This window comes from Rhodococcus sp. C-2, assembly GCF_027854095.1.
In the GTDB taxonomy this organism is placed as follows: Bacteria; Actinomycetota; Actinomycetes; order Mycobacteriales; family Mycobacteriaceae; genus Rhodococcus_F; species Rhodococcus_F qingshengii.
Window position 1 is genome coordinate 1 of record NZ_JAQGFI010000012.1, and the last position, 57,671, is coordinate 57,671.

Below are 57,671 nucleotides of genomic sequence, written 5' to 3' on the forward strand. Positions count from 1 at the left end.
TGTGCCGCGCGGATAGCAGCGACGTACCCACCGGGGCCGGCTCCGAGGACAACGACGTCATAGTGTGAGGTCACGATAATTCTCAGATAGTCGATTCAGATCAGGTCAGTGCTTCCACAGACTGGGGCTTTCGGCCGTGCGGCATGAGGAGAGTCGCGGCGAGTCCGACTATCGCCAGACCTGCTGCAACGAAATAGACTGTTGTGTAGCCAATTCCAGCGTAAATAGGCGTTCCGTCGGCAACCGTTGCAATGTTCAGGGCGAGGATGGCAAAACCAATCTGTACAGCAACAGCACTGCCGACGGATCCCACCACATTGACCGTCGAGGCTGTGACGGCCTGCAGTCGAACCGGCGCGGCGGCGATCACCAGGTTGGGTATTGCCGCACTGATCAGACCGGCCCCGAATGCATATACCAAGTATCCCAACAGTATCGGCCAGAATTCCTTGTGGGAGAGGGCGAGTGATGCGGAGCCGATCGCCATCAAGGCGAAGCCGATCCAGTTCGGCAGGCGTGCGCCCCGACGTTCTGCGATTATGCCGACAAGCAACCCCATTGCGACGGTGGCCACGCCGGCCGGTGTGGTCAACCGCGCCATGTAGCTTGCGCTTTCCCCCAACCCGTAGGTAACGCCGAGGGCGATGGGTGTCTGAACGATGAAGGACAACAAGACGAATTGGAGAACGATGACGGCCTGGCCGGTAAATTGCGCGACCAGTGTCGTCACGACAGCGCGACCACGCAGCACCGCAATGTCGATCAGTGGGTTCTCGATTCGCTTTTCGTATCGAGCCCATCCGATGAAAATTGCCACCGCGGCGATGGCGCAGAGAAGTGTCTTCCACGACGTCCAACCCCACGTTCCGCCTTCGCCGATGCAGTACAGGAGGAGTGCGATCGAGAGCCCGAGCATGATCCCACCAACCCAGTCGATGGACGTTTTCACTCGGATCGGGGACTCGGGAACAACGAGCATGACCAAGGCACCCAAGAGCACAGGGAAGAGTGCCAATGCGAAGAACACTCCGCGGAATCCGAAATTGTCGATCAAAACTCCGGCAATGACAGGACCGGTGATCGTGGTGACACCAATTCCAGCGGTTGTCATGCTGACCGCCATCGCCAGCATCCGCTTCGGGAAGATGTCGCGCATCAGCGAGTAGGTTATCGGCACGATTGCAAGACCGAGTCCTTCGACGGTACGACCGACTAGTACTACGGAGAAGGTCGGCGCGATTGCGACGATCAGCGAGCCTGTTGCCATGCAGGCGGTTGCGATCAGAAGCCATTTCTTCTTACCGTCTCGATCTGCGAGCTTGCCGATCAACGGTGCGCTGATAGCGCCGGAGAGTGTGAACAGTGTTGACACCCAAGCGATGTTCGAGGTCTCGAATGAACCAGCCATGCTGGGGAGTGCGGGCGTCACCAGATTGAACGCGTATGCGACTTCTTCGGACAGAAGGCAGAGGATCAGGAGGATTCCGACCCAGCCGGCGGTTGATCGATTTCCCACGCCTTCTATCGCGAGAGTGGGGTTTGCGGAGGAAGATTCCGATGGAGTCGAGGAAGGATTATCCGTGGATGGAGCGGTCATCGTGGCTCCTGCATCTTTCTGACGGGAAGACGGGGCAGTGAGCGGGACAGTCGGCGCGGCGAGTGTGCAGACCCACTGAAGCATTTTGTGATGTGAGGCACAGTAAAATGGATCGATTGATTCTGTCAAGTGATCCACTAAATTTTTCCCGAGAAAATTGCAAAAGCGCGCACGGAGACGGCGCGTTCTGTGGATGGTGGATCCGCAACCCTACCTGGGAAGATCCATCCGCAAGCTAGGTCCGGGTTGGATCCATGAGTGACTCGAGTCCGCCTGCGACAAAATCCGCCAGTGTGTCGAATCGACCGTTGGACAGCGCGCGAGATCCCTCGATGCTTGCGTCCGACCATCGTGCCGCCATCACGATCAGCGTGTTCACGGTGAGTGACCAGTTCAGTTCGATCGCGGTGTCGTCGGCTGCGGGGTAGGCGCGTTCGAGTAGTTTGCGCAGCAACTCTGCTGTGTCGTCCTTGACGGGGAATAGCCGAGGATCGTTGGCGAGGCTGAGTTGTCCACAAATATTCAGCCACCGAACACCTTTGTCAGGTTCCTGATCGAGGAACTGGCGATACGGCAGTGCCAGGAGATCGACGATCTGCCTCGCTGTCGGAACGGTGTCGGAATCGACCATGTTCTTGGCCAGGCGATGAATGTGTGCGAGTACTTCGGCGCCGGAGTCGAGGAGGACGGCGTCGAGGATCGCGTCCTTGGATCCGAAATGATAGTGCGCGGATGCTGCTCCCAATCCGGCTTCGGCATTGATCGCTCGAATCGAGACGGCCTCGACTCCCTCTGCTGCGAACAGCTTTGCCGCTGAGTCGATCAGAGCACGGCGAGTTGCTGCGCCGTCGCGTGGACTGGATCGTGGCATTTCCGCAACCTTTCGGTTTGTTGACCCCATCATATCGCGATGTCGCGGCCTGATTTCCGGCCTGCTGACCCGGTGATGTCTGAGTAGATCTCAGTCGATTTAGAGAATGCACTTGATTGAATCACTTGATCCACATAGGGTGATGTGACAGCAGCCACACGAATGGCAATCGATGCCGGGTTGTCAAAGGCGCGAACCTCGTACTTGCATGTCGGACTGTCAGAAGGAGATCGGAATGGCCACGCACACAAGCGAACAGCTGACCGAAGTAGTGGAACCGGAGTCCCTCGACCCACGGTTGGCGATCGACATTTTCACCGTCATGGCCCGTGCGCGTGCGATCGAGGACGCGGTGCAGATTCACATCCGGGACCACGGATTTGCCGGATTTTGGCATCCGGGCAAAGGGCAGGAAGGTGCTGTCGCTGGAGCGGTGGCAGCGATGCGAGACGACGACTATCTGTTCTATCAGGGAAGAGGAGCCACATGGCCGCTTGCCAAAGGGATGACGATGGGGCCGATCATCGGTGACCTGCTTGGAAAAGTGACAGGTTCTACCGGCGGAAAGGGTGCCGGCGTTCCTCACTGGGCTGATCCGGCGCTGGGAATCATGGGGGAGGGTGCGACGCTGGGTTCGGTGTATCCGGTGGCAGCAGGCGCGGCATTGTCGGCGCAAATGAGAGGCACTGGGCAAGTTGCGCTGGCGGACTTCGGCGACGGGACGGCGGCACGTGGCACCTTCCATGAAACTCTTCTCGAGGCATCGCGGTGGAAACTACCGCTGGTCTACTTCTGTGAGAACAATGGAATCTCGGTAACCACCCCATTTGAATCTGTGAGTCCGACACGCACTATCGCCGAACGCGCGACTGCATACGGGATTCCCGGCGTTCGCGTCGATGGTCATGACGCCGTCGCTGTCTACCATGCGACAAAGGCTGCGATTGATCGAGCTCGCGATGGTCAGGGGCCGTCGTTGATCGAGGCAGTTGTCACCCGTGTCGGTGGACACTGGGAAGGTGACGCGCAGAAGTATCGCCCGGAAGACTTCCTGTCGACGTACCGAGATCCATTGGACATCATGCGTTCTCGACTCGATGCTTTGCTGGCCGACCAGATCGTCGCCGCAGCGCGTGCGGAAGTTGCCGAAGCGCTCGCCGAGGCAGAAGCCGCTCCTTTGCCTGACCCCTCCGTTATCATGAAGGACGTTTTTGCATGACTATCACTGACGACACGTCTGTCAACCGCACGGCTCCGGAAACTACGGTGCAAAGCTACGAGGCCGCACAGGGTGCGGCGATTGCCGAAGAGATGCGCCGTGACCCCTCGGTGTTTCTCATGGGGCAGGACATTGCCTCAGGCGGGTTCTTCGGCGGAACCCGAGGCCTGGTAGAGGAATTCGGCCTGGACAGGATCCGAAACACCGGAATCACCGAAGCATTCATGGTGGGTGCAGCTGCCGGTGCCGCCATGACCGGAATGCGTCCGATCGTTCAGTTGGGGTTTGCAGACTTCAGTTTGATCGCCGGGGACGAGATCTTTCAGAAACTGGGTAAGTGGCGCCATATGCACGGTGGTCAATTCGAACTTCCCGCTGTGATCATCATGCCGATCGGGCCGAGCGGTGGTGCAGGACCAGAACATTCGGGTTCGATGGAGATGCTACCGATGCATTTTCCGGGACTCAAAGCAGTTGTCCCGTCCAATCCTGCCAACGCGAAAGCCCTACTCAAGGCCGCAATCCGGGACCCAAATCCTGTTCTGTACTACCCGAGCAAGCAGCTCAACTTCAAACGGGGTGAGGTATTCACCGATCCCGAGTACGTAATGCCCTTGGGTAAAGCATCGATTCCACGGCGTGGCGACACAGTGACCGTCATCAGCTATGGATGTATGGTGCCTCGCTCGCTCGAAGCAGCACTCGTGCTGGCTGCGGAGGGTATCGAACTCGAGGTCGTCGACCTGCAGACGCTGGTTCCGCTGGACCACGACACGATCATCGCGTCGGTGATGCGGACCGGGCGGGCGATGATCGTTCACGAGGCGCCGAGAACCGCTGGTCCTGGCGCCGAGATCGCTGCGCTCATCCAGGAGCGTTGCTTCTACTGGCTCCACGCTCCGATCGCGCGTCTCGGTTCTGTGGATGCGCCGATTCCGGCGAGTCGGTTCCTCGAAGATCATTGCTTCCCAAGTGTTTCCGACATCATCGAGACGGCCCGTCACCTGGTTCGCGACTAATTACTCGACTACGAGGACATTCACCATGCTCACACTATTCGACGTCCACATGCCCCACATGGGGTCGGTGGAATTCGCGTTGCTCACCGAATGGCTGCTCAAGCCTGGGGACAGGGTCGCCGAGGGCGATCCGCTTTGTGAGGTGTCGACCGACAAGGTCGACACCGAAGTCGACTCGCCAACTTCGGGAATCCTCATCAGCTACGTTGCCGCAGTGAATCAGGAGGTTCCTGTCGGTGACGTCATTGCTCGATTTGCCTCACTCGACGCCGACCCGGTAGCCGTCGCGCAAGCCATTGCCGGTGAAGATGCAGTCGGTGAAGATGTCGCGCCGGCGGCGCCGACATCGGGTCCGATCGCGGGTCCGTTCCCGATTTCGCCGGATCGGGCTCTCGAGAGCGCGGCCCCGACAGTCGCCGCCGAGGGTTCTCGCCCACCCAACGATTCACTGGTGTTGGCTGCGTCGTGGTTCTCTCCGGTCAATCGTCCGCCCGAAGGAAGTCGACGCCTCCGCCTCGATTCGGGCTCGACTGATATGTCGCTGGAGAGCAAGAGCGAATTCTTGCCGGGAGCCAGGGATCGAGTACCGGAAGATGCTGACACCGTGGCGATTCCCGCCGGATACGAGGCGGTGACCTACACGGCTATCGAACACACTCGCCTGCGTAGGGCAATCGCCAAGAATCTGACAGAATCGTGGAATACGGCTCCTCAATTGACGGCGCAGGTTGATGTCGATTTCACTGCGGTCTCAGTAGCCCGAGCGAAGATCAACCGTGAGAGATCAGCTCGAGGTGAAGGGAAACTCAGTTTCCTTCCCTTTGTCGGTCACGCACTGTGCCGGGCGCTCGCAGACCACCCGGATGCCAATGCCACGTTCACGGACAAGCACCTCGTGCGATGGAACACTGTCAACCTGGGAATTGCCGTGGACACTCCGGACGGACTGATCGTCCCCGTCATACGTGATGCGCAGAATCTCGAACTGGAGGCACTGTCGGACGCAATAGTCGCGACCAGTAGTGCGATACTCTCGGGTTCCACGCAGCCGGAGGATCTTTCGGGCGGAACAATTACGATCAGCAACTCGGGAAGTGTCGGCGGCGTGGTCTCGACTCCGATCCTCACTCGTCCGCAAGTTGCCTCGATCGGTCTCCCAGCCATCGTGCGTACCCCCGTCGCGCGAAAGAGCGTCGACGGTGAATCCGAGCTCCTCACCATCAGGCCCATTGCACGACTCGGATTGACCTTCGACCACAGGGCATTCGACGGCGCCGAAGCCTTGCGCACGCTGATGTCCGTACAGAAGTATCTCGAACAATGGCCGACAAAATCGTAGGCACTTCTCGACGTGAGGACATCAGATGAGGGCAGCAGTGCTTCGAGGTGGAGACGTCATACTTGCCGACATTCCGGAGCCGTCACCGGGACCGAATCAGCTTCTGGTGGAGCCGATAGCCACCGGGATCTGCGGCAGTGATCTTTCGGCCTGGCAGCACACCGATGATTTCCTGGCTGCGCATCGTGAGGCGGACGTGCCGGGAGCGCTGTTCGATCCGGCGCACGATGTTGTATTCGGACACGAGTTCACTGCAACGGTGACCGAGTTGGGAACCGGAGTGGTCGACTACGCAGTCGGTGACCGTCTGGTGGTTCTGCCGTGGGTCGTTGACGACGATGGATTGACTCATACAGTCGGATACTGCAATTCGAAGCCGGGAGGGCTGGCTGAAAGGGTTGTTATCCAGGCTGGAGGGCACCTGCACATCCCTCCGGACGTGGATCCGGTTACCGCTGCAGTGACCGAACCTCTCGCTACTGGTGTTAACGCCGTGCTGCGTTCACGAATCGTTGCCGGCGCCGCCGCAGTGGTGACCGGTTGCGGGCCTGTGGGACTCGGCGCAGTCATCGAATTGGCGCAACGTGGCGTTCACCCCATCGTCGTATCCGACCCTTCGGAACTTCGACGAACTGTGGCTTTGGCGTACGGGGCCGATGTGGCAGTCGATCCGAGGCACTCGGATCCACTGAGCACACTTGCAGGAATGATTCCGGCAGATACCGAAGTATTTGTCTTCGAAGCATCCGGAGCGCGGAATCTACTGGGTTCCTTGATGTCTGTCGTTCCACCGTTCACACGCATTGTGATTGTCGGATCGGCAATGGAGCACGAGTCGATTCGACCCGTAATCGGGATTCTCAAGAATGTGAGTTTGGAATTCGTGGGTGGTCCGGGGCGTGGAGAACATACGTACCAAGCGTTTTCCCGAACTTTCGAACATATCGTGGAGCGTCGTTTCGATCCGGGATTGATGGTCACGGGCTTTGCCGGGCTGGATGCGGTGAGTGAGGTGTTCTCTGCGCTGCGCCCGGCCGCGGGTGACGAGATAGAGCACGTGAAGGTTTTGGTTCGGCCCGACCTGCCCGCCGGTGCGGGTGTGGTGCGTTGTGGCGTCGAGTAACGGACTATGGGATGAGGACGTTGTAATGAATGAGGTTGAATCAATAGCGGAGAGCGAGCAGTTCAACGCCGACTTGGTTCGGTCCAGGTTGGTCGAGATGGGCGAGTTGGGTACGGGCGAGGAACTGACTGTGCGACTATTGGCAGGCGGTCGATCCAACCTGACGTTCGAGTTGGCGAGTAAGTCGAGAAGATGGATTCTGCGTCGTCCGCCGATCGGTCACCGTCTGGAGACTGCTCACGACATGGGTCGGGAAGTGACCGTTCAGCGAGCCCTCGCGGAAAGTGCTGTCCCGGTTCCGCGGATCGTGTTCTCCGAGGAGTTCGACGCGACATCGGGTGGAAGTTTCTACGTCATGGACAAGATCGAAGGTCAGGTGTTGCGAACCGATGACGACTTCGCTTCCGTGGACCAGAGCAATCGCTCCGAGCTGGCGTTTCGCTACGTCGATTGCCTGGCTGCTCTGCATACGCAAGACTTTCGTAGCCTGGGTTTGTCTGGTTTCGGTAGGCCGGAGGGATACCTCGAGCGGCAGGTAAGGCGCTGGAGTAAGCAGTTGGCGTCGTCGAAGTCCCGCGATCTTCCGATGTTGGAAAAACTAGGGGTAAGGGTCGCGTCGTCGATTCCGAGGCGGTCTGCAACCTCGATCGTCCACGGCGACTTTCGATTCGACAACATGATTGTTCGGCTAGGTGCCCCGTCGGACATCGTCGGAGTGCTGGATTGGGAGATGTCAACACTGGGTGATCCGTTGACAGACTTGGGTTTAATCCATCTGTTCTGGTCGGGATGGGCAGGTATCGATAATCCGATTGCCGGGACACCCTCTGCGCATGAGGGTTTCCCCTCGTTCGACGACGTTGTCGAAAGATATTCCCTAAGCACTGGGTTCGATATCGATGCGCTGCAGTGGTATTCGGGCTTTGCATTCTACAAGATGGCAGTGATTCTGGAAGGCATCCATCTTCGCTTCGTCAATGGGGAAACAGTCGGCGACGGTTTCGAGGACATCGGCTCGATGGTCGTTCCTTTGGCAGAGCGCGGGCTCTCGGCACTTGCGTAGCCGAAAATTGTTGTCAAACAGTAATTTCTGATCTCGGTCGTACTCGGCCCACGAAGGGTGAAGGTGTGTGACATGGACTTCGAGTTCGACGCGAAGACTATTGATTTGAAGGAACTTGCGTCGGCATTCATGGACGAGTTCGTTTTTCCTGCAGAGCATTTCTTCCACGACAACCCGGAAGTAGGGGATCGGCAGTGGGAGCGTCCGGCGGTGATGGCGGAGCTGAAGGAACACGCGAAGGCGCGGGGGTTGTGGAATTTGTTTCTTCCGCACGATCCGCGTGGTGCGGGACTGTCGAATCTGCAGTACGCACCGTTGGCCGAGGTAACGGGTTGGAGTCCTGAGGTTGCGCCGGAAGCGTTCAACTGCAACCCGCCCGATACCGGGAACATGGAGTTGCTGACGCTGTTCGGGACTGAGGCGCAGAAACATCGGTGGCTCGATCCGTTGTTGAACGGTGACATCAGGTCGGCGTATTGCATGACGGAGCCGGATGTGTCGTCGTCTGATCCCGCGAACTTGACCTGCTCAATCACTGATGAGGGTGATTGTTGGAGGATCAATGGACGTAAGTGGTGGTCGACCGGCGCGATGAGCAGCGATTGTGCGTTGTTGATCGTGATGGGGGTGTCAGATCCTGATGCGGATCCGCGGTCGCGCCACAGTTTGGTTCTGATTCCGCGTGAGACTCCCGGCGTGCGTATTGTCCGGGGGCTGAAGATGTTCGGCTTCACTCACGGTGCCCATGGCGGTCACGCGGAGGTGCATTTCGAGGACGTGCTTGTTCCCAAGGACCACATGCTCGGCGAGCGTGGTCGGGGGCAAGCGTTGGCGCAGGCCAGGCTTGGTCCGGGGCGCATTCATCACTGCATGCGCATGATCGGGATGGCAGAGCGTGCGATCGAGTTGATGTGCCGCCGGGCGAACGAGCGTGAGGCCTTTGGTAGGTCTTTGGCGGATCAGGGGATCATTCAGCATTGGATTGCGCAGTCCCGTGTGAAGATCGATCAGTTGCGGTTGTTCGTTCTGCGGACTGCGTGGTTGATCGACACAGTTGGGGCGCGTGAGGCGCGTACGGAAATTTCGGCTATCAAGGTGGCTGCCCCGGATGCTGTGGGTTGGGTGATCGACAAGGCAATTCAAGTGCACGGCGCTGGCGGAATGACGCAAGACTATCCGCTGGCGATGTTGTGGGCGCAGGCTCGGACCATGCGTTTCATCGACGGCGCTGACGAGGTTCATCGGATGGTCGTCGCGTCACGAGAATTGCGCCTTCATCGATAGCGGTCCGGGTTTCACGAATGACGAATCGATGCCGAATGGGGATAACTGGTGGGAATGCAACTCCCATTCGATATCGGTGAGATTCGACGGCGTCTGATCGACTGTGGCGAGTTGGATCGGTACTCGCGATTCAGTGCTAATAAGGTTTCCAGTTCGCCGCCGGGTCAGGCCTACTCCTTGACCAGCGGTGAAGGAGCATGGATCTTGCGCTGTTCGTCGAGCAGTGATGACAGTCTTGGAACACGAGGAATTCGAGGGGAGGCCACTGCGCTGCACATGCTCGAAAAGAGCAGCATTCCAGTACCTCTCCTTGTCTACCGGGACGAAGTCTCTGGATTGGTCGTCTCTCGACGGGTGCATGGATCATCTCTCCGGACCGACATTCAGTTAGCCGACGTCGAGATCGGCGCGAGAAGACTGGTAGCGAACTCATTTGCCGACACGCTTGCCGGGATTCATTCGCTCGAAGTCGGCCTCAACGGTGTGAGTGCTCTCCCCGGGATGTGCGGGGAACTGCACAACTACTTGTCCGAGATTGGAATAAGGCTCGCTCGGCACGAATTGAGTGTGAGGCCGGCGTTGAACGCGCTCCTCGATTCCCTCGCGCGATCGGTGCCGGCGCCGCAGAAGCCCTGCTTGCTCCACGGCGAATATCGTCTGGATCGAACGATTTTCGACCTCGCCGACTCCCCACTATTGCGCGCAGTGACAGATTGGCGTCGAGTAGGTTTCGGTGACCCGCTGTTGGACGTTGGTATCGCTTACGTTTTCTGGGCAGGTTTGAGAGGAATTCCCAGCGTTGTATCGGGTTGCCCTTCAGTTCATTTCGGATACCCGGCATTCGAGCAGTTGTTGTCCCGGTATCGAAGGTCAGTTACCTTCGATGTCGATACACGCGTGTTGCCGTGGTTCTACTCGGTGGGGTTTCTCGAGGTTGCTGCACGTGTGCTCGAACTGTGCAATGAGAGACGCGAATGGCTCTCGAGCACAAATAGATTCGGCGATGTGTCGGCCTTGGTGACACCATTGATCACCCGCGCAGTTGCAGCCTTGGAAGGCAGTCACCTTGCCGCATCCTTTGTGCTCACGCGATGACAGAGACCCAACGAATGCTTGGAGGAAAGTCGTGACGCACGACAATCGAACCACCGGGGAGGGGCGCAAGCTGCTCCGTCTCGAGATCCGAAACGCGGAGACGCCCATCGAACGCAAACCCAACTGGATCAAGACCCGAGCAAAGATGGGCCCCGAGTACACGGAGCTCGAGGGCCTGGTCAAGCGTGAAGGTTTGCACACCGTCTGCGAGGAAGCGGGCTGCCCCAACATCTACGAATGCTGGGAAGACCGCGAAGCCACCTTCCTGATCGGCGGCGAGCAGTGCACACGCCGCTGTGACTTCTGCCAGATCGACACCGGCAAGCCCGAGGCTCTCGACCGCGACGAGCCCCGTCGCGTCGCGGAAAGCGTTCAGGCCATGGGCCTTCGGTACTCCACGATCACCGGCGTCGCCCGCGACGACCTCCCCGACGGCGGCGCCTGGCTCTACGCCGAGACCGTCCGCAAGATCCACGAACTCAACCCGGGCACCGGCGTCGAGAACCTGGTTCCGGACTTCAACGGCAAGCCCGAACTGCTCGACGAGGTCTTCGCCTCACGCCCCGAGGTACTCGCACACAACCTCGAGACCGTCCCCCGCATCTTCAAGCGGATCCGTCCGGCATTCCGGTACCAGCGCAGCCTCGACGTCATCACCGCAGCACGCGACTACGGACTGGTCACCAAGTCCAACCTGATCCTCGGCATGGGCGAAACCCCTGAAGAGGTCACCGAGGCGATGGCAGATCTCCACGCCGCCGGTTGCGACATCCTCACCATCACCCAGTACCTGCGCCCCTCGCCCCGGCACCACCCCGTCGAGCGGTGGGTCAAGCCCGAGGAGTTCGTCGCACACTCGAAGGCTGCAGAAGAGCTGGGCTTCGCCGGCGTCATGGCCGGTCCGTTGGTTCGCTCGTCGTACCGCGCCGGCCGCCTGTATGCGCAGGCCATGGCACATCATGGCCGCGAACTTCCCGAGGCGCAGCGTCATCTGACCGAGGGCGGCGACGCTTCCCAGGAAGCCAGCTCACTCATCGCACGCCTCGTCGTCGATATCTAGTGCGCCGACGTCAGTTCGATACAGGAATTGGGCGACTCAGGTACGCGAACGGGCATCGCTCATCCGATCGAGCCCACTTTCCATGGATACTGCCAGTCGCTCGAGTGCGGCAAGGACCTTCCCCCGGTCCCGGCCGAGTTGGGTGAACAATTCACCGTGAGCGGCGAGTTCGCGAGGAAAGACGTCGTCGACGACAGCGTTTCCCTGGACCGTCATCGTGATCAGTGCAGATCGCCTGTCTTCGGGATTGCTTGTGCGGGAGACGAGTCCTCGCTTCTCGAGTCGCGCGAGTGCCTTGCTGACCCCGGCCCGAGACATACCGAGGCGTTCGGCGAGACGAATCGCGGTGACCGGTTCCTCGGCGTATCGCAGTGGCACAAGCAGTTCCACTTCCGACACGGTGAGATCCGCGGTTTGGTATACCGGTTCGACTGCTAGTTCGAGAAGCGCCGTAATCCGTTTGAGTTGCGCGACTACTTCCATGGGCGAGGTGTCGAGGTCGGGATTGTTTTCGGCCCAGAGGTTGCAGGTACGGGAGCGGAGTGTTGGTTCGTTCACGATTCCTCAACTTTGTTAACCGGTAAACAAATTTGCTAGATTGCCAGAATAGCCACCGTCTCGGGTGGGACGATCTGCGGACTGGGGGAGCACATGAGGTTCGACGTGGTGATTGTCGGTGGCGGTGCGGCGGGGTTGAGTGCCGCGCTTGTTCTGGCTCGGGCTCGGCGGCGAGTGATGATCGTCGATGCAGGTAACCCGCGCAATGGTGTCTCCGAGCACCTGCACGGGTACCTGACGCGGGATGGTGAGAGTCCTACGCAATTACTTGCGGCCGGCCGCAAGGAGGTTCTCGAGTACGGCAGCGAAATGACGACTGGCACCGCAATCCGAATCGAGCGCACGGATGACGGTGGATTTCTTGTGCAAACCGATGCGACCGCGCAGCTGGAGGCACGGACTGTTCTGGTGGCCACGGGGTTACGTGACGAGCTGCCGAACATCGCTGGGCTGCACGATCGGTGGGGAGTCGATGTTCTGCATTGCCCCTATTGTCACGGATACGAGGTTCGAGATTCCCCGATCGGTGTGCTCGGTGGTGACAACAGGCCGTTCACCATTCATCAGGCGTCGTTGGTGCGCCAATGGTCGGAGGATGTCGTCTTCTTTCCCAACCGTATCGAGCTGACGGGAGCCGAACGGGAGCGGCTGATTGCCAGGGGGATTCGCATTGTCGAAGGCGATGTGGCTGGCGTGTCGGTTGGCGATGGTCGATTGGACGGCGTCGAACTGGCCTCCGGTCAGGAAATTCCGCGAAGCGTAGTGTTTGTCGGCCCACGGTTTGTTCCGCGAGGCGATCTGTTGACTGACCTGGGGTGTGAAGCCGACGAAAATGGTCGGGTGGTAACTGATCCTGCAGGCAGCACAAGTGTGCCTGGAGCCTGGGCCGCGGGGAATGTGTCGGATTCTCCGGCGCAGTTGATCACCGCCGCCGCTGCCGGATCAAAGGCTGCGATTGCACTGAATCACTATCTGCTCGAGCAGGATATCGTGCGAGCGGTTGCGATCGCAGCCGAACTTCAGCCGAGTGAAACCGGAAGCAACCCTCGCGGGGTCTCTTGAGCGATCTGGTTCAGCGCAGACTCCAACGTCGGAAATTGATACTGGAAGCCGCTGTCCGCGAGCACCCCTGGTGAAACCCAGCGACTCTTCGTTACCAGTTCAGCCTCGGTGCGGATGATTCGTGCGCCGAACTCGAGCATCCAGCCCGGCGTCGGAAACCCATATTGTCGGCCAAGTTTCGCTCGTACCATCCGCATCATGTCGGTGTTGGTTACCGGATACGGGGATGCGATATTGACCGGGCCTGAGATCTCCGGATTCTCGTAGACGTGGATGATCGCGCGAATGACGTCGGCGATGTGAATCCAGCTGAACATCTGTCGGCCGTCGCCCATTCGTCCGCCGAAGCCCATTCGGGCGAGGTTGACGAACGGATTGATCGCCCCACCGCCGGCTCCGAGGACGATCGACATCCGAAGTGCCACTTTGCGAACAGGCGTCGGGGCTGAGAACAATTCGTGTTCCCACGCTCGCGCGACCGCTACGGAGAATCCCTTACCCAGCTCTCCGTTCTTCTCGTCCATCGGTCGATCTCGTGCGTCTCGGTAGATCGTGCCGGTACTGGCATTCGCCCAGAGTGAGGGTGGCTGCGGCGTGCGGGTCAGCGCACGACCCAACAGTGCAGTCGTTTCCACTCGGGAGGAGAAGATGTCGTCGGCATTGCGCTTGTTGTAGCGGCAGCTCACGGAGCGGCCGGCGAGGTTGACGAGCAGATCCGTGCCGCTGAGTACATCGGCGACGCCGTGCTCGTCGGACCACGTGGCATCGCTCGTTCCTCCCCGGCCGATCGTCCGAACGTCGACCCCGTTGGATTCGAGCGTTCGAAGAAGGTGTTGGCCTACGTAACCCGACGCACCACAGACAACAACGGTCTTCATGGTTTTGTGTTCCCCTCTGCAGAAACGACTTTTGTCATCAGGGCGGCGACATCGCCGACCAGACCTCGTGCCACTGGCAGCCGGGCGAGGGTGAGCGCTTTCGCGATGATCGGTACCAGGCCGTCGACGAGGGATCGGGTACGAGTTTGCCCCGGAGACGCGTCGGTGACCCAGTGCAGCGTCACGCCCAGATAGCTGAGCCACAAGAGCGTGGGGAGCTGGGTCTCCAATGACGCCGGCGTCTTCTGCTTCGACGCCGCCAGTGCTTCACGCATCAGATCGACGGCCATCGATCTCGCATCGGTCGACTCGGCCGAGAACGGGCTGGACTGTGATGTGGTGGGCAGGGCAACGTGCAGAAACGTGCTGCCGAAGCCGTGATAGGGCCCCATGACATCGAGTCCGGTGTGCAGAACAATCCTGAGATTTTCTGTCAGTGACCCACCTTCGCGAAGGAGTGGAAGCGCCCGCGCGCGGTGATCGCGTTGGATGACGAGATACAGCTCGTGAACCAGTTCGTCCTTACTGGCGAAGTAGTAGTAGGCGTTCCCGAGCGAGACCTCTGCCTCATTGGCGATCTTGCGCATGGTCGTCGCTGCGAAGCCCTCGTCGCGGAAGAGCCGCAATGCTGTTTCCACCAGCTTTTCCCTGGTCTCGATCCCGCGACTACTCATCGACACTCCTTCTTTGAACATGTTCAAGTGCAGCGTACGCCCTGGAGTTGAACACGTTCAAGAGTGGATCTGTTGCGTGAAAGATAATAAGCGCGCATACTAAATGCATGAATGAATGTGCTTTCGGTTCGCCAGGGGGCCGGCGATGAATGCCTGGTTAGGGGTTGTCTCTGCCGAACATGTGCGTCGCGCAGTGGATCTCGGTATCGCACAGATCGGGCACGGAAAGAGAGCTGGTTTGGTACGGATGAAAGCAGGTGACGTGCTGGTCTATTATTCGCCGGTCGAGTCCATGGGCGACCGAGATCCGTTGCGCGAGTTCACAGCTCTCGGTGTGATCGAAGAGGGTGAGATCTGGCAGGCGGACGAGGGGTGTTTCAAGCCGTTTCGGCGGCGAGTTCGGTACGAACAGTTCAACCCCGTTCCTCTCGACGCAGTCCGGAGTCGATTGGCATTGACCTCTGCACCGAATTGGGGGTATCAACTCCGGCGTGGCTTGATTCCGTTGGATGACAACGACGTCGAGGTTCTGCGTTCGACGACGAGCTGACACACTGGCGCTGTGGCGAAGAAACTGGAAACCGACTTCGAGGACGCGGACGAGAGTCCCGGTCTGATGTTGTGGCGTGTCACCAATGCTTGGCAAGCCTCGATTCGCGCGGCGCTGCGACCTTTCGACCTGACCCACGTGCAGTTCGTTCTGCTCGCCGCACTGACCTGGCTGGATGCAGAGACGCCGATAACTCAACGCGGTCTTGCCGAGTACGCGCGCACCGACGCGATGATGACGTCACAGGTGATTCGGACCCTCGAATCCAAGGGGTTTGTCGAACGACGTCCACATCCGACCGATGCTCGTGCTCGCTCGCTTGCCGTCACGCCGGTGGGTGCGGCCTTGGCCGGCAGGGCGAACCGCGCGGTGGAATCTTCGGACCGGGAATTCTTCGCCGCTCTGGGGGATCGTCAGGCGGCCTTCGTCGCGATGCTCGGCGCGCTTGATCGACGGTAACAACCCTCAGTTTCGAGGAGGTTGCTCTGTAGTTCTCTGCAGCAGTGCGTATTTGGCTTCCAGTCCGTCCAGCAGGGATTCCAGTGCGAGTTCGAAGCTGGCGCCGTCGATCTCGGTGGCACGCTCACGCAACAGATGTGCTCGCGTGAGGTGCGGGTAACGCTCGGCGTAGATCGCAGGATCGTCCACGAATCCGCCGGAGAACGTCGCTGTCGCAGCGCCCATGACCACGTACTTGACGGAAGCGCCGATCAGCGTTGCCGTGCGCTGCGGCCATCCGGCGCGCACCAGTCCGCCATGGATGGCGTTCGCGCGATCGAGGGCGATGGGCCTGACGCTCGGACCGTAGGCCAAGTAGGGAACGATATTGGGATGCTTGCCCAGGGCGGCGTGGTAGGACCGCGCCCACGTGCGTAGCGCGCCGCGCCAATCGTCGGAGTCGAAGCCGCTCACGTCGACGGACTCCATGATGACGTTCGCGACGTCGTCGAGTAGCTCATCCTTGTTGGCGTAATGGCTGTACAGCGACGGTGCCTGCACGCCGAGGACGGTGGCGAGTTTGCGCATCGAGAAGTCGGTCAAACCGTTCTCGTCGACCAGTTTCAGGGCGGTGTCCCTGATGATCGGCTTGCTCAGTAGTGGAACCCGCGGTCGCGCCATCGCACAGAAACCTTTCGTCTGAGTACTGGACAACCTTACACTGTGAGTTTATTATCCAATTAACCTAACAGTGTTCGGGAACGTGGAGGATCAGATGACACGGGTGTTCGAGAACAAGTCCGATCTCCTGGGGGCGGTCGGTGAAACGCTGGGCTCGAGCGAGTGGGTCGAGGTCACCCGCGAGATGGTCCATCAATTTGCCGACGCGACCGGTGACCATCAGTGGATTCATGTCGACGACGAAAGAGCCAGGCGCGAATCACCTTTCGGTGGACCAATTGCGCACGGGTATCTGACGCTCTCACTCCTGCCGCTTCTGTCGAAGTCCGTGTATCGCATCGACGGCGCGAAAATGGTCGTCAACTACGGGTCCGACAAGGTTCGATTCCCGAGTCCGGTGCCAGTCGGGGCCAAGGTTCGAAATACCGCAGTGCTCTCCGCAATCGAAGAATTGCCGAACGGTTCACTACAGAGTCAGATCACCAACACCGTCGAGATCGAAGGCGTGGGCAAACCTGCCGTCGTTGCGCAGACCGTCGCGCGAATCTTGTTCTGAAATCCTGCAAGAAGAAAGCAGACTCCACATGAATCTCGAACTGACCACTGAGGAAGTTGCGTTCCGCGAGGAGATGCGAAAGTTCTTCACCACCGAATTCTCGCCCGAACTTCGAGCACGTGCAGCGGGATTCGGAAAGCTGACGCGTGAAGACATCGTTGCGGGCCAACAGATTCTGAACGCACACGGACTGGCGGTTCCGCACTGGCCGGTCGAATGGGGTGGCAAGGACTGGACTCCGGTACAGCGCCACATCTATTCCGAGGAAATGCAGTTGGCGTCGGTACCCAACCCGTTGCCGTTCAACGTGAGCATGGTTGGGCCCGTCATCGCGACCTTCGGCTCGCAGGAGCAGAAGGAGAAATTCCTCCCCGCTACGGCCAACGCCGATATCTGGTGGTGCCAGGGTTTTTCGGAACCAGAAGCCGGTTCGGATCTCGCTTCACTCAAGACGGCCGCTGTCCGTGACGGCGCGGATTACATCGTCAACGGTCAGAAGACGTGGACTACTCTCGCTCAGCACGCCGAGTGGATCTTCTGTCTGGTTCGCACAGATGCCAGTGCCCAGAAGCGGCAGGCCGGAATTTCGTTCTTGCTCATCGATCTGGCAACTCCCGGCATCACGGTTCGCCCCATCAAACTGATCGACGGCAGCGTCGAGGTCAACGAGGTGTTCTTCGACAACGTCCGCGTACCTGCGGAGAATCTTGTCGGCGAGGAGAACAAGGGCTGGGACTACGCCAAGTTCCTGCTCGGCAACGAACGCACGGGGGTCACACGGGTCGGGTTCTCCAAAACCCTTGTCGCCACGGCAAAAGAGAAGGCGCGGGAGGTCCGCGTCGGAAAAGGCACACTCCTCGAGGATCCGTTGTTCGCGGCTCGGTTGGCTGAGTTGGAAAACGAACTGCTTGCACTGGATCTGACTCAACTGCGAGTTGTGGCGAGTTCGGCAGACGGAAAGCCGAATCCGGCATCGTCGCTGCTCAAGCTCCGTGGCTCCGAATTGCAGCAGGCGGCAACGGAATTGCTGATGGATGTTGCGGGTCCGGACTCGTTGCCGGTGAACACGGCCGAGATCGACTCGCCGGAGTGGGCGCAGCAGGCGGCGCCGCGCTACCTGAACTACCGGAAGGTTTCCATCTACAGCGGATCAAGTGAGGTGCAGCGCTCCATCATTGCCTCCTCGATCCTCGGATTGTGAGCATCTGACATGAATTTCGAACTCGACGACGAGCAGACGATGCTTCGCGACACGACGCGTGAATTGCTCAACCGCAGCTACGACGCGGAGAAGCGCAACGCCACCTCGGCTACTGACGAGGGATGGAATGCCGCGGTGTGGAAGCAGTTCGCGGAGCTCGGGCTGCTCGGCCTGCCGTTCGCGGAGGCTGACGGCGGAATGGGCGCTGGACCGGTCGAGACCATGGTCGTGATGACCGAACTGGGCCGTGCGCTTGCACCCGAGCCGTACTTGGGTGGTGTTCTGATCCCCGGCGGTTTGATCGCGGCTGTCGGTTCGGCAGATCAGCGGGCGCGGCTCCTGCCGGCGCTCAGCGACGGGACCACTCTGTCGGCCTTCGCGCATACGGAACCCGGCACGCGCTGGCCGGTCGCCACCGTCACGACCACGGCGTCGCAGTCGGGATCGGGATCGGGGTGGACTATCACCGGCGTCAAGAACCCGGTCCTGCAGGGCGACAGCGCGCACGTCGTGATCGTCAGCGCCGCACTTCCAGACGGGGGCACCGGGCTCTTTCTGGTAGATGCGGAAAGCGCGGGTGTCTCATGGAGCAAATACGCAACTCACGACGGCCGTCGCGGTGCGCAGTTCACGTTCACCGATGCCGCGGCCGAACAGCTTGGTGAGGGCGGCGATGTCACGGAGGCGATCGTCGAAGCAGAGGTTCGGGCGCAGGCAGCTCTGTGCGCCGAGGCGATCGGGATCATGACCGAAGCTCTGCGACTGACGACGGAATACCTGAAGCAGCGCAAGCAGTTCGGTGTTCCGCTCGCGAAGTTCCAGACGCTGACTCATCGTGCGGCCGACATGTACGTGGCGCTCGAACTGGCGAGCAGCATGAGTCTGTACGCCACCATGGCCATCGCCGACGGAGCGATCGATCCGACCATCGCGTCGCGAGCGAAGCTGTCTGTCGGTCGCGCCGCGCATCAGATCGGTCAGGAAGCAATTCAGATGCACGGTGGTATCGGTATGACAGCCGAGTATCCGGTCGGGCACTACGTCTCGCGGCTGGTGGCCATCGAACACACTTTGGGCGCATCTGACGATCACCTCAGGGTGCTGGCCGCCGGCGTCTCGAACTATTCGATGGTGAACGTCACCGAGTAGATCGGTGGTGAAGATAACGGGAGGTCACGCGCAGGTCGCGTGGCCTCCCTTGTCTGTGCGGGGGCCGACCCGCGGTATTCGCGGTCAAGTAAAATTCCTGTGATCAGTCCGAGAAGAGAAAGGGATCGAAGTGACCGCGCATACCGAGCAGCTCGAGTTCCAAGCAGAAACACGTCAGCTGCTGGATCTGATGGTTCATTCAATCTATACGAACAAGGACAGCTTCCTTCGTGAGTTGATCTCCAACGCTTCGGACGCGCTGGACAAGCTCCGCCTCGAGTCTTACCAGGACAAAGACCTCAACGTCGACGTCTCCGATCTGCATATCGAGATCGACATCGACAAGGCAGCACGCACCCTGACCATCCGCGACAACGGCATCGGCATGTCGCGTGACGAGGTCGTCGACCTGATCGGCACGCTCGCCAAGTCCGGCACCGCCGAGGTCCGTCGCAAGCTCAAGGAAGCCAAGGATGCAGCGGCATCCGAAGAACTGATCGGTCAGTTCGGCATCGGCTTCTACTCCACGTTCATGGTCGCGGACAAGGTCACGCTGCTGACCCGCCGCGCCGGTGAAGATCACGCGACGCGCTGGGAATCGACCGGCGAAGGCACGTACACGCTCGAGCATGTGAACGAGGCACCGCAGGGTAGCTCCGTGACCCTGCACCTGATGCCCGAGGATTCCGAGAACGGCCTGCACGACTACACGTCGGAATGGAAGATCAAGGAACTGGTCAAGAAGTACTCCGACTTCATCGCGTGGCCCATCCGCATGGATGTCGCTCGTACGTCGACGCCGGCCGAGGGCGAGGAGCCCGAGGTCACCATCGAGACCGAGACGATCAACTCGATGAAGGCGCTGTGGACTCGCTCCAAGGACGAGGTGTCCGAGGAGGAGTACAAGGAGTTCTACAAGCACGTCAGCCACGCCTGGGACGAGCCTCTCGAGGTCATCCCGATGAAGGCCGAAGGTACTTTCGAATACCAAGCGCTGCTGTTCATTCCGTCGACGGCACCGTTCGATCTGTTCATGCGTGAGCGCAAGGCCGGCATCCACCTCTACGTCAAGCGCGTCTTCATCATGGACGACTGCGAAGAGTTGGTGCCCGATTACCTGCGCTTCGTCAAGGGCGTGGTCGACGCACAAGACCTCTCGCTCAACGTCTCTCGTGAAATTCTGCAGCAGGACCGGCAGATCGCTGCCATCCGTCGTCGTCTGACCAAGAAGGTCCTCTCGACCATCAAGGACATGAAGGCGAACGAGCCCAAGAAGTACTCGACCTTCTGGACCGAGTTCGGACGCGCGCTCAAGGAAGGCCTGATGGCCGATGCCGACAACCGCAAGACGCTGCTCGACATCTCGTCCTTCGCCTCGACCAACAGCGAAGAGGGCGTGACCACTCTCGCCGAGTACGTGGAGCGCATGAAGGACGGTCAGGAACAGATCTACTTCATGACCGGCGAATCTCGTCACCTCATCGAAAGCTCGCCGCACATGGAGGCTTTCAAGGCCAAGGGCCTCGAGGTTCTGGTACTTACCGATCCCGTGGACGAGATGTGGGTCGACGCAGTCTCGGACTTCGATGGCAAGACCTTCCAGTCGATCGCCAAGGGCGAGGTCGACCTCGACACCGAGGACGAGAAGAAGGCGGCCGAAGCCGAGCGCGAAGAGAAGGAAAAGGAATTCGGCGCGCTGCTGACGTGGCTGACCGAAACCCTGTCCGACGACATCAAGGAAACGCGTCTCTCGACGCGCCTGACCACGTCGGCTGCCTGCATCGTCGGCGACGCGTTCAGCATGTCTCCGACGCTCGAGAAGATGTACAAGGCTTCGGGTCAGCCTGTTCCACACAGCAAGCGCATTCTCGAGCTCAACCCGGAGCATCCGCTTGTCTCGGGTCTGCGGGAGGCGCAGGCCGCCAATGACAATGCAGAGAACCTGACGGAGACGGCTCAGTTGCTCTACGGCATGGCGTTGCTTGCCGAGGGCGGCGAGCTGAGCGATCCGGCGCACTTCACGCGCCTGCTGGCCGATCGTTTGGCCCGCACAGTCTGATCTCGTCTAGCTCGCTCGAACTCCCGGCACTCACCTTCATCGGTGGGTGCCGGGAGTTTTTTCTTGATCGTTTTCTAATGAGGACCGTTTCTGTCCGCAATAACTTCTAACGTAGTTCTCACAGGGCACGAACCCACGAGCGAAGGAAAACATCATGAACGCACCGATCACCACCGTCACCGGCGAGCGCGCGGATCTCCTCCAGAGCCTGCGTCGGCATCGTGAATTCCTTCTCTTCACCGTCAAGGACCTCACCGACGAGCAGGCCGCTTCGAGGCCGACCGTGAGTGAACTGTGCCTCGGCGGATTGATCAAGCATGTGGGTCAGGCGGAAAAGGGATGGGTCGACTTCATTCTGGAAGGGCCGGCCGGACTTGGTGGGGACTTCGACCCGACCCAGTGGTCGGAAGAGATGCAACAGGAACGGGCGAACGAATTCGCCATGGTCGAGGGTGAAACCTTGGCAGGCATCGTTTCCGAGTACGAGGGGATCGCGGCCAGGACCGACGAGTTGGTGGCCTCGCTGGACAGCCTCGACATCTCGCATCCACTGCCGTCGGCGCCGTGGTTCGAAGCGGGAGCTCGCTGGTCAGCGCGGCGCGCATTGCTGCACATCATCGCCGAGACGGCCCAGCATGCGGGCCACGCGGACATGCTTCGCGAAGCCATCGACGGTTCCAAGACGATGGGTTGATGGATGGATTGATCCACCGGGATGTTTACACATCACACAAATATGTAACACTAGTGTCTATGAGCACCGAAAAGTCTGCCTTGCAACCGCCGATGCAGTGGGACGCCTGGGGCGATCCGGCCAAGAAGCGTGAACTGTCGGACGCAGTCACATCATTGTTGACCGGATTTCTCGGTGTCTCCGCACCGACTCGATCGCGTCTCGCCATCGAAGACGTCCAGGTGGCTCCGTCCGCTATGGCCCAGTCGCATGTCGAAGCGCTGTCCGGGCTGGTCGGGGCCGAGTACGTCAGTACCAAGGATTCCGATCGAATCCTTCGGGCCGGTGGCAAGAGCACCCCGGATCTGCTTCGCCGTCGTAGCGTCGAGCCGCAGGACGCACCGGACGCAGTCGTCACTCCAGGGACAGACGCAGAGGTCGAGCAGGTTCTCCGATACTGCTCTGCCAACCGGATCGCAGTGGTCCCGTTCGGTGGTGGCACCAGCGTAGTCGGCGGGCTCGATCCCATTCGTGACGGGTTCGACGCAGTTCTTTCTCTCGATCTGCGCAGGTTCGATCAGCTTGTCGGGTTGGACGAGGAATCGGGCATTGCGACGTTCGGCGGCGGAACTACCGGCCCACGGGCCGAGGAGCTTCTGCGTGAGCACGGTTTCTCGGTCGGGCACTTCCCGCAGAGCTTCCTGTTCGCCACTCTGGGCGGGTTTGCCGCCACCCGGTCTTCGGGGCAGGCGTCGGCTGGATACGGGCGCTTCGAGGACATGGTTCAGGGCCTCACCGTTGTCACCCCGAGTGGAGTGATCGAGACCGGGCGTGCGCCGGCATCCGCTGCAGGCCCCGATCTGGGTGAGCTTTTTGTCGGCTCCGAGGGCACCTTCGGCGTCATCACGCACGTGCGTGTGCGGGTTCACCGTCTGCCCGAGACCACCGTGCGCGAAGGGTGGAGCTTCCCCGACTTCGCCACCGGCGCAGCTGCATTGCGTGAGCTTGTCCAGGAAGGATCGGCTCCGACCGTGCTGCGGTTGTCCGACGAGGCCGAGAGTGGCGTGAATTTGGCGACCACCGACAAGATCGGCGAGAACGCCTTCACCGGTGGTTGCCTCGGCATCACCACCTACGAGGGCACCGCTTCGCACACCGCTGAACGGATGGCGGAGGCCCGCGCAATTCTCACCGCTCACGGCGGCACGTCGCTCGGTGAGGAGCCCGGAAACAGCTGGGAACACGGGCGATTCGATGCGCCGTATCTGCGTGACGCTCTGCTCGACGTCGGCGCACTGTGCGAAACCCTCGAGACGGCAACCACCTGGGGTAACCTCGCGAACCTGCGCTCCTCGGTCACCGAGGCGCTGACCAAGGCTCTCGTCGAGCAGGGGACTCAGCCGCTCGTGATGTGCCACATTTCGCACACCTACAAGACCGGTGCTTCGCTGTACTTCACCGTAGTCAGCGCGCAGACCGAGGATCCGATCGCTCAGTGGCACAAGGCGAAAACTGCCGCTGGCGATGCGATCATCGCCGCCGGTGGCACGATCACCCATCACCACGCTGTGGGCGCCGATCACCGCCCATGGATGAAGGACGAGATCGGTGAATTGGGCGCGAACATCCTTCGCGCAGTGAAGAATGCAGTGGACCCTGCCGGCATCCTCAATCCTGGAAAGCTGATTCCGTGACCGAAACCCGCAGTCAGATCGAGAAGGTTACCGTCCTGATCAATCCGATGGCGGGACATGGTCACGCGCCTGCGGCAGGACGCAAAGGTGTTGCGCGACTGCGCGCTCGGGGAGTTGCCGTCACCGAGATCATCGGAACCGACGCCGACGACGCCAAGAAGTTGGCGCGTCGTGCGATCGAGGACGGTACCGACGCACTCGTGGTTGTCGGCGGCGACGGTGCCATCAGTATCGGACTGCAGGCCGCCGCGTTGACCGAGACGCCCATCGGGCTCATTCCGGCAGGCACCGGCAACGATCACGCCCGTGAGTTCGGTATTCCCACAGTCGATCCCGAAGCAGCAGCCGATGTCATCGCAGACGGTGTCGTGCAGCAGTCAGATCTGGCGAAGATCACGCTGGCCGACGGTTCCGTCGTCTGGTCGGGAACCATCATCGCCAGCGGCTTCGACTCGCTGGTCAGTGAGCGGGCCAATCGGATGTCCTGGCCCAAGGGGCCGATGCGCTACAACCTGGCGATGCTCGCCGAGTTGGCGAAGATGAAGCCGCTGCCGTACCGGATCGAACTCGACGACGAGGTCATCACGGTGGACGCGACGCTGGTCGCTGTTGGCAACGGGCGCTCGTACGGTGGCGGCATGCTCATCACGCCAGGAGCGTCGAAGTCGGACGGGTTGCTGGATCTGACCGTCGTCGGGCACGGTTCGAGGTTGCGTCTGGTGCGCCTGTTTCCGCGGGTGTACAAGGGAACTCACGTCTCGCTCGACGCCGTGCAAACGTACCGATCCAAGAAGGTCCGGCTGGTCTCCGAAGGCATCATCGCTTACGCGGACGGTGATCGGGTGGGACCGTTGCCCATCACGATCGAGGCAGTTCCCACGGCGCTCAACATCTTGACGCACACTCGGATCTGAGTCGGTTCTGCCGGGCACTAGGTAGCGGTGGTGTCAGACTTCTCGGATGAACGAATCGACGAAGTCGGCGCACCGCCGCACTGCGTGGACGTCGGAGAAATGGCAGCTAGCCACCGACATCCCGTTGACCGCTGCGGCCTGCCTTTTCTTGGTGGCGTACGCGTACCAAGTGCTGGCGCAACCGACGGGCCTTCCACATCGTCTGACCGAATGGACGATGTGGGCTGCGTGGGTCGTTTTTGCCGTCGACTACGCAGTTCGCCTGTGGTTGGCACCTGCCCGCGGTCGCTGGTTCGTCAGGCATCTCTTGGACTTGGCGATGGTGGTGTTGCCCATGCTGCGTCCGCTGCGCCTACTTCGGTTGGTCACACTGCTTGCGATAGTTCACCGCTCGAGCGGGCGAAGCTTGCGTGGACGGGTGGTTATTTACGCCACTGGTGCCACGGCCTTGCTGATCGGTGTCGCGGCGCTGGCCATGCTCGATGCCGAGCGTCACGCGCAGGGCGCTGCCATCACGTCGTACGGAACGGCATTGTGGTGGGCGATGGAGACGGTCACGACCGTCGGTTACGGAGACATGGCGCCCGTTACCACGACCGGGCGCATGATCGCCGGAGCATTGATGATCGGCGGAATTGCGTTGCTGGGCATCGTGACTGCCACACTCGCTTCCTGGTTGGTCGAGCGAGTGGCGGAACAGGACGAGGCATCCCAGGCCGCGACGCGTAAGCAGGTGGCGGACCTGTCCGAGGAAGTCCGAGCCTTGGCCACCCGCAAGCACCGAGTCGATCTCGCGTCCGTCGATACCGATTCGCTGCGTCGCGAACTGGCGTCGAGGGGAGTCGTGGCGCAGCATGCACCTTCGGGCTATTGACCCGCAGTACAGCAAACAATAGAACGATGGTCTGATAATCTTGCGTGATGGTGGCGACCCACGGATTTCAGCGCGCGCGCAGGCCTGAGCAGATCGAAGCGCGTCGGTGCGCGATTCTCGATGCGGCCCGCGCGATGCTCGGGTCCAAGCCAGTCGCAGACATCAGTCTGCGTGAGCTCAGTGAGAGCGTCGGCCTCGCGAAGTCGAACGTGCTTCGCTACTTCGACAGTCGCGAAGCCATCTTTCTCGAAGTGCTCGACGAGAACTGGGTTGCGTGGCTGGACGGGTTGTCCGAGTCGTTGACTCCGGCCGGTGACGAGTCACCGTTCGCCACTGAAATCCATGTGGCATCGACGGTTGCGGAATCGCTTGTCGCACAGCGTTTACTGTGTGAGTTGATGAGCGTCATGGCAGGTGTCCTCGAAAGAAACATCTCCGTCGACTTCGCCCGTGACTTCAAGAAGCGGGCAACGGTCAACTCGGGAAGGTTTGCGTCGCTGATTCATTCGCAATTGCCTCACCTCTCGGAGGGCGACGCGGCTCAATTCGCCAAGGTAACCCTGGTGATTGTTGCAGGCTTGTGGCCGACTGCCGAGCCTGCCGAATCCATGGTCGTCGTACTGAACGAGATGCAGGCGCCCCCTGCTGCCGACATGTTCGCAACCGGCCTACGTGAAGGTCTGATCAATCAGCTCGTCGGGCTGTCGGCGCGAGCGGCAACCCGAACGAGCTGAGCCCGTTCAGGCGCTGTGCAGCGTCAGGACGGTGATCTCGCTCGGTGCGAACACGCGGAATGGTGGACCCCAGAACCCGGTTCCGCGGCTTGTGTACAACTGCGTGCGGTCGCCGTGACGGGTGAGCCCGTGCACCGAAGGTTGATCGAGTTTGACCAGAAGGTTGAACGGCCAGATCTGTCCGCCGTGGGTATGACCGGCGAGCTGCAGATCCACTCCCGCGGAAGCGGACTGAGTTACCTGCTTCGGTTGATGGGCGAGCATCAGGATCGGCAAATCGGGGTCGGTGCCGGCAAGGGCCATATCGAAGTTCGCGCCGTGACCGTCGAGCTTCGATCCCAGAGCGGTGGCGTCGTCGACTCCGGCGATGACCAGGTTGTCGCCGCCCTTGGTGACGACGAGGTGCCGGTTGTGCAGGGCATCCCAGCCGATCGAGGTCATGTAGTCGAGCCACTCCTGAGCCTCGTGGAAGTACTCGTGATTCCCGGTGACGTAGACACGAGCGAGTCTGGCTTCCACCGACGCGAGTGGGGTGGCTTGGCCGAGGCGCTGCTCCACTGTTCCGTCGGCAATGTCACCGACGTGGGCCACGATGTCGGCGTCGAGTTCGTTGACTGCCGCGATCACGCGCTCGGACCACTTCTCGCGATTGATCGGGCCGAAATGGGTGTCGGTAATTGCGACTACCCGAAGCTTGTCCATTCCCGCTCCGAGGCGAGGGATGGTGACGTCGACGTGCTTGATCCGTGGCAGTCTCATGGCTTCCCGATAGCCCCAGATCAGCAGAACGGCCGAGGTGATCAGTGCCGCAACGGCGACGATTCTCGATCGAAGCGGATCATCCACGCCGCCGACGAGCAGTCCGAGCCTCAGAACTTCGCCGAGCAGGGTCCACACGAACACGACCCAGATGATTCCGAGGAGGGCGTCGCCGATCAGGCGAACTGGATCGCGGTCGGTGTGTCCGTGGCTGAGCACCAAACTGGCAGGCAGGGCGATCAAGAGGGTGGCAAACAGAACGGTGCCGAAAACTGCCACCGCCGTCGGCCAGTCCGGCCGGATGAACAAGCTCCACCACGGGTACACGAACAACAGGGCCAAGATCGACGCGACAATCGCGGATATGGCAACGATCCGCAACGGTCTGCGGCGCGGAACTCGAGCGACGTCGGTCGCCTGGGGTGTAGTCACCCCGTCCAGAGTAAAGGTCCACTGGTCTATTAACAAGGGGACGGTGGTCCGCTATCGGGATGTCGGTGTTCTCGGATAGGTTTCCGAACGTTGAAACTCGGCCAGTGATCAGGTGGGTGGCGCATGGAGAAGTACGACGTCAAGAAGGCATACAAGGATCTCTACTCGCCTGGGCGCCGCGATTTTGCCCTCGTGACCGTTCCCCGCTTCGGCTACTTCGCCGTCGACGGTCACGGTGATCCCAACACTGCCACCGAGTACTCCGAGGCGCTCGAAGCGCTGTATTCGGTGTCCTACGCGACCAAATTCGCGAGCAAGAAGGAACTGGATCGCGACTTCGTCGTGGGCCCGCTGGAAGGGTTGTGGCGGGCAGATGACCCCGAGGTGTTCGTGACGCGGGACAAGTCGTCGTGGGATTGGACGATGATGATCTCGCAACCGGAGTGGATCACGGAGACGGAACTGTCTGCGTCGATTGACGCAGTCCGGGCCAAGGCAGTGCGGGCCAAGAAGGAGATTGCCGCTCTCGACAAGGTCAGGTTTCTCGAGTTGGAGGAAGGTCTGTCCGTCCAGATTCTTCACGTCGGCTCGTACGACGACGAAGCTCCCACCCTGGACCGGCTGCACAACACGTTCATCCCGTCGAACGGCCTGAGCTTCAACGGCGATCATCACGAGATCTACCTCAGCGACGCTCGCCGTACACCGCCCGAGAAGCTGAAGACGGTTCTGCGTCAGCCTGTTTCGAGATAGCGATTACGGCTCGAGGCCGCGCAACTTCTCGAGGTCGCGTCGCTCGCGTTTGGTCGGTCTGCCGGCGCCACGATCACGTCGCGGAATGGACGCGATCAGTTCGGGCGGTGGTGGGGGTGGTGAATTATCCTGCAGGCAATCGGCGGCCAGCACCGCGCTGACTCGCTTCGTGATCGGCTTGACCACGACGACAATGCGTTCGATGCCGGATACACGCACCCGCACCTCGTCGCCGGCTTTCACCTGCTGAGCCGCCTTTGCCGACGTTCCATTGACCCGAACGTGTCCCGATCGGCAGGCCGTCGCCGCCTGCGAGCGTGTCTTGAACAGCCGAACCGCCCACGTCCAGCTGTCCACACGAACACTGATCGCGTCGGAAGGGAGATGAGCTGGCACGCACTCCAGCCTACCGACGAGTGCTCACAGACCCTGCGCGCGGATGCCCGAGTAGGCGCGCGGCGCGTACCGCAGTCGTAACGGCAGCAGATGCCAGAATCGATCTGTCAATGTCAGGAAGCGGGCGAACCAGAAGTACATTCGTTCGTCGCGCGGCGTCCATTCCCATCCGAGAGTTTCGCGCGCCTTCTCCGGCATCAGTGCCTTGCCGATCCAGTTCGCCACGGCCATCGTGGGGCGAGAGCTAAGACGCCACAGCCACGTCGGAACCTTCGGAGCCGGTGCGATGTCGTGCTCGGCGATGCGCGTCGACCATTTTGTGGTGTGGGTGTTGATCAGGTGGTTGTCGAGCATGTCTTCCCAATACGTGCGAAAACTCGCGTAGTCGTCGAAAGCCGGTCGATCGGTGAGTCCGTAACAGCGCCACCAGGTTACGGCCTCACGGACAAGTTGGTCCTTCTGCTCCTGCGTGAACTTCTTGTACGCGAATCGCTCGTTGAAATCGAGAATCACCTCGAAGAACGTGACGTGTGTCCACCAGAAAGTGTCAGGAGTGAGGGCGTGGTAGCGCCCGCCGGTTTCGTCGATTCCTTTGAGATCGGTGTGGAAGTTGCGAACGAGCGTGCCTGTGCCCTCTTCGGTCCGGTCGTACACGACGCCGTAGATGGGCGGCAGTGAGCGGAACAGGCGGTCGAGCGGGTTGTCGAAAAAATTCGAATGATCCTGCAGCGCTCCACTTACCGCGGGATGCATGTTCTGCAGCGTGCCTGCGCGTCCGAGATACAGCAGACCGCGAACGTCGCCGAAGTGTGTCCACGTCAGGGAACCGGGGCCGATCGGATCTGCTCGCAGGGCCCGGGGCGCTGGCAGTTCCCGGGGCTTCGGCCGACGAGTACCTGTGTCCGCATCGCTGCTCATCTGGGTGACCCCTCCGCCTGCGCATCATGTGACAACGGGTGTTGTCACATGACGACTTTTGCTGCGCCACGCGAATTTGTCAATGGATTCGACAAGATCTGTCCCAAAAACAGCTCCGGCCCCTCACCTGCAACAGGTGAGGGGCCGGAAGGGTGAAGCGGTCGGACTCAGGCGTATTCGTAGAAGCCGCGACCGGTCTTCTTGCCGAGACGACCGGCGTCGACCATGCGGCGAAGCAGCGCCGGCGGAGCGTAGTGCGGTTCTGCGAATTCCGCGTACAGGGACTCTGCTGCTGCGAGGGCAATGTCGAGACCGACGGTGTCGAGCAGCGTCAGCGGGCCCATCGGGTAGCCGCAGCCGCCCTTCATGGCCTCGTCGATGTCTTCTGCTGTGGCGTAGCCGGATTCGAGCATCCGGACAGCCTGGCACAGGTACGGGATGAGCAGAGCGTTGACGATGAAGCCCGAACGGTCGCCCGCGCGAACCGTCTTCTTGCGCAAGGTGTTCTTGGCGTAGTCGGTGACGGCGAGAACGGTCTCTTCGGACGTCGTCAGGCTGACCACGATCTCCACGAGCGGCATGACCGGCACGGGGTTGAAGAAGTGAACGCCGACAACCTGGCCGGGGCGCGAGGTGGCCTTGGCGATCTTGATGACGGGGATCGACGAGGTGTTGGTCGCCAGAATGCCTGCAGGCTTGACGATCTTGTCGAGCTTGCCGAAGATCTCGTACTTGAGAGCTTCGATCTCGGGAGCAGCTTCGATCACCAGATCGCGATCGGCGAACTCTTCCATGTCCAAGGTGACGCGGACGCGTGCGATCGCGGCGTCGGCTTCTTCCTGGGTGATCTTGCCCTTGGCGACGCCGCGGTTGATCGACTTGGCGATCCGTTCGCGAGCAGCGGCGGCAAATTCTTCTTTGGTTTCGAGCACCAGTACCGAGCTACCGGCTTTTGCACAAACTTCGGCAATGCCGGCACCCATGGTGCCGCCGCCGATTACGCCTACGAGTTCCACGATTCTCCTCAAAAATTAGGGGCAAGCCCCTGTGCGCCGTTCCGGTAGTCAGAACTACCAGAAAGGCGCACAGGGGCGCGAAGTGCCTTACTTCAACAGCGCACGCGACATCACGACGCGCTGAATCTGGTTGGTGCCTTCGTAGATCTGCGTGATCTTGGCGTCGCGCATCATGCGCTCGACCGGGAAGTCGGTGGTGTAGCCGGCGCCACCGAACAGCTGCACGGCGTCGGTGGTGACCTCCATGGCAACGTCCGAAGCGAAGCACTTCGCCGCAGCGGAGATGAAGCCGAGGTTCTTCTCGCCGCGCTCGGCGCGTGCTGCGGAGGTGTAAACCATCAGACGTGCGGCTTCGACCTTCATCGCCATGTCCGCGAGCATGAACTGAACAGCCTGGAAGTCGCTGATGGACTTGCCGAACTGCTTGCGATCCTTGGTGTATGCCAGCGCCGCGTCGAGTGCGCCCTGGGCCAGGCCGACAGCCTGAGCACCGATGGTGGGACGCGTGTGGTCGAGGGTCTCGAGTGCCGTCTTGAAGCCGGTGCCCGGTTCGCCGATGATGCGGTCGCCGGGGATGCGGCAGTTCTCGAAGTACAGCTCAGCGGTGGGGGAGCCCTTGATGCCGAGCTTCTTTTCCTTCGGTCCGACGACAAAGCCCTCGTCGTCCTTGTGGACCATGAAAGAGGAGATGCCGTTTGCGCCCTTGTCGGGATCGGTGACAGCCATGACGGTGTACCAGGTGGACTTGCCGCCGTTGGTGATCCAGCACTTGGAGCCGTTGAGGATCCAGTCGTCGCCGTCAGCCTTTGCGCGGGTACGCATCGAAGCGGCGTCGGATCCGGCTTCACGCTCGGACAGTGCGTACGACGCCATTCCGCCGTTGACGAGGTCCGGGAGCACCTTGGACTTGAGCTCTTCGGAACCCTTGAGGATCAGGCCCATGGTGCCGAGCTTGTTCACAGCGGGGATCAGCGAGGAGGAGCCACAGACGCGGGCGACTTCCTCGATGACGATGCAGGTGGCGACGGAATCGGCGCCCTGGCCGTCGTAAGCCTCGGGAACGTGGATGGCGTTGAAGCCGGACGCGTTGAGAGCGGTGAGCGCTTCCTCGGGGAAACGTGCGTTCTCGTCGACGTCCTTGGCGTACGGCGCGATTTCCTTCTCGGAGAGTCCGCGGATAGCAGCCCGCAGTTCGTCGTGCTCTTCGTTCAGTGCGAAGAGATTGAAATCCGGGTTTCCTGCCATGGGAACGCTCCTTGGTGAAGGTGGCTTGAAGGCGGTCGGTGCGGCTCCGGCGTTACCAGCGAGATTCGCGGACAGACCGGTGCCCATGACCCCAGTCAAACACGGCACTGAGTGCCAGGTCAAGGGATGGGTGTGTGAAGTTTCGGTGCACGAGCAGTGTCAGCCGAGTTGTTCGTGGATTTTTCTGCTGATCTCATCAGCGGACGTGCCCGGGGGAAAGGCTACTACCAGCACGGACTTCGATTCTGGCGTGCTGGTCTTGGACCCGGGTGCCACGCCGTATGTCCGCCGAACGTCGAGCAATGCCTGACTTAGTGCATCAGCTGTGGCGTCCTCGTCGCCTTTGATCATGCTTCGCAAGAGGTAGTTGTGGCACGCGGTGACAGCTGCGGCAAAACCGACAACCTCGAGGACAGGCTCGCGGGGCACAGCGCTGCGCAGGTAGTCGACGAAGAGGCGCTCGTAGCGGAATCCGGTGACGAGTTCGCGGTCGCGAAGAGCCGGAACATGCTGTACGACGCGGTATCGCCGCATCGACAGGTCTCGGTTCCTGCGGAAGAAATCGAAGACCAGTCCCGCGGCCTCGCACACGGACGCCCAGGGGTCGGCGGAATCGGACGCGAGGAACTCTGCGACGTGTTCGAGGAGGGACTCGTGATCGGCGAAGATCACGTCTTCCTTGGAGCGGAACTGCCGGAAGAACGTCCGACGCGACACACCGGCGGCAGCGGCGATCTGCTCGACGGTGGTGGCTTCGTACCCGTTCTCCGAGAACAACCGGATCGCTTGAGACGCGACGTGTACCCGAAACTGTGCGGGGTCAGTTCCGGGTACATCGGAGCGCTCGGTCATGGATGCAAGTATCCAGGTTTCGTCGGCGTCAGTTGTCGGCGCGTAGCTGGAACTTGAGAACCTTGCCGGTGGGGGTGCGAGGAAGGTCGAGCGGGAAGACGATGTCGCGGGGAACCTTGTACCCGGCCAGCAAAGTGCGGGTGTGCTCGACGATGTCTTCGGCGGATGCCTGTAATCCCTTGCCCAGCACCACGAATGCCTTCGGGCGCTCGCCCCACTTCTCGTCCGGAACGCCGACGACTGCCACGTCGATCACCGCGGGGTGACTCATGATCGCCTGCTCGACCTCGACGGTGGAGATGTTCTCGCCGCCTGAGATGATGATGTCCTTCGCGCGGTCCTTGAGCTGGATGTATCCGTCGGGATGCATGACGCCGAGGTCGCCGGAATGGAACCAACCACCGGCAAATGCTTCGGCTGTCGCGGCCTCGTCGCGGTAGTACCCGAGCATCACGTTGTTGCCGCGGAGCACGATCTCACCCATGGTCTGGCCGTCGGCGGGGACGTCGTTCATCTCGGCATCGACAACGCGAGCATTTTCGGCCTGCACCATGCCGACTCCCTGACGCGAGAGAAGTGCGGCGCGCTCGGACTGCGGCTTGTCGTCCCAGGCTTCCTGGTATTCGCAGATCGTGTAGGGGCCGTACACCTCGGTGAGGCCGTAGACGTGAACCACGGTGACACCGATGTCTTCGAGTTTTCCGATGATCGTCGGTGACGGGGGAGCGCCGGCGGTGGTGATGCGCAAGGCGTCGACCTTGTGGGCCTGGTCTGCGTCGGCGATGGTGGAGCAGACGGTAGGAGCGCCGCACAGATGTGTCACGCCCAGATTGTCGATGGCGTCCCAGATCGCATCGGCGCGGACCGCGCGCAGGCAGATATGTGTGCCCGCGGCCTGAGTGACGGCCCACGGCGTGCACCACCCGTTGCAGTGGAACATCGGCAGTGTCCACAGATACTTCGTCGCTCCGTCGAAGCCGTTGTGGAATGTCTCGCCGAGCGAGTTCAGGTACGCCCCGCGGTGGGAGTACATGACGCCCTTGGGTTTTCCGGTGGTACCCGAGGTGTAGTTGATGGCGATGCACTGCTGCTCGTCGTCGACGCCCCAGTGCAGTGGCTGATCGGAGAGAGCTTCGCCTTCGGCAATCAGATCGGCGTACTGCCCGGTGACGATTCCGGTGGGAACGTCCGGATAGGGGACGGTGGAGTCCGGGATCTCGACGATCTCACGCAGGCTCCCCACGTTTGCCTTGGACGAGGTGACCGAACCGACGAATTCGGAGTCCACGAACAGGATCGTGGTTCCCGAGTGATCGAGAATGTATTCGAGTTCGGGACCGGCGAGGCGTGAGTTCAGGGCGATCAGGACCCCGCCGGCGAGGGGGACGGCAAAATGCGCGAACAGCATCTCGGGTACGTTCGGCGCCAGGTATGCAACGCGGTCACCGGGCTGAATGCGTTCACGCAGGACGCGGGCCAGAGCCGCGACCTCGTCACCGAACTCTCGGTACGAGTAGGTCCGGTCGCCGTGAACGACGGCGGTGCGCTCGGGGAACACCGCGGCGCTGCGCTCGAGAAAGCGCAGCGGACTGAGCGGGGTGTTGTTGGCTGCAACAGCTGTCGGGACAGACACGGTTCCTCCGAAGGCGACGTGGCACGGTTGGTGTCACGATAAGTGTGATCGGCACTACAAATGGCCTGGATGCACGCTATTGCCCAGCCAAAGGTGCCGCTACCCTCTGAATTGGGTACGTGGAGGTGAGAGTGAGCAGGGTACTGAGACCGAGCGACGACGACGCGTTGCGCGCCGAACTGCGTCGGCTGCACCCCAAAACCGAGTTGCCGGTTCTGTTCGGCGGCTGCGTCAGCGACCGGTCGCTGACCATCACCGGTCACGTCGGCACGCGCAGCAACATCCTGCGAAACCTCCGGATCGACGCCGAATGCGGACTCGGCGGTCGGGCGATCGCAGAACAACGACCGGGCGCGGTCCAGGACTACGCGAACTCGTCGCACATCACTCACGACTACGACTATGAAGTGGGTACCGAAGCGATTGAATCCTTGATGGCAGTCCCCATCGTCGTACGCGGGGTTACTCGCGGAGCGATCTACGGAGGACTGCGTGCCAACCTGCCGATCGGCGACGTGATCGCAGAGACGATGATGCGATCGTCGTACGCGTTGGCCCGAGAATTCGAGATTCGCGACGAAGTGGATCGTCGGGTGGCGATGCTCGATACCGCTGCGGTGGAACATGGTTCGAACCGCGATGCCCAGATATCCGAAGGGTTGACCGAGAGCGTCCTGGCGCTCGGCGAGATCGCGGCGAACCTCGAGGACATGGCTCTCAGCGCGCAGGTCCTCGCGGTCGAGGCAAAGTTGCGGTCGTTGGCGTCGCCGAAACCTTCCGCGAACACTCCAGTCGCGAACACCGTTGTCCTGTCGCCACGCGAGCGGGAGGTGATGGGGTACGTCGCTCTCGGACTGCGCAATGCCGAGATCGCCGAGAGGTTGTCCCTGAGCGTCGAAACGATCAAGACGTACATGAGGAATCTGATGGGAAAACTCGACGTCCGCAGTCGTCACGAAGCGGTCGTGGAAGCGCGGCGGCAAGGTTTGATTCTGTGAGGGCTTGATTCTCTGATCGGTCCCGCCAAGCGGAATTTCGGAACTGCGTCGCCACTCCGGTTGATATGACGGACCTCACTATCGGCAGAGTTCGACACGAGTGATGAGGGCATCGATGCAGGATTTGTTCGACAACAACGACATGACCGGCCTGGCCGAAGCGATCAAGAGCGGCGACGTCTCCGCCAAGGAAGTCCTCGAGTTCAGTCTGGACAGGCTCGACGAGCGCAACCCGGCAGTCAACGCGGTGATCAGTGAGCGCCGAGAGGAAGCGCGCAACGAGGTATCAGGCGGCCTGCCGGATGGCCCACTGCACGGCGTCCCGTTCGTGATCAAAGACCTCGGCATGGACGTCGCAGGATTGCCGAGCACCAATGGATCTCGATTGTTCGCCGACGCTGTGGCAGAAAAAGATTCGACGCTCGTCGAGCGCTACCGCCAGGCTGGTCTGGTTGTCATCGGCAAGACGAACACCCCGGAGTTCGGCAAGAACGCGAGTACCGAACCTGCGCTGTTCGGACCCACCCGTAACCCTTACGCCCTTGATCGTTCGCCCGGCGGATCTTCGGGTGGCACGGCTGTAGCTGTTGCCGTCGGGATCGTGCCAGGCGGGCATGCCAGCGACGGTGGTGGATCGATCCGTATTCCCGCATCGGCCTGCGGCCTGGTAGGCCTCAAGCCGAGCCGAGGACGTACTCCGACGGCACCGGCGCGCACGCTCTTCTCGTCGCCGATGAGTGTTCATCACGCGCTCACCCGAAGTGTCCGCGACACTGCGCTGCTTCTCGATCTGTCCGCCGGGCCGACAGTGGGCGATCCTTACGTGATCCTGGCGCCGAAGCGGCCGTACATCGAGGAAGTGGGTGCCGATCCCGGACGGTTGCGGATCGGTCTGAGTAACGCTCTTCCTGACGGCACACCGGTGGACCCGGAGTGCTCGGCCGTCGCGACCGGTGTTGCCGGCCTGCTCGAAGAACTCGGTCACGATGTCACCGAGAGTGCCCCGAACTTTCCGCTCGATGCGCTCACTGCCGGGCTGTCGGTGTTGATGGGCATTCCGATGACGATCGAGGTCGACGAACGACTCGACGCCCTGAACCGCGCGATCCGCGACGACGACCTCGAGCCGATGGCGCGGATGATCTACGACCGCGCGAAGTCCGAAAGTGCGACGAACGTCGTCAAGGCGTTGCAGGAACTCGAGCGGGCCGCCCAGGTGATCGGTGCGTTCTTCGTCGATCACGACCTGTTGCTGACTCCGACGATGGCTCGGCCGGCAGCTCCGCTCGGTCTGCTCGATACGGCGAATCCTATGTCGATCTGGGAGCATTCGGCCGGGTACAGCGGCTTGACCAGTCCGTTCAACAGTTCAGGTCAGCCGGCGATTTCCTTGCCGATGGGTCATGACTCGGCCGGCGTTCCGATCGGCGTGCAGTTGGTCGGCGCGTTCGGCCGTGAAGATCTGCTGATTCAGGTTGCGTCGCAGCTCGAAACAGCCCGTCCGTGGTCCATTGCGCCGGTGTGGCCGCCGGTCCCGGCGTAGCGCGCGGTCGTCCGAGCCGGGGAGGACGTCAGGCGATGATGCGAATCGGCCACTGGCCGTTCACATCTGCCACGTCCCTCCCTTGGCTGAGAAGGTACTCGGCGAAATCGCGTTGCCGCTCGGCGTGCCAATCGGCTTGATCGACCATGAGATCGAGCCCCAGGATGTCGGGGAACCGCACGGCCAACTCGCGGGCCAACGCTGCCGCAGCTTTGGCATCGGCCTCGGCTTCGTGCGCCGACTCCAATGAAATTCCGTAGTGCTCGCACACGGCCGCAAGCGTTCGCTTGCCCTTGCGGAACGTATCCATCGCCCGATCGATCACGTACGGATCGATCACCAACCCCGGAACGAATGCAGGCTTGCCGATGCGCAGACCCTCGGCATGCATGACCGTCAGATCATAGGAGGCATTGAACGCCACCACGGCGTGATCGCGCGCCCAGGAATTGTGCAGAGCCTCGCGAATCTCTTCGTAGCCCTCGGAATAATCCTGGCCGTGTTGCGCCGCGAACTCGGTGCTGATGCCGTGAACAGCCGAGGCGCCGGCGGGGATGTCGACGCCGGGATCGAGTAGCCACGTGCGTGTTTCGACACTCGAACCGTCGATCACCGCGACGCAGGCACTGACGATACGAGCGGTCGACGGATCCCGCCCCGTGGTCTCGAGGTCGAACGCGCAGATCGGGCGATCGGACCAGCTACTCATCGGGGGCCTTTCGGTGCAGAACGTCATGTCCGAATCACTATGCACCCCCCTACCGACACAAACGACGAACAGCCACCTCCGGGGTGAAGGTGGAGGTGGCTGCTGCGTAACTGTGTGACGGACCTACAGAATCTCGGTTCCGACCGTGAAGCGATCCATGACGTCTTCGCGCGGAGTCACACCGAAGCCCGGTCCCTGCGGCACGGCGATGTGGCCGTCCTCGATGACAAAAGGTTCGGTGATGTCTTCCTTGTAGAAGCGATCGGACGCCGAGATGTCGCCGGGCAGCGTGAATCCGTCCAGCGCCGCGAGGGCTGCGTTGGCGGCGCGGCCGATTCCGGTCTCGAGCATTCCGCCGCACCACACCGCAATACCGTGTGCCGAGGCGAGATCGTGGATGCGCTTGGCTTCCAGATATCCACCGACACGGCTCGGCTTGATGTTGATGACCGAAGCGGCACCGAGCGTGATGGCATCCGCCGCATCCTTGGCCGACTCGACCGACTCGTCGAGGCAGATCGGAGTCGAAAGGGACTGGGCGAGCTTGGCGTGCTGCACCAAATCGTCCTCGGCCAGCGGCTGTTCGATGAGGAGCAGTGCGAATTCGTCCAGGCGACGGAGCAACTGCGCGTCGACGAGGGTGTACGCGGCGTTCGCGTCGACCTGCAGAGGAACGTCGTAGCCGAACTCCTTGCGCACCGCAGCCACGGGAGCGATGTCCCAGCCCGGCTTGATCTTCAGCTTGATTCGCACGTAACCCTGCGACAGATAGTTGCCGACGGTCTCGAGCAGCTGAGGGATGCTGTCCTGGATGCCGATGGACACTCCCGAGGGAACTCGCGTGCGAGTGGCACCGAGGTACCGAGCGAAAGACTGTCCGCGAGCGCGCAATTCAGCATCGAGAATTGCCATTTCGATAGCCGACTTGGACATCTGGTGACCCACGATGTGGTGAAGTACGCTGCCGACCGTCTCGGCGGTGAGCGGTTGATCCGACTGCGACTTACGTAGCGTCGGAACAAGATACTCGCGAAGCATCGCCCGCGCACCAGCGGTGTATTCGGAGTTGTAGTACGGATCGCTGAGCGAGCCGCACTCGCCCCAGCCGACGGTCTCCACCGGACCGTTGGGGCCGTCGGTGGTGCCGCTCACTTTCAGGACGAGGGTGTTGCGCTCGAGCTGGGTGCTGAATGACGTGGTGAAGGGGGAGACGAGAGGGATGCGCAGTTCGCGCAATTCGACGGACTCAATGTGCATGGACTTGCTCTTCTCCGGTTGTCTCGCAGATTTTCGTGAACATGTAATAGCCGCTGGGGTCGAAGCCGGTCGATTGCCATTCCTTCGAGGCGATCAGTGGTTCGAGGTACTCGCGAAGCGCGTGTCGCCAGGCAAAGGCAGAGGCGCGGTCGACTGTTCTCAGATGCTCGATGTCTCTGGGTATTCCGACTGCGATATCGACGCAGTCGGGTGGGATCGGGAGCATTCGAGGCGTACCGTCTTCGGTGGGTTGAAGCACCTTGAATGTATCATTCACGGCCACAGTAGAACTCGGAGATCCATCGACGTCGAGGTCCCAACTGACGAGCATACGATCGCTGGCGTCGCCTGCGTTGATTCCGTCTGCCATCGACCCGTAGAAATCCGGGTTGTATTCGGCCGGTTCGGCTCCGAGACGTTGAATGTTGAAATAGGCATTTCGTGCGACCAGTGGATCGAAGGTCCACCGGATCGTCCTGACGCCGCGCTCGATGCACCAGTCTCGCTGATGATGCTTGAGGGCGCGGCCGATTCCCTTGCCTGCGTGTCCCGGTAGTACTCCGGCGATGTGTGAGTGCAGAACCTCGCCGAGAGGCTCGACGAAGAATCCGACGCAACCACCGATCATTTCGCCTTCGGAAAAGGCTCCCACCACGTAGTGACCACCGTGGTGAAGCGCAACCAACATCGCAGTGCCGAAATGAGCCGGTCCGGGACTGGTAGCCCAGATCTCGTCGAAAACGGCGGATAGATCGGCTATTTCGCGGGTATCGACCAGTTCTCGAAACTCAACCGCTTTGCTTTTCGACACGAGGGCCCCCTTCAGACGTGATCGAACGAATAAGGCCCGCAACCAACGCCGTCCTCGGAGCGATTGCGGACACGAGCGCATGCTCGGTCTCGGCGTGTGCACCGCCGCCGACGCCACCGAGGCCGTCGAGGGTGGGGATACCGATACCGGCAGTGAAGTTTCCGTCCGAGGCTCCGCCGACGGCGAGGCCGACGAGCGGAGTCAGATCATGCTCGAGCGCAACGCGTTCCGCCAACGCCAGTAACGGTGCGGACATCGTCGCTTCGAGAGGTGGACGGTTGACACCACCCGAGACCGTGACTACGGCTTCGGGGTGGATTGCCTGCAGGGCTCGGATATTCGCATCGACGCGCTCCTGCTCGGCGGCGCTGGTTGCGCGCACGTCCACGTCGACGAAGGCTTCTGCCGGAACGGTGTTGGTTGTGGTTCCGGCTGAAATGACAGTCGGGGTGACGGTGGTTGCCTGTGCCGGCGAGGACAAGTCGTTGATCGCGATCACGAGACGAGCCAGTTCTACTGCAGCGTTGATGCCTTTTTCCGGCTCCAGCCCGGCGTGGGCGGCGCGACCGGCAACATGGATCCGATACAGCGACACCCCCTTGCGGACAGTCTTCAGTTCGCCACCGTCACCGCCGGCCTCGAGAACCAGTACCGCGCCTGCCGCAAGTTCCTCGATGAGGGACCGCGACGTGGGTGAACCGATTTCTTCGTCACCGGTCACGAGGAGTGTGATTCCGTCGAGTGCATCGTCGCCGTGCAGCTCCCGGACGATAGCGAGGGCGTGGATTGCCTGAACGACACCAAGTTTCATGTCGAGTCCGCCCGGACCTCGGAGCGCTCCGTCGGTGACGGCTGCGGGCAGGCGTGTCAGGGTGCCGATCGGCCACACGGTGTCATGATGACCGAGCAGCATCAACCGCGTCGGTGAGCTGCCGAAACGGGTCACCAGATGGGTTCGGCCTTCCGTCACTATCGACTCCGGTGTCACGCCGAGTCGTTCGTGGACAAGATCTGACGTCCACTTCGCGCTGCGGGCAACAGCTTCGAGATCGTGTGACGGCGACTCGACTTCGATGAGCGCGATGGCGTCCTCGAGGATCTGAGGAAGTTGGCGCTCGGCCAGATCGCGGAGAATGGTCATCGGTTGTTCACTCGCGGATACGCGCGGCTTCCGACGTGTAGCAATTGTGTACTCCCGTTGTCGGAGAAAGTGATCCGGATCCAACCTGCTGATTGAGGGAGTCGGGTCCCGAACACTCCAGGGTGAACTTCGATCAGGCTGAGAGAGACGGACTCTGCGCTTTCGGCGGTGACCGAAGGGTCGATGTGATCGGTGCGGCGGGCGGTCAGGGAACCGCCGGTCCTTTCCAAGACGAAATCGGCTGCGGCATCGCGGTACAGGCCGCACAGCGCATCGAGTTCTTCAGGTGAGGACGTGACGCGGGTGTGGGGGTCACCAGGCGAGAATGCCGGTGTCACACTGACGCCGCCTATGGAACCGATTACTTCAGCCAGAAGATCGCCGGAGAGAGCGTCCATTGCTCCACCGTTGGCCATCAGGACCACGGCTAGACCGCACGACGGCACCACTCGCAAGAACGACTGCTGGCCGAGAGTTCCGCCATTGTGGCCATGAGCCAGTACACCGCCCCAATTGTGCAGCAGCCACGTGGTTCCCATGATGTCCGCTGACGACACGTCACCGATCTGGCGGCGCTCCTCGAGCATCGCCAGATGAGTGGAACGCCGAAGGAGAACCGGGTCCTCGCGCATCGAGTCCTGAGCGAACAGGAGTAGATCTTCGGCCGTGCTGTTGATGAGGCCGGCGGGGCCCATCGAGCGGGGGATGAGGAACTGTGGTGTCTGCTCGAGGTCGTCGGCACCGCCGACGTGCCCGACTGCAGCGCGGTGCAGTGCCGTCTCCTCAGGCAGGGTCGTGGTTTTGGTCAGGCCGAGCGGTTCGATGATCCGCTCGCGCAGAACCGCGTCCCAACTCTTACCTCGGAGAACCTCGATGATTCGTCCGGCGATCACGAAGCCGGTGTTGCAGTACGACCAATCGGTGCCGGGGGCGAAGAGCTGCACCGTTGATTTCAGTGCTGCGACGTATCGCTCGACGCAGTCGTCGCCGCGTCCGCCGTCGATGAAAACGTCACCGTCGATGCCACTGGTGTGAGTCAACAGGTGGCGAGTCGTGACCGTTTCGGTGGCTACCGCGTCGGCAACTGCGAAGTCCGGCAAGATGTTCCGGACAGGTGAGTCGAGATCCAGCAATCCTTCTTCGACGAGCTGCATGATCAGGGTGGCCGTCCAGACCTTGCTGATCGAACCCATCTGGAACAACGTGTCGGGCGTAGCCGCGACGCCGGTGCGGGTACTGACGACACCGGACGTGACCACGGTGCGGGAGAATCCGCTGCGGGTTGTGGTCAGAATTCCCAGTGAGGCGCCGGGCACCCCGTACTTCGCACTCAGGGTGTCGAGTCGGTACTGCCAGTAGTCGGGATCGACCGTGGTCAGTGCGGGCTTGGGGGAGAGGTGCCGTTCGATCCAGTCGACGAGACGAGTGCTGTACTCCAGTCGGTGGGACGGCCGACCCGTCAACACGAAGTCATGTGACGCGTCCGGGAAAACCACCAACTCGGTCGGGGTGCCGGCCAAACGCAGTCCACCGAACCACTGTTCGGCCTGGTTGACCGGGCAACGGACGTCGCTGCCGCCGTGAAGGATCAGCGTCGGTGTCGTCACCTGGGAAACTCGCCCCAGCGGCGAAAGTTCCCGTACCCGAGATGACTGCGGGTCGAATTCGACCGTCTGCAGCAAGATGCCCTCGTCCGAGGGGCCGGCCGTGTTCGCGATGTCGCAAACGAGACCACCGGCGACTGCGACGGCAAACCGATCGGTGACGGACGTCAGAGCGCACGTCATGAATCCGCCGTAGCTGTAGCCCGTGAGTACCAGTTGCTTGGGATCGGCCATCCCCTCGGCGACAAGGGTTTCGACCGGTTCGAGCAGGTCGGCACGATCCGCCTCACCCCAGCCGTCCCGCACACCGTCGAAGAAGTCGTTTCCGTAGCCGTCACTTCCGCGCGGATTGATCATCAAGACCGTGAATCCCAGCGCGACCAGTTCCGCGTGGTATGCGTGCATCACGGTGGGCGTTCCGGTCCAGGCATTGTGTGGTCCGCCGTGGACGTCCAGAACCAGCGGACCGGCGCCCGTGACGTTCGGGTCGCGCAGGATCCAACCCTGAACACGGGTGCCGTCGCTGATGTCGAACCAACGCTCGGAGGCGACTGGAAACGCGACGGAAGTTGTCAGTTCCGTGTTCAATTCGGTGACCGTTTCGACTGCACGAGTCTCGAGGTCGATGACGGCGACCTCGCCGAAGGATGTCGCCGTTGCCAGCGCGACGACGGCTCGCCCGGACGTCAGGGCAAGGCCTGAGACCACTGTCTGCTCGCCGGTGAGAAGTGGTGAGACGGAGCCTGATCCGAAATCGACCTTGTGCAGTTCGGTGGAGCCGTGGTTGCGGATGCAGAAGACGATGTCGCCGTCGGCGGTGAAACTCGGTGCGCCACCGGGATAACCGGTCCCGCCCGGCATGACGTTTCGGTCGAGTCCGGATGTCAGGCTGCGGTCTTCCGCTCGCTGGTCGCGGTGCAGGACAAGAAGTTCGTTGTTGTGAATGATCGGCGTGTGCCAACCGACGGCTACGACCGCGTCGCCGGCAGGTGTCCATGCAAGTGGTCCTGCGATGCCGCGTGCGTGCCCCAACATCCGCGGAGCGGAGGCGAGATCAGTCAGCGATACGGTCCAGGCGGAACTCGCCCGCGTCAGATCGGCGTCGCCGTCCATCGCCGCGGTGAAAGCCAGTTCGGTGCCGTCGGGACTGTACGCGGGATGCGAAGCGTCCCAATCGCCGTCCGTCAGCTGCCGTAGTGAGCCGGCGGCCAGATCGAACTCGAACAGGTGCGCCCGAACGCTGCCCCGGACACCGGATCCGTCGACCTTGTAGTTGAGGCGCTTCGCCACCAAGAGGCATGACGATCCGGCGCCCGTGCGGTCGACGGGGGCGCTGAAGGCGATCCGAGCGCCGTCGGGAGAGAACACCGGTGCCCCCACGCCGAGCGGGAGCTGCGCCGTGGTGGTCAGCTGTGTTGCCGGGCCCCCGGTGGCGTCGACCTTCCACAGTTGTGGTGTGCCCGAGGAATCTGGCCGAACGAAGACCAACAGCGTCGAAACGGGATGCCAGGCCGGCGAGGTGTCGGCAGGTCCCGCGGTGAGCTGTAGTTGCGGGGAAGCCAACCAGATCGAACGCTCGTTGGTATCCGCAGCCGGATTCGCTTCGGTACGTACGTATGCAATGCGTCCCGACGCCGATACGGCGATGCTGGTCGGTGTAACCACGGACGCGTAATCCTGGATTCTCGCCGAACGACGTTCTTCGGCACGGGCTACGGCAGCGGGGGAGTCGAGAGTGGTCGGCGTTGTCATTGGAACATCGGCTCCCCGAATGTCGGGATCGCGGACAACAGCTTTGCCGTGTACGGCTCCTTCGGCGAATCGATCACGTCGAGAACCGGCCCGTGCTCGACGATCTCGCCGCCGAGCATGACTGCGACGTGGTCACAGACGTAGCGGATCACCGCCAGGTTGTGACTGACGAACAGAACCGTCAGACCAAGCTGCTTCTGCAGATCCACCAACAGATTCAGAACCGCGCCCTGCACGGACACGTCCAGAGCGGAGGTGATTTCGTCGGCAAGCAGAACTGCCGGTGCGGCTGCCAAAGCCCGCGCGAGGGCAACGCGTTGGCGCTGACCACCCGACAACGACGATGGGTATTCGTGCGCCTTCTCCACCGGCAGTTGGACGGTGGTGAGGAGTCGAGCGACCTCGGCGGCGCGGTCGCCGCGGCTGCGCCGAGCTTTGTCACGACGCTCGGTGGACCGCAGCGCCTCGGCGAGTGACTGGCCGATGGTCATTCGCGGGTCGAGGCACGAGTACGGATCTTGGAAGACCATCTGGATCCGGTGGCGCAGACGAGCCGTCGCGCCGCGGGCGTGAGCGACGTCCACACCGTCGAGAAGGATCTGGCCGGAACTGGGCTCGGCCAGGCCGACAGTTGCTCGCGCCAGTGTCGACTTTCCGGAACCCGATTCACCGACGAGACCGACCACCGATCCGGAGGGGATGTCGAGATTGATGTTCTTGACGGCGTGGAATTTTTTCGAACCGCTACCGAGGTGGACGTTGACGTCACGGAATTCGAGTCTGCTCATCGGATCTCCTCTGCAACAGCCAACAGTTCTTCCAACTCGATGTCGGCGGTGCTCTCCTCGGCGTCGAGGCTCTCCACCTGCCAGGCTTCGTCGACGGTGGCAAGCGGCTTGTCGCGATCGGTGCTCATGGTGGGGACCGCGGCGATCAGCGCGCGGGTGTACGGATGCTTTGCACGGCCGGCAATCAGATCGTCGACTGCGATGTCTTCGACGATTTCGCCGGCAAACATGACGAGGACACGGGTGCACATGCCGGTGATGACGGCCATGTCGTGCGAGATGAGAAGGATTGCGGCGCCGGTTTCTTCGCGAACCTCGTGGAGCAGCCCGAGGACCTCACGCTGAACGGTCACGTCGAGCGCAGTGGTGGGTTCGTCCGCGATGATCAGAGCGGGCTTACCCATCAGACCCATGGCGATCATCGCGCGCTGACGCATACCGCCGGAGAACTCGTGGGGGTACTGCTTCGCACGCCTGGGCGCGTCGGGGATCTTGACGGCGTTCAGTCGCTCGACTGCCGCCTTCTTCGCGTCGGCCTTGCTCATACCTTCGTGGAGCCAACCTATCTCGGCGACCTGGTATCCGACCTTGAGAGACGGATTCATGGACGACATCGGATCCTGGAACACCATCGCCATACGTGTGCCGAGTTGGCGGGCAACCTTGCGCGAAGCCGCGTCGTCCGGCCGCTTGCCGTCCTTCATCAGCACGGTGCCGTCGAACTCGATGAGCCCGGCGTCGACCACGGTGGGGTGGTCGGTCAGCTGCGCGATTGCCATGCAACTCAGTGACTTTCCGGACCCGGATTCACCGACGATGCCCACGGTTTCGCCGCGGTGAACTGTAAAACTGATGTTGTCGACGGGGCGACGCCAGTCGTCACCCGCGGGGACTGCGACGGACATGTTGCGGACGGTCAGTACCGCGTCTTCGTCGGTGGGCGCCGAATCGGCCTGGGCAGTTTTCCGGTTGATCGGCTTCCACTTCGGCAGGCGACTGCTGATCGGGCTGCGAACTCCCGCGCCGCGAGCAATGGCCTCGCCGAGCAGCGTGAAGGTCAAGCCGGCGAGCACGACGGCGATGCCGGGGGCGAGTGCGGTGGCCGGGTTGACGAAGATCTTCGACAGACCTTCGTTGAGCATCCGGCCCCAGTCGAATGCAGGCGGCTGAATGCCCAAGCCGAGGAACGAGAGTCCGGCGAAGACCACGAGGCCGCTGCCGACAGCGATGCTGGCATTGACGATGAGTGGTTCACGGATATTGGGGAGAATGTGGCGGAACAGCAGCCCCGGCTTGGTAACCCCGAGGATGCGTGCTGCGTCGATGAAGTCGCGTCCGTTGACCGACGAAGCCAGTGCGTACGTCAACCTCGCGAACGGCGAGGCCAGGGCGAGACCGATGGCGATCACCGCGCTGCCAGCACCCTGTCCGAGAACGACCAACAGGAAGATCGCGAGGAGCAGTCCGGGGAATGCGATGGCGAAGTTGAGGAATGCCACGACCATTCGTCCGACCCAGCGGGGAGCGAGCGTCGGGAGCGTACCGAGTATCAGGCCAATTGTGACACCGAGTGCGACGGCTCCGAGAGCCATGAGCACCGACAGTCTCGCGGCGGTCATCGTGCGGGCGAAGACGTCACGCCCGCCGGCGTCGGTGCCGAAGATGTGCTCGGAACTCGGTCCCTGAGAGAGTGCCTTCGGGTTGGCTGCGACAGCGGCGTCACCCCAGATCATCGGTCCGAAGATGACGAGGGCGATCAGAGCGGTCAGGAAGGTGAGGGCCAGGATTCCCAATGGGGTGCGGAACGTTCCGACGATCCAGTGTCGTCGCGGGGGCGTCTTGGGGGCCGCAGTGGGGGCCGTAGGTGAGGTGCTCAACTCAGTTCTCCCGAATTGTGGATCGTGGGTCGATGAGAGCGAGCACCACGTCGACGATGAAATTGATGAGAAGGACGATGGCGCCGTAGATCACGACCAGTGTCTGGGCGAGCGGGTAGTCCTTCTCGGTGATGGACTTGACCAGCGCCATGCCCATGCCGGGCCAGGCGAAGATGCTCTCGATGAGCACGGTGCCGGCAATCAGACCACCCAGGAGGAGTCCGGCGAGCGTCAGCGTCGACGTCATGAGGTTGGGCATTGCATGACGGAAGTAGATTCGTGCCACGGGCATTCGCTTGGCGCGCGCCGTACGGATGTAGTCCATGTCCAACACGCCGAGCGCCTCTGCACGGACGATGCGCGACATCGAGGCGATGGCACCGATCGACATGGCCGCGACCGGGAGGATGTAGCTTTCCGGTCCACCTCGGCCGGCGACGGGCAGAACAGGGAACGTGACGGCAAAGAGGTAGACCAGCGCCGTACCGAACATGAACTCGGGGATCACGGCGATGGTGCCCGACGTTGCGGTGTAACCGATCTCGACTCCGCGTCGTCGACCGTTGCGGGTCAGTGCAGCGAAGATGAGGCCGATCGGAATGCCCACTAGCAGCACCGTGACGACTGTGAGTACAGCCAGTTCGAGTGTTGCCGGTAGGCGGGACGCGATCACCTCGAAGACCGGAGTCCTCAAGGTGATCGAGTCACCGGGATTCCCGCTCAGCAACCCGCCGACGAATCGGAAGTACTGCTGCCACAAGGGAAGGTCGTAACCGAGCTGAGACCTCGTTGTCTCGACCAGTTCGACCGGTGCGTTCATTCCCAGTGCCAACCGAACCGGGTCTCCCGGAATCAGTTGGAGCATCAGGAACGCCGCAGTCACCAGCGCCCAGAGTGAAATCACGAAGGTGCCGAAACGACGCAGAAGATATGCGGGCCAGCTGTCGGACTCGAGCCACTTTGCTCGAGCCTGAGGCGCCGCTTCTGGTTTCGCGGCTTCAATAGTTTGACTCATGGGCTGTCTTTCCGGAGGGCGGGATGCTGGGGCGGGAAGATATTTCAGAGTGGGCGGACGGCCTACTGGTAGAGACGCAGCGCAGAACCGTTGAGCGACTTGCCGAATGAGAGTCCGGCCTTGTTGAAGTACACGTTCATGACGGAGTCTGCGAAGGGCACGGCCGCGATCGTCTTAGTGAGCTCCGACTCGGCGTCGGCCCAGGCGTCACAAGCGTCACTACCGGTCAGACCGGAAGCCTTGGTGGCTGCTGCTTCGTAGGCGGGGTTGCTGACCGATCCGAAGTTCTTGCCTGCTGCGGGAACCGGCCCGGCAAAGTACGCAGTGAAGGTGCTGGGCAGCGAGGAGTTGACCTGGACCCAGGCGATGTCCCAGGCAGAGTTGTCCTTGCCGCTCAGAATGACGTCGATGATCTTGTTCGAGTCGCCCCCGGTCACCTCGACGTTTGCGCCGAGTTCGGACCACGCCGACTGAGCAAGTTCGGCCGCCGCGTTGCGCGGATCGTCGGTGCCGTCGTACACGAGGCGGAGATTGAGCGGCTTGCCATCCTTGCTTCGCTTGCCGTCAGCGCCGGCGGTCCAACCAGCGCCGTCCAGTGTTGCCTTGGCGGCAGTGAGGTCGAAGTCCGGAATGTTGCCTGCGACAGAGTCGTAAACGCAGGCGCGCGGTTCGACGGCGACGAGGCTGGTTGCCCGGACCCCGTGTCCGGCGGTGATGACCTGAGTGAGGTCGTCGAGATCGACCGCTTGGATCAGGGCCTTGCGCACTGCGGGATCGCTGGTGGGATTACTCGCGATCTGGTTGAAGTACATCTGGCCTGCCGGCAGAGGCCGACCGACGGAGTCCAGATTGGCTGCCGCGACGCGGTCCTTGTCCGGACCGGCGATCGGAGCTGCGTTGAGTTCACCCGAGAGCAGCTGATTTGCGGCGGTGCTCACGTTCGGCGACATGGCGGCGACGACCGTCTTGGGGACGCCCGGGGTGTCGGAGGTCGTGCCGTCGGGGCCCCAGTTGTAGCCCTCGCGACGCTGGAACGTGTAGTGGTCGTTGGCGGCAACTTCGGTGACTTCGAACATGCCGGTGCCGAGCGACTTCTTGTTCGACGCTGTCGGATCTTTCAATCCGGCCTCGCACAGGATCGGCAGGCGACCGACGTTGAGAAGAAGGAACGGGCTCGGCGCCGGAGTGGTCACCGTGACACTGCGCGTTGCCGGATCGGCAGTCGCAGTGGCGCCGGTCGGTACGGAGGACCCGCGCAACTGAGAACCGTTGTCCGGGTTGGCCACGAAGTTGATGTTGTCCGCGACGGTCTGCGGTGTCAGCGTCGATCCGTCGGTACAGGTCACCCCGTCACGGATGGTGAAGGACGCCGAGGTCGGGGTCTCCTCCCACTTCTCCGCCAACCACGGTCCGACTTCACTGGTATCGGGATCCTGGTAGATCAGGTAGTCGTACGCCAAACGCGACAACTCGGCGGTCGCCGAGGCGGCCGACATGATCGGGTTGAGTGCACCCGGATCGGCCTGCAGGGCGAAACGGAAGGTCCCGTCGGTGGCCGGTTCACCGCCACTGGCGCCCGAGGACGTGCCTCCCGAGCCACAAGCAGACAACACAAGCGTGAGCCCTGCGGCTGCCGCAAGTGTTGGATAGAAGCGGTGTTTCATGGTGCCTCCGTGATGGAGCAGGGGCCCGAGCGAAAAACGTGAGGGCGCGGTTGAGTGTTGACTGCTAAATCTTGGCGCATGACGTGACGCGCATCTCTGTCGATCCTCACGAAAATCGGGTCGATTTTCGTCCGCTCCCACGAAAACCGTCAGGATCAGTGAATACCTGTCCGTATACCGACAGCGACCGGCGAAACACGACGATTTCCCCGGTCGCTACCGGCGGTCTACTGGTACAGGCGCAGGGCCGAACCGATGAAATTGCGGCCGAATGCAAGACCCGCATTGTTGAAGTAGAGAGTCGTGATCTTGTCGGCAAAAGGTACCGCCGAGTTTGCTTTGATGATCTCGGACTCAGCGTCTGCCCAAGCGGCACAAGCGTCCTCGCCCGTCAGCCCGGAAGCCTTGGTGACGGCTGCGTCGTAGGCCGGGTTGGAGATCGACGCAAAGTTCATTCCCGCAGCGGGCACCGGACCGGAGAGGAAGGGGACCAGCATGCTGGGCAGCGCGACGTTGATCGGCTCCCACGCGACATCCCACGCCGTGTTGTCCTTGCCGCTGAGTGCGACATCGAGAATCTTGTTCGAGTCTCCACTGGTGAGTTCAACGGTGGCGCCCAGGTCGTTCCACGCGTTGACTGCGACGTCGGCGGCAGCATCGGTCGCGTCGCCGAACGTCTCGTAGACCATCCGAATTCGGAGCGGTGTGCCGTCCTTGCTGCGTTTACCGTCCGCGCCGACCTTCCAGCCCGCAGACTCGAGAGTTGCTGCGGCCGCACTGGTATCGAAGTCCGGTAGGTTTCCGGCGACAGAGTCGTAGATGCAGGCCCGCGGTTCGATGGACACCATCGTGGTCGATCGGGTTCCGCGGCCGGCGGTGAAGATCTCGGCGAGGTCGTCGAGATTGAGAGCCTGGACCAGCGCCTTGCGTACGGCAGGATCGCTCGTCGGATTGCCGGGACTGTGGTTGAAGAACATCTCGCCCGCTGGAGCAGGCTGCTTGACGGTATCCAAGTTCGCGGCGTTCATGCGGTCCTGATCGGGGCCGGAGACGGCAGCGGCATTCAGATCACCGGACAACACCTGGTTGGCCGCTGTGCTGTTGTTCGTGATGATGGATGCGACGACATTCTTGGGTACACCGGCAGTGTCGGAGGTAGTGCCGTCCGGTCCCCAGTTGTATCCGTCGCGCCGAACGTAGGAGTAATGATCGTTGGCGACTGCCTCGGTCATCTGGAACATGCCCGACCCGAAGGTCGTCTTGTTTGCCGCCGTCGGATCCTTCAACCCGGCCTCGCACATGATCGGTATTCGCGCCAGGTTGAGAAGCAGGAACGGAGAGGGTTCCGGAGTTGTGACCGTTACGGTCCGGGTCGCCGGGTCGGCGGTGGCAGTTGCAGTTGCCGGTGCGTACACCCCGCGGAGAGCGGATTTGTTTGCTGCGTTGGTGATGAAATTGACGTTGTCGGCGACGGTCTGGGCAGTCAGAGCGGATCCGTCGTTACAGGTGACGCCGTCGCGAATGGTGAAGGACGCGGAAGTGGTTGTCTCTTCCCATTTCTCGGCGAGCCACGGCTTGGTTACGCCGGTATCGGGATCCGGATGGAGCAGATAGTCGTAGCTCAGACGCGCCAGTTGGTGCGCCGGCGAAGCGGCGGTCATCAGCGGATTCAGAGCGCCGGGGTCGGCCACGAGAGCCAATTTGAAGGTGCCGTCCGTGACGGGTTCACCCCCACCCGAACCCGATGAGCCACCCGTTGAGCACGCGGTCAGGGCAAGAACGGTGCCAGTTGCCGCAGCCAGTAGTGCGTAGGACCGTTGTTTCATGGTGCCTCCGGAAGGTGTGGTCCCGCCCGAGTGACGCGAGGTCTGTCGGGTCGGGAGCAAAAGACGATTGCTTGAATCTTCACCCAACAAAAGAACGAGAACATCGTCCGGATTTACGAATGTTTCGTGAGACTTGGTAGATCGCTACAACATTGTCGGATGGAAGAGACGAAGCTGGAGCATCAGGCTGAATCGAGTTTCCGGATCATCGAGATCGATGCCGGCAATCCCGGCAAGCTTCTTGAGGCGGTACCGGAACGTGTTGACGTGGATGTGAACCAAGGACGCAGCAGCCGGAATGTCGCCGAACGTGTCGAGCCAGGCACGGAGAGTGTCGACAAGGTTGATGTCGTGACTGCGGTCGTACTCACGCAGTACCGCGAGCGGACCCGATGCGGTCTCGTTCTCGTCCGCCAGGGCGTCGGAGAGGCGCAGAAGTAGGGAATTGATCTGCACGTCGTCGGCGCGCGCGACGGTCCGGCCCGAAGAATTCCACGTCGACCTCAGAACGCGAAGTGCTCGGTCGGCTTCGTCGCGTGACTTCTCCAGCGTCATCACGTCGGCCACTGTCGCACCGATTCCGATGACCACCGACTTTTCCGAACGGGAACGGTCTGCAAACTCCGACGCGATCCGACGCACGTAGTCGTCGTCGGTCTGATGCCGGGTGTGTGGGATGACGGCGTAGACGGTGCCGCCGATCGCTGCCGCCACCGACAACGGAAATACTTGGTCGAGATAGGTATTGAGTGTCAGGGCCAGTTGATCGACATCGGCTTCGGCCTCCAACGATGCACCGGCGCCGCTACGGAAGCCGGCCGCAAGTACGTTTGCCTTCGAGCGGCCGTAGCCCAGTCGCTCGGCCGCTTCCTTGGCCGAAGTGCCGCCACTCAGTAACGTGATCACCTCGCCCAACCTCAGCCGTCGTGCCGAATCCGCGGCCAGCTTGGCGCGAAGTAAACTCATCGCGGCCACGCCCGCCGCCTCGACGAGCGTTTTGACCTGCAATTCGTTCGGCTCCTCGTCCAAGATCACCCAGATCGAACCGAGGATCTGCGATGCCGCATGTATTCGCATGCCGACGCGGGGCCTGATGCCCGGCCCGATACCCGGTAGAAATACCGGCAGGGTAGAGCCGTAGATCTTGTTGAAATACCCCATTGACCTGAGCCGATCGGAATAGTGCTGCGGCACTTGATGTCCGAGGACACTCTGCTTACGTGCTTCGTCGCCGAAGGCTTGATCCGCCGAGAACGCGAGGATCCGGCTCGACTGATTCTCGATGGTGACCGGGCCGTTCAATACCTGAGCGATCGAGTTGGCAAGATCGAACAGGTCGGCGTCGGCGGCCGACGTGCGGTCCCCGGTGTTGCCGGATTCGAGGATCTCGTTGATCAACGACGCGCTTTGCAGCCAGCTTGCATCCTTGACCATTCCGAGGAGTGCGACGTCGGTGTCGGCCACCGCTTTCTCGACGAGGCCGTCGAAGTCCAGGGGCTCTTTGACGATCAGCGCTACCGCACCTGCCGAGCCGTATTCTCTTACCGCCGTTGCGATATCGGCCGAACCTGCGAGACCTGCGCCGAGTACGACGGCGCCCGCACTGTCCTGGGTAGCTTCGGACCCTTCGTGCAGGGTCACGCGGCTGACAGTGCGGGCGCCGTCGACGGTGTCGCCACCGCTGAGGAACGTCATTCCCAGTCTGTCGACGATGTCGACGATCGATACTCCCGTAGGTGTGGTCACCACCACACCTTAGGGGGAGCGGGGTCGATCAGTTGTCTGGTTGCCCTGCTCAGTTGCTGGGCTGCTCCGCCACGGCCTTCTCGACGAACCGGCGGGTCTGATCGAACGCCGCGGGCACCTGGACGGAATCGGTCATGTCACTGATCTCGGACCACCGTTCGGCGACGACCTCGGGGGAGAGTGCGCCTTCGGGGATGTAGACGCCCTGCGACTCTTCCATGCGAGCGATCGCGAAGACGCCGGCGCCGGCGCTGAGGATGGTCTTCGTCGGTGCGTCATCGGAGACCATGAACAGTGCGCCGGGTGAAATCGATTCGGGTGCAAGCAGAGCGAGAGTCTTCTCGTCGAGGAGGTCTTCGGTCATGCGGGTCGCGGCGGTCGGGGCCAGCGAGTTGACGCGGATGCCCTTGCGTTCGCCCTCGATGGCGAGAACGTTCATGAGGCCGACGACGCCGGACTTCGCGGCGCCGTAGTTCGCCTGGCCGAAGTTGCCGTAAATTCCCGATGCCGACGTAGTCATGAGGATGCGTCCGTAGTTCTGTTCGACCATGTGCGGCCAGACTGCCTTGGAACAGATGACGGAACCCATCAGATGCACGTCGATGACTTTGCGGAAGTCGTCGAGCTCGGCCTTGATGAACGACTTGTCGCGCAGGATTCCGGCGTTGTTGATCAGGATGTCCACGCGGCCCCACTTGTCCACGGCCGTCGCGACCATGGCGGCAACGGCGTCGACGTCGGTGATGTCGCAGTGGTCCGCGATGGCCTCGCCGCCCAGCTCGACGATTTCCGCCACTACTTTGGCGGCTGCGGTATCAGCGCCGCCACTGCCGTTGACCGAGCCACCCATGTCGTTGACGACGACGCGTGCGCCGCGTGCGGCGAGGGCCAATGCGTGTGAACGGCCGAGTCCGCCGCCTGCGCCCGTGATGATCGCTACCTTGCCGGAAAAATCCAACGACATTGGAAAACCTCTCTGATCTGGGATACTACTCAGTATTACTATGCGATGGCGTGGAAACAGTCAAGGGCCGGCAGGCAGTGTGAATGGGAGTGGAAGTCGAATGAGTAGTGATCTTCCGGACGTGCGATCCGCGATCATCGCCAGCGCCGCCGACGCCTTTGCCGAAGACGGTTACGCGGCCACGACTGTAGATTTACTGGCCGATCGAATCGGCGCCACCAAAGGTCTTGTCTACTACCACTTTCGTTCCAAGTTCGACATCTACCTGGCAATCTACGAGCGCGGGATGAGCCTGCTCCGCGCTGAGGTCGAGTCTCGGATGGGCGGGGCAGAAAGCGGCCTCGCGCGTCTCGAAGCGATGTCGCACGCCCACCTGGTCAATCTCATGACACACCTCGGGTACCACCACACGATCCACCAAGGCGTCCGGGGCCAGATGAACTCCGCGCTCAAACCGAGACAACAGCAAGTCCTCGTGGAACTGAATTCGCTGCGACTCGATTACGAGAATCTGTTCGTCGACGTGATGACCGAAGGTGTCGCGGATGGTTCCATTCGTGCGGGCTCACCTCGAATGGCGGCAAAAGTCCTCCTCAGCAGTCTCAACGGCATCGACCTCTGGTACCGAAGGCGTGAAGGGCAGACGTTGGCGGAGACGGAGTCGTTGGCGGACCAGATCGTCGAACTGTTGATCGGCGGATTGCGCGCTGCGAACTGACTGAAAGCTGCATTCGTCGAGCGGGTTTCCTCCGATCGATTCGTGCTGTCTTGCGGCTTGTCGTTCGGTTTGTCGTGCCCTGACAGTCGGGGTAGCATGTTGGCGTCGTGCGCGGACTTGCGTAGGAATTCAGGGAAGAGGAGGTGTGGCTGTAATGCGTGGCCAACCTCCGAGTACCAACTGAAGCTGTAGCCGCCCGGGTTGATCCGGTAGTTTGCTGCAGCTTCATCGTGTGTTCATCGGCTTCGGCTTTGCTGTGAAGCAAGCGTCGTCGTTCACTCTTCCCTCGAAAGCTGTTCAGCATGCGCGAATTTCGTCGTTCACGTTCGGTACTGCCACGTCGCTCCGCGGGGCTCGGTGACTCACATCCCGGTCACTCGCGTGCCGCACGCACCGTCGTCAAGGCTGCCCCGCCCGAGGCGGTGGCGCCCGTCGAATCGACCGTCGTCAACAGCGGCGTGTACCGCGACGGCGAGCGGATAGCGTCGCCGTCCACGCTGGCGGAAGCACTGTCATGCCTTCCGGATTCGCAGTCGATGGCGTGGATCGGAATGTACCGGCCCGACGACGCCCAGTTGTATGCCGCTGCACAACATTTCGACCTCCACGAACTGGCGGTCGAGGATGCGATCGTCGCGCACCAGCGCCCCAAGCTCGAGCGCTACGGCAAGACACTGTTCGTGGTGCTGCGTGCTGCGCGGTACCGCGACGAGACCGAGCGGGTCGAATTCGGCGAGTTGCACATCTTCTGTGGTCCGAACTTCATTCTGACCGTCCGTCACAGTGAATCGCCGGATCTGTCGGCGGTGCGGACTCGCATGGAGAACGATCCTGACCTGTTGCGGTTGGGTACCGAGGCCGTTCTCTATGCCATTCTCGACGCAGTCGTCGACGGGTACGCCCCGGTGGTGGCCGGACTGCAGAACGACATCGACGAGATCGAAACCGAAGTATTCAGTGGTGATCCCGGAGTTTCGCGTCGCATCTACGAATTGACCCGTGAGGTGATCGAATTCCAGCGGGCGACGCGTCCGCTGCTGGGGATGCTGCGTGGGTTGTCGGCAGGGTTCGACAAGTACCACACGGACGAGGAGCTCCAGCGTTACCTCCGCGACGTCACCGACCATGCGACGACTGTGGTGGAGCGGGCCGACGGCTTTCGTCAGTTGCTCGGAAACATCCTCACGGTGAACGCAACTCTGGTGTCGCAGAACCAGAACGAGGAGATGCGCAATCTGACGCAGGCGAGCTACGCGCAGAACGAGGAGATCAAGAAGGTCTCGGCGTGGGCGGCAATTCTCTTCGCGCCGACGCTCATCGGAACCGTGTACGGGATGAACTTCGACGACATGCCGGAACTGCACTGGCACTTGGGCTATCCGTTTGCGCTCTCGATGATGTTCCTGACCTGTGGAAGTCTCTACACGATCTTCAAGCGTCGGGGCTGGCTGTAGAAAGCGCCGGCTGTAGAAAGCGCTGTGCGCCTTGCCAACCGAGATCGGTTGGCAAGGCGCACAGGTGTTTTTCGGGAGGGCGCTCGAATCAGAGCGTTGCGACGCAGACCGTGAACTTACGTTCCGGGTGCTCGAATCCCGAGTCTGCCCCCGAACCGCATTCGTCGATCGACGTGGAGTTCTGCAGGATTTCGACGACCTCGACTACATTGGTGCCGCTGGTATCCGAGCATTCGATGCGGGCGGGCTCATCCATTCCGCTGCCGAGGTCCATGCATCCGCCGACTACCCAGTCGACGTCGAGACAGACAGCGCCCTGCTCGTCACCCGCGAGGGTCTCGTAGTAGTACGAGTCGACATCGGAGGCACACAGATCAGAGGTGGGAACCTTGGCGACCACCTTGTAGTTGGAATCCTTGCTACCGCAGTCCGCGTTGTCGATTTCTGCGGCCGTCGTGGTGCCTCCGAGCTTGACGCAATCACCGATCGACACGTCGATGTCGACGTCGCCGCCGTCGTCCGAGCCCTCCTGGCCGGTGATCTTCGAGGTGGTGGGGGCCGCGGAGGTAGTGGTCGAATCGGCAACCGAGGAAGATGATTCCGCAATGGCTTTCGGCTCGATGTCGGAACCGCAACCGACGGTGAAGGCGGCGATTGCAGAAGTTGCGATCACCGCAGTGCAAAGTCGCCGGACGATTCCGGACATAAGGACCCCTTTGTTGATTCTTGGATAATTCTGTTGGTTCGTGGATTGTTCGGGACCTATTCCAATACATCGGTAGTCGAATTGCCAACCGGACTGTCAGTATGGGTAGGTGGAGCTACCCCTGATGCCGCCGCTTGCCCCGATGCTCGCGAAGGCTGCGGCCACTGTGCCGCCTCAGCCCGATTCCGGTGACCCGACGTGGTCGTACGAGCCGAAATGGGACGGATTTCGAGCAATCATCTTTCGTGACGGTGACGAAGTGGTGCTCGGATCGCGAGGAGGAAAGGACTTGGCGCGGTACTTTCCCGAGGCGGTGGAAGCCGTCAAGTCTGAATTGCCCGAAAAATGTGTGGTGGACGGAGAACTGGTGGTTCCCCGTGAGATCGACGGTGTGACGCGCCTGAGTTGGGAAGCGCTCTCCGAGCGGATTCACCCCGCCGCGAGCCGCGTCGCATTGTTGTCGGAACAGACGCCCGCGCAATTTGTCGGGTTCGATTTACTGGCGCTCGGGGATCGCGACGTCTCGATCGAGGACTTCGGGGTTCGACGTGCGTTGCTCCTCGATTGCGTCGGTGGCGGGCCGAGTTGCCACGTCACGGCAGCGACGGCCGACAGCGCCGAAGCAATGGCCTGGTTCGAAACCTTCGAAGGCGCGGGTCTCGACGGGGTTGTCGCCAAGAAGCTGGCGGGACCGTACCTGCCGAACAAGCGCGAGATGATCAAGGTGAA

Annotated in this window: 52 protein-coding genes (1 of these 52 running past the window's edge); 26 read left to right on the forward strand and 26 right to left on the reverse strand. The window is 61.6% G+C overall.

Annotation, left to right across the window (positions count from 1 at the left end; genetic code table 11):
* Positions 1-100 precede the first annotated feature (100 nt).
* Both PCS43_RS23985 and PCS43_RS23990 read right to left on the reverse strand, forming a co-directional pair.
* Positions 101-1,597, reverse strand: a complete 1,497-nt coding sequence (locus tag PCS43_RS23985) for an MFS transporter (protein ID WP_232318944.1) — start codon at positions 1,595-1,597, stop codon at positions 101-103.
* Positions 1,598-1,832: 235 nt separating this feature from the next.
* Positions 1,833-2,468 carry a TetR/AcrR family transcriptional regulator gene (locus tag PCS43_RS23990; protein WP_245361489.1) on the reverse strand — a complete coding sequence of 212 codons (636 nt, stop codon included), beginning with the start codon at positions 2,466-2,468 and terminating at the stop codon, positions 1,833-1,835.
* Positions 2,469-2,703: 235 nt separating this feature from the next.
* Here PCS43_RS23990 and PCS43_RS23995 point away from each other — a divergent pair, with 235 nt between their 5' ends.
* The 8 genes from PCS43_RS23995 to lipA all read left to right on the forward strand — a co-directional run bounded on the left by PCS43_RS23995 (position 2,704) and on the right by lipA (position 11,670).
* Positions 2,704-3,687, forward strand: coding sequence for a thiamine pyrophosphate-dependent dehydrogenase E1 component subunit alpha (locus PCS43_RS23995; protein WP_050656427.1), 984 nt, complete (start codon positions 2,704-2,706; stop codon positions 3,685-3,687).
* Positions 3,684-4,706 carry an alpha-ketoacid dehydrogenase subunit beta gene (locus PCS43_RS24000; RefSeq protein WP_007735418.1) on the forward strand — a complete coding sequence of 341 codons (1,023 nt, stop codon included), beginning with the start codon at positions 3,684-3,686 and terminating at the stop codon, positions 4,704-4,706. The genes PCS43_RS23995 and PCS43_RS24000 overlap by 4 nt, the downstream gene beginning before the upstream one ends.
* Positions 4,707-4,731: 25 nt before the next feature.
* Entirely contained in the window at positions 4,732-6,045 is a 1,314-nt protein-coding gene (locus PCS43_RS24005) for a dihydrolipoamide acetyltransferase family protein (RefSeq protein WP_209909838.1), read from the forward strand.
* 25 nt (positions 6,046-6,070) lie between these two features.
* Positions 6,071-7,168: an alcohol dehydrogenase catalytic domain-containing protein gene (locus PCS43_RS24010; protein WP_083056705.1), complete on the forward strand. Its 1,098-nt coding sequence runs from the start codon at positions 6,071-6,073 to the stop codon at positions 7,166-7,168.
* A 25-nt stretch (positions 7,169-7,193) separates the two neighbouring features.
* Complete coding sequence (locus PCS43_RS24015; protein WP_083056707.1) at positions 7,194-8,231, forward strand: phosphotransferase family protein; 1,038 nt, start codon at positions 7,194-7,196, stop codon at positions 8,229-8,231.
* Between the two features lie 72 nt (positions 8,232-8,303).
* The gene (locus PCS43_RS24020; RefSeq protein WP_209909834.1) at positions 8,304-9,515 is read left to right on the forward strand and encodes an acyl-CoA dehydrogenase family protein; all 1,212 of its coding nucleotides are present in this window, start codon (positions 8,304-8,306) and stop codon (positions 9,513-9,515) included.
* Positions 9,516-9,569: 54 nt separating this feature from the next.
* A complete protein-coding gene (locus PCS43_RS24025; protein ID WP_245361848.1) occupies positions 9,570-10,610 on the forward strand; it encodes a phosphotransferase family protein in 1,041 nt (346 codons plus the stop codon).
* A 31-nt stretch (positions 10,611-10,641) separates the two neighbouring features.
* Positions 10,642-11,670 carry a lipoyl synthase gene (lipA, locus tag PCS43_RS24030; RefSeq protein WP_209909828.1) on the forward strand — a complete coding sequence of 343 codons (1,029 nt, stop codon included), beginning with the start codon at positions 10,642-10,644 and terminating at the stop codon, positions 11,668-11,670.
* Positions 11,671-11,706: 36 nt separating this feature from the next.
* On the opposite strand, the gene PCS43_RS24035 is transcribed toward lipA, so the two are convergent.
* Entirely contained in the window at positions 11,707-12,228 is a 522-nt protein-coding gene (locus PCS43_RS24035) for a MarR family winged helix-turn-helix transcriptional regulator (RefSeq protein ID WP_007731333.1), read from the reverse strand.
* Positions 12,229-12,321: 93 nt separating this feature from the next.
* Between PCS43_RS24035 and PCS43_RS24040 the strand changes: the two genes are divergently transcribed.
* Positions 12,322-13,290 carry an NAD(P)/FAD-dependent oxidoreductase gene (locus tag PCS43_RS24040; protein WP_270923127.1) on the forward strand — a complete coding sequence of 323 codons (969 nt, stop codon included), beginning with the start codon at positions 12,322-12,324 and terminating at the stop codon, positions 13,288-13,290.
* Here PCS43_RS24040 and PCS43_RS24045 read toward each other — a convergent pair.
* Entirely contained in the window at positions 13,248-14,168 is a 921-nt protein-coding gene (locus tag PCS43_RS24045; RefSeq protein ID WP_050656413.1) for a TIGR01777 family oxidoreductase, read from the reverse strand. The two genes, PCS43_RS24040 and PCS43_RS24045, sit on opposite strands and share 43 nt — an antisense overlap.
* A complete protein-coding gene (locus PCS43_RS24050) occupies positions 14,165-14,842 on the reverse strand; it encodes a TetR family transcriptional regulator (protein WP_007731336.1) in 678 nt (225 codons plus the stop codon). The genes PCS43_RS24045 and PCS43_RS24050 overlap by 4 nt, the downstream gene beginning before the upstream one ends.
* Before the next feature lie 145 nt (positions 14,843-14,987).
* On the opposite strand from PCS43_RS24050, the gene PCS43_RS24055 reads away from it, so the two are divergent.
* Positions 14,988-15,392: an EVE domain-containing protein gene (locus tag PCS43_RS24055; protein WP_030535154.1), complete on the forward strand. Its 405-nt coding sequence runs from the start codon at positions 14,988-14,990 to the stop codon at positions 15,390-15,392.
* Positions 15,393-15,404: 12 nt separating this feature from the next.
* Positions 15,405-15,851: a MarR family winged helix-turn-helix transcriptional regulator gene (locus PCS43_RS24060; RefSeq protein WP_003940281.1), complete on the forward strand. Its 447-nt coding sequence runs from the start codon at positions 15,405-15,407 to the stop codon at positions 15,849-15,851.
* Positions 15,852-15,857: 6 nt separating this feature from the next.
* On the opposite strand, the gene PCS43_RS24065 is transcribed toward PCS43_RS24060, so the two are convergent.
* Positions 15,858-16,511 (reverse strand): TetR/AcrR family transcriptional regulator, encoded by a 654-nt coding sequence (locus tag PCS43_RS24065; protein ID WP_047271168.1) that lies wholly within the window; start codon positions 16,509-16,511, stop codon positions 15,858-15,860.
* Between the two features lie 94 nt (positions 16,512-16,605).
* Between PCS43_RS24065 and PCS43_RS24070 the strand changes: the two genes are divergently transcribed.
* From PCS43_RS24070 to PCS43_RS24110, 9 genes are all read left to right on the forward strand, one after another.
* The gene (locus PCS43_RS24070; RefSeq protein ID WP_047271233.1) at positions 16,606-17,067 is read left to right on the forward strand and encodes a MaoC family dehydratase; all 462 of its coding nucleotides are present in this window, start codon (positions 16,606-16,608) and stop codon (positions 17,065-17,067) included.
* Between the two features lie 28 nt (positions 17,068-17,095).
* Entirely contained in the window at positions 17,096-18,268 is a 1,173-nt protein-coding gene (locus tag PCS43_RS24075) for an acyl-CoA dehydrogenase family protein (protein WP_209909822.1), read from the forward strand.
* Positions 18,269-18,277: 9 nt separating this feature from the next.
* Positions 18,278-19,417: an acyl-CoA dehydrogenase family protein gene (locus PCS43_RS24080; RefSeq protein ID WP_209909819.1), complete on the forward strand. Its 1,140-nt coding sequence runs from the start codon at positions 18,278-18,280 to the stop codon at positions 19,415-19,417.
* Between the two features lie 130 nt (positions 19,418-19,547).
* Complete coding sequence (htpG, locus tag PCS43_RS24085) at positions 19,548-21,476, forward strand: molecular chaperone HtpG (RefSeq protein ID WP_270923128.1); 1,929 nt, start codon at positions 19,548-19,550, stop codon at positions 21,474-21,476.
* Between the two features lie 154 nt (positions 21,477-21,630).
* A complete protein-coding gene (locus PCS43_RS24090; protein WP_030535159.1) occupies positions 21,631-22,170 on the forward strand; it encodes a DinB family protein in 540 nt (179 codons plus the stop codon).
* A 92-nt stretch (positions 22,171-22,262) separates the two neighbouring features.
* Positions 22,263-23,843 carry an FAD-binding oxidoreductase gene (locus PCS43_RS24095; protein WP_042452763.1) on the forward strand — a complete coding sequence of 527 codons (1,581 nt, stop codon included), beginning with the start codon at positions 22,263-22,265 and terminating at the stop codon, positions 23,841-23,843.
* A complete protein-coding gene (locus PCS43_RS24100; protein ID WP_030535161.1) occupies positions 23,840-24,757 on the forward strand; it encodes a diacylglycerol kinase in 918 nt (305 codons plus the stop codon). The genes PCS43_RS24095 and PCS43_RS24100 overlap by 4 nt, the downstream gene beginning before the upstream one ends.
* 46 nt (positions 24,758-24,803) lie before the next feature.
* Positions 24,804-25,631 (forward strand): potassium channel family protein, encoded by an 828-nt coding sequence (locus PCS43_RS24105; protein WP_209909817.1) that lies wholly within the window; start codon positions 24,804-24,806, stop codon positions 25,629-25,631.
* A gap of 47 nt (positions 25,632-25,678) precedes the next feature.
* Positions 25,679-26,365: a TetR/AcrR family transcriptional regulator gene (locus PCS43_RS24110; protein WP_209909814.1), complete on the forward strand. Its 687-nt coding sequence runs from the start codon at positions 25,679-25,681 to the stop codon at positions 26,363-26,365.
* A 6-nt stretch (positions 26,366-26,371) separates the two neighbouring features.
* Here PCS43_RS24110 and PCS43_RS24115 read toward each other — a convergent pair whose 3' ends face one another.
* Positions 26,372-27,556, reverse strand: a complete 1,185-nt coding sequence (locus PCS43_RS24115; RefSeq protein ID WP_209909811.1) for a metallophosphoesterase — start codon at positions 27,554-27,556, stop codon at positions 26,372-26,374.
* A gap of 123 nt (positions 27,557-27,679) precedes the next feature.
* Here PCS43_RS24115 and PCS43_RS24120 point away from each other — a divergent pair, with 123 nt between their 5' ends.
* Positions 27,680-28,309 carry a GyrI-like domain-containing protein gene (locus tag PCS43_RS24120; RefSeq protein WP_007731353.1) on the forward strand — a complete coding sequence of 210 codons (630 nt, stop codon included), beginning with the start codon at positions 27,680-27,682 and terminating at the stop codon, positions 28,307-28,309.
* A gap of 3 nt (positions 28,310-28,312) precedes the next feature.
* Here PCS43_RS24120 and PCS43_RS24125 read toward each other — a convergent pair whose 3' ends face one another.
* From PCS43_RS24125 to PCS43_RS24150, 6 genes are all read right to left on the reverse strand, one after another.
* On the reverse strand, positions 28,313-28,705 hold the full coding sequence (locus PCS43_RS24125; protein WP_003940158.1) for an RNA-binding S4 domain-containing protein: 393 nt from the start codon (positions 28,703-28,705) through the stop codon (positions 28,313-28,315).
* Positions 28,706-28,729: 24 nt separating this feature from the next.
* The gene (locus tag PCS43_RS24130) at positions 28,730-29,623 is read right to left on the reverse strand and encodes an oxygenase MpaB family protein (RefSeq protein WP_209909808.1); all 894 of its coding nucleotides are present in this window, start codon (positions 29,621-29,623) and stop codon (positions 28,730-28,732) included.
* A 167-nt stretch (positions 29,624-29,790) separates the two neighbouring features.
* Positions 29,791-30,639 (reverse strand): 3-hydroxybutyryl-CoA dehydrogenase, encoded by an 849-nt coding sequence (locus tag PCS43_RS24135; protein ID WP_003940434.1) that lies wholly within the window; start codon positions 30,637-30,639, stop codon positions 29,791-29,793.
* Between the two features lie 87 nt (positions 30,640-30,726).
* Positions 30,727-31,884 carry an acyl-CoA dehydrogenase gene (locus PCS43_RS24140; RefSeq protein WP_003939784.1) on the reverse strand — a complete coding sequence of 386 codons (1,158 nt, stop codon included), beginning with the start codon at positions 31,882-31,884 and terminating at the stop codon, positions 30,727-30,729.
* Positions 31,885-32,043: 159 nt separating this feature from the next.
* Complete coding sequence (locus PCS43_RS24145) at positions 32,044-32,736, reverse strand: TetR family transcriptional regulator (protein WP_003939674.1); 693 nt, start codon at positions 32,734-32,736, stop codon at positions 32,044-32,046.
* Positions 32,737-32,764: 28 nt separating this feature from the next.
* Entirely contained in the window at positions 32,765-34,369 is a 1,605-nt protein-coding gene (locus PCS43_RS24150) for an acyl--CoA ligase family protein (RefSeq protein WP_030535166.1), read from the reverse strand.
* A 131-nt stretch (positions 34,370-34,500) separates the two neighbouring features.
* On the opposite strand from PCS43_RS24150, the gene PCS43_RS24155 reads away from it, so the two are divergent.
* Both PCS43_RS24155 and PCS43_RS24160 read left to right on the forward strand, forming a co-directional pair.
* On the forward strand, positions 34,501-35,367 hold the full coding sequence (locus PCS43_RS24155) for a helix-turn-helix transcriptional regulator (protein WP_042452756.1): 867 nt from the start codon (positions 34,501-34,503) through the stop codon (positions 35,365-35,367).
* 115 nt (positions 35,368-35,482) lie between these two features.
* Entirely contained in the window at positions 35,483-36,910 is a 1,428-nt protein-coding gene (locus PCS43_RS24160; RefSeq protein WP_058226227.1) for an amidase, read from the forward strand.
* Between the two features lie 28 nt (positions 36,911-36,938).
* Here PCS43_RS24160 and PCS43_RS24165 read toward each other — a convergent pair whose 3' ends face one another.
* The 12 genes from PCS43_RS24165 to PCS43_RS24220 form a co-directional block, all read right to left on the reverse strand.
* Entirely contained in the window at positions 36,939-37,619 is a 681-nt protein-coding gene (locus PCS43_RS24165; protein ID WP_003940028.1) for a 3'-5' exonuclease, read from the reverse strand.
* 123 nt (positions 37,620-37,742) lie between these two features.
* A complete protein-coding gene (menC, locus tag PCS43_RS24170; RefSeq protein ID WP_007731359.1) occupies positions 37,743-38,876 on the reverse strand; it encodes an o-succinylbenzoate synthase in 1,134 nt (377 codons plus the stop codon).
* Positions 38,866-39,687: a GNAT family N-acetyltransferase gene (locus tag PCS43_RS24175; RefSeq protein ID WP_007731362.1), complete on the reverse strand. Its 822-nt coding sequence runs from the start codon at positions 39,685-39,687 to the stop codon at positions 38,866-38,868. The genes menC and PCS43_RS24175 overlap by 11 nt, the downstream gene beginning before the upstream one ends.
* Positions 39,665-40,828, reverse strand: a complete 1,164-nt coding sequence (locus tag PCS43_RS24180) for a M20/M25/M40 family metallo-hydrolase (RefSeq protein WP_054187730.1) — start codon at positions 40,826-40,828, stop codon at positions 39,665-39,667. The genes PCS43_RS24175 and PCS43_RS24180 overlap by 23 nt, the downstream gene beginning before the upstream one ends.
* Positions 40,825-44,184, reverse strand: coding sequence for an alpha/beta fold hydrolase (locus PCS43_RS24185; RefSeq protein WP_209909805.1), 3,360 nt, complete (start codon positions 44,182-44,184; stop codon positions 40,825-40,827). Before PCS43_RS24185 ends, PCS43_RS24180 begins: the two co-directional genes overlap by 4 nt.
* Entirely contained in the window at positions 44,181-44,972 is a 792-nt protein-coding gene (locus PCS43_RS24190; protein ID WP_003940215.1) for an ABC transporter ATP-binding protein, read from the reverse strand. The genes PCS43_RS24185 and PCS43_RS24190 overlap by 4 nt, the downstream gene beginning before the upstream one ends.
* Entirely contained in the window at positions 44,969-46,849 is a 1,881-nt protein-coding gene (locus tag PCS43_RS24195) for a dipeptide/oligopeptide/nickel ABC transporter permease/ATP-binding protein (protein ID WP_225320135.1), read from the reverse strand. Before PCS43_RS24195 ends, PCS43_RS24190 begins: the two co-directional genes overlap by 4 nt.
* Before the next feature lies 1 nt (position 46,850).
* A complete protein-coding gene (locus PCS43_RS24200; RefSeq protein ID WP_003940249.1) occupies positions 46,851-47,864 on the reverse strand; it encodes an ABC transporter permease in 1,014 nt (337 codons plus the stop codon).
* Between the two features lie 62 nt (positions 47,865-47,926).
* The gene (locus tag PCS43_RS24205) at positions 47,927-49,528 is read right to left on the reverse strand and encodes an ABC transporter substrate-binding protein (RefSeq protein ID WP_003940335.1); all 1,602 of its coding nucleotides are present in this window, start codon (positions 49,526-49,528) and stop codon (positions 47,927-47,929) included.
* A gap of 227 nt (positions 49,529-49,755) precedes the next feature.
* On the reverse strand, positions 49,756-51,354 hold the full coding sequence (locus tag PCS43_RS24210; protein WP_007731371.1) for an ABC transporter substrate-binding protein: 1,599 nt from the start codon (positions 51,352-51,354) through the stop codon (positions 49,756-49,758).
* Positions 51,355-51,498: 144 nt separating this feature from the next.
* Positions 51,499-53,100 carry a PucR family transcriptional regulator gene (locus tag PCS43_RS24215; RefSeq protein ID WP_151098206.1) on the reverse strand — a complete coding sequence of 534 codons (1,602 nt, stop codon included), beginning with the start codon at positions 53,098-53,100 and terminating at the stop codon, positions 51,499-51,501.
* Between the two features lie 49 nt (positions 53,101-53,149).
* Positions 53,150-54,064 (reverse strand): SDR family NAD(P)-dependent oxidoreductase, encoded by a 915-nt coding sequence (locus PCS43_RS24220; protein WP_007731375.1) that lies wholly within the window; start codon positions 54,062-54,064, stop codon positions 53,150-53,152.
* Positions 54,065-54,164: 100 nt separating this feature from the next.
* Here PCS43_RS24220 and PCS43_RS24225 point away from each other — a divergent pair, with 100 nt between their 5' ends.
* Together PCS43_RS24225 and PCS43_RS24230 are read left to right on the forward strand one after the other, a co-directional pair.
* Positions 54,165-54,782: a TetR/AcrR family transcriptional regulator gene (locus tag PCS43_RS24225; RefSeq protein WP_209909802.1), complete on the forward strand. Its 618-nt coding sequence runs from the start codon at positions 54,165-54,167 to the stop codon at positions 54,780-54,782.
* Between the two features lie 302 nt (positions 54,783-55,084).
* Positions 55,085-56,236 (forward strand): magnesium and cobalt transport protein CorA, encoded by a 1,152-nt coding sequence (locus tag PCS43_RS24230; protein WP_007731382.1) that lies wholly within the window; start codon positions 55,085-55,087, stop codon positions 56,234-56,236.
* Positions 56,237-56,324: 88 nt separating this feature from the next.
* Here PCS43_RS24230 and lppU read toward each other — a convergent pair whose 3' ends face one another.
* On the reverse strand, positions 56,325-56,942 hold the full coding sequence (gene lppU / locus PCS43_RS24235; RefSeq protein WP_007731384.1) for an LppU family putative lipoprotein: 618 nt from the start codon (positions 56,940-56,942) through the stop codon (positions 56,325-56,327).
* Between the two features lie 109 nt (positions 56,943-57,051).
* Between lppU and PCS43_RS24240 the strand changes: the two genes are divergently transcribed.
* On the forward strand, positions 57,052-57,671 hold the 5' portion of the coding sequence (locus PCS43_RS24240) for an ATP-dependent DNA ligase (protein ID WP_151098204.1). Its footprint extends 427 nt past the window's final position; only the first 620 of its 1,047 coding nucleotides appear in the window; it begins with the start codon at positions 57,052-57,054; its stop codon lies off the right edge, out of view.

Excerpts from the sequence above, each read along its gene's own strand:
- PCS43_RS24000 (WP_007735418.1), top strand. The coding sequence starts at position 3,684 with ATGACTATCACTGACGACACGTCTGTCAACCGCACGGCTCCGGAAACT.
- PCS43_RS24105 (WP_209909817.1), top strand. The coding sequence starts at position 24,804 with ATGAACGAATCGACGAAGTCGGCGCACCGCCGCACTGCGTGGACGTCG.
- menC (WP_007731359.1), bottom strand. The coding sequence starts at position 38,876 with ATGCACATTGAGTCCGTCGAATTGCGCGAACTGCGCATCCCTCTCGTC.
- PCS43_RS24080 (WP_209909819.1), top strand. The coding sequence starts at position 18,278 with ATGAATTTCGAACTCGACGACGAGCAGACGATGCTTCGCGACACGACG.
- PCS43_RS23985 (WP_232318944.1), bottom strand. The coding sequence starts at position 1,597 with ATGACCGCTCCATCCACGGATAATCCTTCCTCGACTCCATCGGAATCT.
- PCS43_RS24065 (WP_047271168.1), bottom strand. The coding sequence starts at position 16,511 with ATGGCGCGACCGCGGGTTCCACTACTGAGCAAGCCGATCATCAGGGAC.
- PCS43_RS24120 (WP_007731353.1), top strand. The coding sequence starts at position 27,680 with ATGGAGAAGTACGACGTCAAGAAGGCATACAAGGATCTCTACTCGCCT.
- PCS43_RS24095 (WP_042452763.1), top strand. The coding sequence starts at position 22,263 with ATGCAGTGGGACGCCTGGGGCGATCCGGCCAAGAAGCGTGAACTGTCG.
- PCS43_RS24160 (WP_058226227.1), top strand. The coding sequence starts at position 35,483 with ATGCAGGATTTGTTCGACAACAACGACATGACCGGCCTGGCCGAAGCG.
- PCS43_RS24225 (WP_209909802.1), top strand. The coding sequence starts at position 54,165 with ATGAGTAGTGATCTTCCGGACGTGCGATCCGCGATCATCGCCAGCGCC.
- PCS43_RS24070 (WP_047271233.1), top strand. The coding sequence starts at position 16,606 with ATGACACGGGTGTTCGAGAACAAGTCCGATCTCCTGGGGGCGGTCGGT.
- PCS43_RS24005 (WP_209909838.1), top strand. The coding sequence starts at position 4,732 with ATGCTCACACTATTCGACGTCCACATGCCCCACATGGGGTCGGTGGAA.
- PCS43_RS24025 (WP_245361848.1), top strand. The coding sequence starts at position 9,570 with ATGCAACTCCCATTCGATATCGGTGAGATTCGACGGCGTCTGATCGAC.
- PCS43_RS24190 (WP_003940215.1), bottom strand. The coding sequence starts at position 44,972 with ATGAGCAGACTCGAATTCCGTGACGTCAACGTCCACCTCGGTAGCGGT.
- PCS43_RS24200 (WP_003940249.1), bottom strand. The coding sequence starts at position 47,864 with ATGAGTCAAACTATTGAAGCCGCGAAACCAGAAGCGGCGCCTCAGGCT.
- PCS43_RS23995 (WP_050656427.1), top strand. The coding sequence starts at position 2,704 with ATGGCCACGCACACAAGCGAACAGCTGACCGAAGTAGTGGAACCGGAG.
- PCS43_RS24130 (WP_209909808.1), bottom strand. The coding sequence starts at position 29,623 with ATGAGCAGCGATGCGGACACAGGTACTCGTCGGCCGAAGCCCCGGGAA.
- PCS43_RS24205 (WP_003940335.1), bottom strand. The coding sequence starts at position 49,528 with ATGAAACACCGCTTCTATCCAACACTTGCGGCAGCCGCAGGGCTCACG.
- PCS43_RS24075 (WP_209909822.1), top strand. The coding sequence starts at position 17,096 with ATGAATCTCGAACTGACCACTGAGGAAGTTGCGTTCCGCGAGGAGATG.
- PCS43_RS24055 (WP_030535154.1), top strand. The coding sequence starts at position 14,988 with ATGAATGCCTGGTTAGGGGTTGTCTCTGCCGAACATGTGCGTCGCGCA.
- PCS43_RS24040 (WP_270923127.1), top strand. The coding sequence starts at position 12,322 with ATGAGGTTCGACGTGGTGATTGTCGGTGGCGGTGCGGCGGGGTTGAGT.
- PCS43_RS24090 (WP_030535159.1), top strand. The coding sequence starts at position 21,631 with ATGAACGCACCGATCACCACCGTCACCGGCGAGCGCGCGGATCTCCTC.
- PCS43_RS24045 (WP_050656413.1), bottom strand. The coding sequence starts at position 14,168 with ATGAAGACCGTTGTTGTCTGTGGTGCGTCGGGTTACGTAGGCCAACAC.
- PCS43_RS24015 (WP_083056707.1), top strand. The coding sequence starts at position 7,194 with ATGAATGAGGTTGAATCAATAGCGGAGAGCGAGCAGTTCAACGCCGAC.
- PCS43_RS24210 (WP_007731371.1), bottom strand. The coding sequence starts at position 51,354 with ATGAAACAACGGTCCTACGCACTACTGGCTGCGGCAACTGGCACCGTT.
- PCS43_RS24010 (WP_083056705.1), top strand. The coding sequence starts at position 6,071 with ATGAGGGCAGCAGTGCTTCGAGGTGGAGACGTCATACTTGCCGACATT.
- PCS43_RS24110 (WP_209909814.1), top strand. The coding sequence starts at position 25,679 with ATGGTGGCGACCCACGGATTTCAGCGCGCGCGCAGGCCTGAGCAGATC.
- PCS43_RS24050 (WP_007731336.1), bottom strand. The coding sequence starts at position 14,842 with ATGAGTAGTCGCGGGATCGAGACCAGGGAAAAGCTGGTGGAAACAGCA.
- lppU (WP_007731384.1), bottom strand. The coding sequence starts at position 56,942 with ATGTCCGGAATCGTCCGGCGACTTTGCACTGCGGTGATCGCAACTTCT.
- PCS43_RS23990 (WP_245361489.1), bottom strand. The coding sequence starts at position 2,468 with ATGCCACGATCCAGTCCACGCGACGGCGCAGCAACTCGCCGTGCTCTG.
- PCS43_RS24140 (WP_003939784.1), bottom strand. The coding sequence starts at position 31,884 with ATGGCAGGAAACCCGGATTTCAATCTCTTCGCACTGAACGAAGAGCAC.
- PCS43_RS24220 (WP_007731375.1), bottom strand. The coding sequence starts at position 54,064 with ATGTCGTTGGATTTTTCCGGCAAGGTAGCGATCATCACGGGCGCAGGC.
- PCS43_RS24165 (WP_003940028.1), bottom strand. The coding sequence starts at position 37,619 with ATGAGTAGCTGGTCCGATCGCCCGATCTGCGCGTTCGACCTCGAGACC.
- PCS43_RS24020 (WP_209909834.1), top strand. The coding sequence starts at position 8,304 with ATGGACTTCGAGTTCGACGCGAAGACTATTGATTTGAAGGAACTTGCG.
- PCS43_RS24180 (WP_054187730.1), bottom strand. The coding sequence starts at position 40,828 with ATGACCATTCTCCGCGATCTGGCCGAGCGCCAACTTCCTCAGATCCTC.
- PCS43_RS24145 (WP_003939674.1), bottom strand. The coding sequence starts at position 32,736 with ATGACCGAGCGCTCCGATGTACCCGGAACTGACCCCGCACAGTTTCGG.
- PCS43_RS24230 (WP_007731382.1), top strand. The coding sequence starts at position 55,085 with ATGCGCGAATTTCGTCGTTCACGTTCGGTACTGCCACGTCGCTCCGCG.
- PCS43_RS24185 (WP_209909805.1), bottom strand. The coding sequence starts at position 44,184 with ATGACAACGCCGACCACTCTCGACTCCCCCGCTGCCGTAGCCCGTGCC.